The organism is Microbacterium binotii (genome assembly GCF_021398715.1).
GTDB classification, from domain to species: Bacteria; Actinomycetota; Actinomycetes; order Actinomycetales; family Microbacteriaceae; genus Microbacterium; species Microbacterium binotii_A.
Window position 1 is genome coordinate 3,117,655 of the sequence record NZ_CP090347.1, and the last position, 55,088, is coordinate 3,172,742.

Annotated in this window: 59 protein-coding genes (2 of these 59 only partly in view); 24 read left to right on the forward strand and 35 right to left on the reverse strand. The window is 70.6% G+C overall.

All coding sequences use genetic code 11. The annotated features are described in order from the left end of the window. A protein-coding gene (locus LXM64_RS15095; RefSeq protein ID WP_234073929.1) for a leucine-rich repeat protein crosses the window boundary here: on the forward strand, nt 1-495 show its 3' end. The gene continues 588 nt to the left of window position 1, outside the view; 495 of the gene's 1,083 nt are visible here — the last part of the coding sequence; its start codon lies off the left edge, out of view; its stop codon occupies nt 493-495. 3 nt (nt 496-498) lie between these two features. On the opposite strand, the gene LXM64_RS15100 is transcribed toward LXM64_RS15095, so the two are convergent. After that, nucleotides 499-1,419, reverse strand: coding sequence for a serine hydrolase (locus LXM64_RS15100; RefSeq protein WP_234073930.1), 921 nt, complete (start codon nt 1,417-1,419; stop codon nt 499-501). Between the two features lie 72 nt (nt 1,420-1,491). Further along, on the reverse strand, nt 1,492-3,456 hold the full coding sequence (locus LXM64_RS15105; protein WP_234073931.1) for a M13 family metallopeptidase: 1,965 nt from the start codon (nt 3,454-3,456) through the stop codon (nt 1,492-1,494). Between the two features lie 200 nt (nt 3,457-3,656). Between LXM64_RS15105 and LXM64_RS15110 the strand changes: the two genes are divergently transcribed. Further along, nucleotides 3,657-4,973 carry an MATE family efflux transporter gene (locus tag LXM64_RS15110; RefSeq protein WP_234073932.1) on the forward strand — a complete coding sequence of 439 codons (1,317 nt, stop codon included), beginning with the start codon at nt 3,657-3,659 and terminating at the stop codon, nt 4,971-4,973. A 491-nt stretch (nt 4,974-5,464) separates the two neighbouring features. Here the strand turns inward: LXM64_RS15110 and LXM64_RS15115 are convergent, their stop codons facing one another. After that, nucleotides 5,465-6,058, reverse strand: a complete 594-nt coding sequence (locus LXM64_RS15115) for a M15 family metallopeptidase (RefSeq protein WP_234073933.1) — start codon at nt 6,056-6,058, stop codon at nt 5,465-5,467. An 86-nt stretch (nt 6,059-6,144) separates the two neighbouring features. Here LXM64_RS15115 and LXM64_RS15120 point away from each other — a divergent pair, with 86 nt between their 5' ends. Further along, nucleotides 6,145-6,804 carry a response regulator transcription factor gene (locus LXM64_RS15120; RefSeq protein ID WP_234073934.1) on the forward strand — a complete coding sequence of 220 codons (660 nt, stop codon included), beginning with the start codon at nt 6,145-6,147 and terminating at the stop codon, nt 6,802-6,804. Then, nucleotides 6,801-7,874, forward strand: a complete 1,074-nt coding sequence (locus LXM64_RS15125; protein WP_234073935.1) for a sensor histidine kinase — start codon at nt 6,801-6,803, stop codon at nt 7,872-7,874. The genes LXM64_RS15120 and LXM64_RS15125 overlap by 4 nt, the downstream gene beginning before the upstream one ends. Here the strand turns inward: LXM64_RS15125 and LXM64_RS15130 are convergent. Both LXM64_RS15130 and LXM64_RS15135 read right to left on the reverse strand, forming a co-directional pair. After that, on the reverse strand, nt 7,859-8,284 hold the full coding sequence (locus LXM64_RS15130) for a VanZ family protein (RefSeq protein ID WP_234073936.1): 426 nt from the start codon (nt 8,282-8,284) through the stop codon (nt 7,859-7,861). The genes LXM64_RS15125 and LXM64_RS15130 overlap by 16 nt on opposite strands. 62 nt (nt 8,285-8,346) lie before the next feature. Next, on the reverse strand, nt 8,347-8,988 hold the full coding sequence (locus tag LXM64_RS15135) for a TrmH family RNA methyltransferase (RefSeq protein WP_234073937.1): 642 nt from the start codon (nt 8,986-8,988) through the stop codon (nt 8,347-8,349). Nucleotides 8,989-9,075: 87 nt separating this feature from the next. Between LXM64_RS15135 and LXM64_RS15140 the strand changes: the two genes are divergently transcribed. Together LXM64_RS15140 and LXM64_RS15145 are read left to right on the forward strand one after the other, a co-directional pair. Next, nucleotides 9,076-10,329: an Nramp family divalent metal transporter gene (locus LXM64_RS15140; protein ID WP_234073938.1), complete on the forward strand. Its 1,254-nt coding sequence runs from the start codon at nt 9,076-9,078 to the stop codon at nt 10,327-10,329. A gap of 9 nt (nt 10,330-10,338) precedes the next feature. Next, the gene (locus LXM64_RS15145) at nt 10,339-10,986 is read left to right on the forward strand and encodes a metal-dependent transcriptional regulator (protein ID WP_234073939.1); all 648 of its coding nucleotides are present in this window, start codon (nt 10,339-10,341) and stop codon (nt 10,984-10,986) included. A gap of 27 nt (nt 10,987-11,013) precedes the next feature. On the opposite strand, the gene LXM64_RS15150 is transcribed toward LXM64_RS15145, so the two are convergent. Then, on the reverse strand, nt 11,014-11,967 hold the full coding sequence (locus tag LXM64_RS15150) for an SDR family NAD(P)-dependent oxidoreductase (protein ID WP_234073940.1): 954 nt from the start codon (nt 11,965-11,967) through the stop codon (nt 11,014-11,016). A gap of 146 nt (nt 11,968-12,113) precedes the next feature. Between LXM64_RS15150 and LXM64_RS15155 the strand changes: the two genes are divergently transcribed. Then, complete coding sequence (locus LXM64_RS15155; RefSeq protein WP_137418668.1) at nt 12,114-12,923, forward strand: HAD-IIA family hydrolase; 810 nt, start codon at nt 12,114-12,116, stop codon at nt 12,921-12,923. 54 nt (nt 12,924-12,977) lie between these two features. Here LXM64_RS15155 and LXM64_RS15160 read toward each other — a convergent pair whose 3' ends face one another. From LXM64_RS15160 to LXM64_RS15175, 4 genes are all read right to left on the reverse strand, one after another. Continuing rightward, entirely contained in the window at nt 12,978-13,235 is a 258-nt protein-coding gene (locus tag LXM64_RS15160) for a hypothetical protein (protein WP_234073941.1), read from the reverse strand. Nucleotides 13,236-13,320: 85 nt separating this feature from the next. Continuing rightward, nucleotides 13,321-13,464 (reverse strand): hypothetical protein, encoded by a 144-nt coding sequence (locus LXM64_RS15165; protein ID WP_161594119.1) that lies wholly within the window; start codon nt 13,462-13,464, stop codon nt 13,321-13,323. A gap of 103 nt (nt 13,465-13,567) precedes the next feature. Beyond that, entirely contained in the window at nt 13,568-14,146 is a 579-nt protein-coding gene (gene pyrE, locus LXM64_RS15170; protein ID WP_234073942.1) for an orotate phosphoribosyltransferase, read from the reverse strand. Between the two features lie 10 nt (nt 14,147-14,156). Then, a complete protein-coding gene (locus tag LXM64_RS15175) occupies nt 14,157-14,597 on the reverse strand; it encodes a hypothetical protein (RefSeq protein ID WP_234073943.1) in 441 nt (146 codons plus the stop codon). Nucleotides 14,598-14,673: 76 nt separating this feature from the next. Between LXM64_RS15175 and LXM64_RS15180 the strand changes: the two genes are divergently transcribed. Beyond that, nucleotides 14,674-15,069 (forward strand): GNAT family N-acetyltransferase, encoded by a 396-nt coding sequence (locus tag LXM64_RS15180; protein ID WP_234073944.1) that lies wholly within the window; start codon nt 14,674-14,676, stop codon nt 15,067-15,069. Nucleotides 15,070-15,102: 33 nt separating this feature from the next. On the opposite strand, the gene LXM64_RS15185 is transcribed toward LXM64_RS15180, so the two are convergent. Together LXM64_RS15185 and LXM64_RS15190 are read right to left on the reverse strand one after the other, a co-directional pair. Beyond that, nucleotides 15,103-15,447 carry a DUF4190 domain-containing protein gene (locus LXM64_RS15185; RefSeq protein WP_234073945.1) on the reverse strand — a complete coding sequence of 115 codons (345 nt, stop codon included), beginning with the start codon at nt 15,445-15,447 and terminating at the stop codon, nt 15,103-15,105. Nucleotides 15,448-15,492: 45 nt separating this feature from the next. After that, nucleotides 15,493-15,975: a hypothetical protein gene (locus LXM64_RS15190; RefSeq protein WP_234073946.1), complete on the reverse strand. Its 483-nt coding sequence runs from the start codon at nt 15,973-15,975 to the stop codon at nt 15,493-15,495. 119 nt (nt 15,976-16,094) lie between these two features. Here LXM64_RS15190 and LXM64_RS15195 point away from each other — a divergent pair, with 119 nt between their 5' ends. From LXM64_RS15195 to LXM64_RS15215, 5 genes are all read left to right on the forward strand, one after another. Next, nucleotides 16,095-16,940: an exodeoxyribonuclease III gene (locus tag LXM64_RS15195; protein ID WP_137418661.1), complete on the forward strand. Its 846-nt coding sequence runs from the start codon at nt 16,095-16,097 to the stop codon at nt 16,938-16,940. A gap of 143 nt (nt 16,941-17,083) precedes the next feature. Next, nucleotides 17,084-18,325, forward strand: coding sequence for a sensor histidine kinase (locus LXM64_RS15200; protein WP_234073947.1), 1,242 nt, complete (start codon nt 17,084-17,086; stop codon nt 18,323-18,325). Continuing rightward, entirely contained in the window at nt 18,322-18,984 is a 663-nt protein-coding gene (locus LXM64_RS15205) for a response regulator (RefSeq protein WP_234073948.1), read from the forward strand. Before LXM64_RS15200 ends, LXM64_RS15205 begins: the two co-directional genes overlap by 4 nt. 239 nt (nt 18,985-19,223) lie before the next feature. Continuing rightward, the gene (locus tag LXM64_RS15210) at nt 19,224-20,105 is read left to right on the forward strand and encodes an ABC transporter ATP-binding protein (RefSeq protein WP_234073949.1); all 882 of its coding nucleotides are present in this window, start codon (nt 19,224-19,226) and stop codon (nt 20,103-20,105) included. Then, complete coding sequence (locus tag LXM64_RS15215; protein WP_234073950.1) at nt 20,102-21,223, forward strand: ABC transporter permease; 1,122 nt, start codon at nt 20,102-20,104, stop codon at nt 21,221-21,223. Before LXM64_RS15210 ends, LXM64_RS15215 begins: the two co-directional genes overlap by 4 nt. Nucleotides 21,224-21,257: 34 nt before the next feature. On the opposite strand, the gene LXM64_RS15220 is transcribed toward LXM64_RS15215, so the two are convergent. After that, nucleotides 21,258-23,051, reverse strand: a complete 1,794-nt coding sequence (locus LXM64_RS15220) for a glycoside hydrolase family 15 protein (RefSeq protein ID WP_234073951.1) — start codon at nt 23,049-23,051, stop codon at nt 21,258-21,260. 76 nt (nt 23,052-23,127) lie between these two features. Between LXM64_RS15220 and LXM64_RS15225 the strand changes: the two genes are divergently transcribed. Beyond that, nucleotides 23,128-24,492, forward strand: a complete 1,365-nt coding sequence (locus tag LXM64_RS15225; protein ID WP_234073952.1) for a glucose-6-phosphate dehydrogenase — start codon at nt 23,128-23,130, stop codon at nt 24,490-24,492. 6 nt (nt 24,493-24,498) lie between these two features. Here LXM64_RS15225 and LXM64_RS15230 read toward each other — a convergent pair whose 3' ends face one another. Together LXM64_RS15230 and rraA are read right to left on the reverse strand one after the other, a co-directional pair. Beyond that, nucleotides 24,499-24,882 carry a VOC family protein gene (locus LXM64_RS15230; RefSeq protein WP_234073953.1) on the reverse strand — a complete coding sequence of 128 codons (384 nt, stop codon included), beginning with the start codon at nt 24,880-24,882 and terminating at the stop codon, nt 24,499-24,501. Nucleotides 24,883-24,952: 70 nt separating this feature from the next. Further along, nucleotides 24,953-25,420, reverse strand: coding sequence for a ribonuclease E activity regulator RraA (gene rraA, locus LXM64_RS15235; RefSeq protein ID WP_234073954.1), 468 nt, complete (start codon nt 25,418-25,420; stop codon nt 24,953-24,955). Between the two features lie 164 nt (nt 25,421-25,584). Here rraA and LXM64_RS15240 point away from each other — a divergent pair, with 164 nt between their 5' ends. From LXM64_RS15240 to LXM64_RS15260, 5 genes are all read left to right on the forward strand, one after another. Next, a complete protein-coding gene (locus tag LXM64_RS15240) occupies nt 25,585-26,166 on the forward strand; it encodes a nitroreductase family protein (protein ID WP_234073955.1) in 582 nt (193 codons plus the stop codon). A gap of 303 nt (nt 26,167-26,469) precedes the next feature. Then, entirely contained in the window at nt 26,470-27,552 is a 1,083-nt protein-coding gene (locus LXM64_RS15245; RefSeq protein ID WP_234073956.1) for a type III polyketide synthase, read from the forward strand. Continuing rightward, entirely contained in the window at nt 27,549-28,241 is a 693-nt protein-coding gene (locus LXM64_RS15250) for a methyltransferase domain-containing protein (protein ID WP_234073957.1), read from the forward strand. Before LXM64_RS15245 ends, LXM64_RS15250 begins: the two co-directional genes overlap by 4 nt. Then, complete coding sequence (locus LXM64_RS15255; RefSeq protein ID WP_234073958.1) at nt 28,234-29,364, forward strand: FAD-dependent oxidoreductase; 1,131 nt, start codon at nt 28,234-28,236, stop codon at nt 29,362-29,364. Before LXM64_RS15250 ends, LXM64_RS15255 begins: the two co-directional genes overlap by 8 nt. A 57-nt stretch (nt 29,365-29,421) precedes the next feature. Continuing rightward, entirely contained in the window at nt 29,422-29,940 is a 519-nt protein-coding gene (locus tag LXM64_RS15260; RefSeq protein WP_234075494.1) for a hypothetical protein, read from the forward strand. A gap of 6 nt (nt 29,941-29,946) precedes the next feature. Here LXM64_RS15260 and LXM64_RS15265 read toward each other — a convergent pair whose 3' ends face one another. The 5 genes from LXM64_RS15265 to LXM64_RS15285 all read right to left on the reverse strand — a co-directional run bounded on the left by LXM64_RS15265 (nt 29,947) and on the right by LXM64_RS15285 (nt 33,884). Beyond that, a complete protein-coding gene (locus tag LXM64_RS15265) occupies nt 29,947-30,792 on the reverse strand; it encodes a UbiA family prenyltransferase (protein WP_234073959.1) in 846 nt (281 codons plus the stop codon). 58 nt (nt 30,793-30,850) lie between these two features. Further along, on the reverse strand, nt 30,851-31,384 hold the full coding sequence (locus LXM64_RS15270; RefSeq protein WP_234073960.1) for a putative immunity protein: 534 nt from the start codon (nt 31,382-31,384) through the stop codon (nt 30,851-30,853). A gap of 9 nt (nt 31,385-31,393) precedes the next feature. After that, on the reverse strand, nt 31,394-31,996 hold the full coding sequence (locus tag LXM64_RS15275; protein WP_234073961.1) for a class I SAM-dependent DNA methyltransferase: 603 nt from the start codon (nt 31,994-31,996) through the stop codon (nt 31,394-31,396). Nucleotides 31,997-32,112: 116 nt separating this feature from the next. Continuing rightward, a complete protein-coding gene (locus LXM64_RS15280; RefSeq protein ID WP_234073962.1) occupies nt 32,113-32,715 on the reverse strand; it encodes a response regulator transcription factor in 603 nt (200 codons plus the stop codon). Next, entirely contained in the window at nt 32,712-33,884 is a 1,173-nt protein-coding gene (locus tag LXM64_RS15285; protein ID WP_234073963.1) for a sensor histidine kinase, read from the reverse strand. The genes LXM64_RS15280 and LXM64_RS15285 overlap by 4 nt, the downstream gene beginning before the upstream one ends. Before the next feature lie 151 nt (nt 33,885-34,035). Here LXM64_RS15285 and LXM64_RS15290 point away from each other — a divergent pair, with 151 nt between their 5' ends. Continuing rightward, a complete protein-coding gene (locus LXM64_RS15290; protein WP_234073964.1) occupies nt 34,036-34,542 on the forward strand; it encodes a small multidrug efflux protein in 507 nt (168 codons plus the stop codon). A 52-nt stretch (nt 34,543-34,594) separates the two neighbouring features. On the opposite strand, the gene LXM64_RS15295 is transcribed toward LXM64_RS15290, so the two are convergent. Next, on the reverse strand, nt 34,595-36,802 hold the full coding sequence (locus tag LXM64_RS15295; RefSeq protein WP_234073965.1) for an ATP-dependent Clp protease ATP-binding subunit: 2,208 nt from the start codon (nt 36,800-36,802) through the stop codon (nt 34,595-34,597). A 167-nt stretch (nt 36,803-36,969) separates the two neighbouring features. Between LXM64_RS15295 and LXM64_RS15300 the strand changes: the two genes are divergently transcribed. Next, nucleotides 36,970-37,539: an ECF transporter S component gene (locus tag LXM64_RS15300; protein ID WP_234073966.1), complete on the forward strand. Its 570-nt coding sequence runs from the start codon at nt 36,970-36,972 to the stop codon at nt 37,537-37,539. Here LXM64_RS15300 and LXM64_RS15305 read toward each other — a convergent pair. Continuing rightward, the gene (locus LXM64_RS15305; RefSeq protein ID WP_234073967.1) at nt 37,491-38,168 is read right to left on the reverse strand and encodes a TetR/AcrR family transcriptional regulator; all 678 of its coding nucleotides are present in this window, start codon (nt 38,166-38,168) and stop codon (nt 37,491-37,493) included. The two genes, LXM64_RS15300 and LXM64_RS15305, sit on opposite strands and share 49 nt — an antisense overlap. Nucleotides 38,169-38,391: 223 nt before the next feature. Between LXM64_RS15305 and LXM64_RS15310 the strand changes: the two genes are divergently transcribed. Then, a complete protein-coding gene (locus LXM64_RS15310) occupies nt 38,392-38,739 on the forward strand; it encodes a DUF4870 domain-containing protein (protein WP_234073968.1) in 348 nt (115 codons plus the stop codon). A gap of 30 nt (nt 38,740-38,769) precedes the next feature. On the opposite strand, the gene LXM64_RS15315 is transcribed toward LXM64_RS15310, so the two are convergent. After that, on the reverse strand, nt 38,770-39,747 hold the full coding sequence (locus LXM64_RS15315) for a helix-turn-helix domain-containing protein (RefSeq protein WP_234073969.1): 978 nt from the start codon (nt 39,745-39,747) through the stop codon (nt 38,770-38,772). A gap of 86 nt (nt 39,748-39,833) precedes the next feature. Here LXM64_RS15315 and LXM64_RS15320 point away from each other — a divergent pair, with 86 nt between their 5' ends. Continuing rightward, the gene (locus tag LXM64_RS15320; protein WP_234073970.1) at nt 39,834-40,103 is read left to right on the forward strand and encodes a hypothetical protein; all 270 of its coding nucleotides are present in this window, start codon (nt 39,834-39,836) and stop codon (nt 40,101-40,103) included. A 27-nt stretch (nt 40,104-40,130) separates the two neighbouring features. On the opposite strand, the gene LXM64_RS15325 is transcribed toward LXM64_RS15320, so the two are convergent. Both LXM64_RS15325 and LXM64_RS15330 read right to left on the reverse strand, forming a co-directional pair. Beyond that, complete coding sequence (locus tag LXM64_RS15325; protein WP_234075495.1) at nt 40,131-41,246, reverse strand: glycosyltransferase family 4 protein; 1,116 nt, start codon at nt 41,244-41,246, stop codon at nt 40,131-40,133. Nucleotides 41,247-41,260: 14 nt separating this feature from the next. Continuing rightward, nucleotides 41,261-42,478: a glycosyltransferase gene (locus tag LXM64_RS15330; RefSeq protein ID WP_234073971.1), complete on the reverse strand. Its 1,218-nt coding sequence runs from the start codon at nt 42,476-42,478 to the stop codon at nt 41,261-41,263. A 108-nt stretch (nt 42,479-42,586) separates the two neighbouring features. On the opposite strand from LXM64_RS15330, the gene LXM64_RS15335 reads away from it, so the two are divergent. Continuing rightward, on the forward strand, nt 42,587-43,180 hold the full coding sequence (locus LXM64_RS15335; protein WP_137418636.1) for a hypothetical protein: 594 nt from the start codon (nt 42,587-42,589) through the stop codon (nt 43,178-43,180). 32 nt (nt 43,181-43,212) lie between these two features. On the opposite strand, the gene LXM64_RS15340 is transcribed toward LXM64_RS15335, so the two are convergent. The 10 genes from LXM64_RS15340 to LXM64_RS15385 all read right to left on the reverse strand — a co-directional run. Further along, entirely contained in the window at nt 43,213-45,330 is a 2,118-nt protein-coding gene (locus LXM64_RS15340) for an ABC transporter ATP-binding protein (RefSeq protein WP_234073972.1), read from the reverse strand. Next, nucleotides 45,327-47,054 carry an ABC transporter ATP-binding protein gene (locus tag LXM64_RS15345; RefSeq protein ID WP_234073973.1) on the reverse strand — a complete coding sequence of 576 codons (1,728 nt, stop codon included), beginning with the start codon at nt 47,052-47,054 and terminating at the stop codon, nt 45,327-45,329. Before LXM64_RS15345 ends, LXM64_RS15340 begins: the two co-directional genes overlap by 4 nt. Before the next feature lie 91 nt (nt 47,055-47,145). Continuing rightward, entirely contained in the window at nt 47,146-47,919 is a 774-nt protein-coding gene (locus LXM64_RS15350; RefSeq protein WP_234073974.1) for a potassium channel family protein, read from the reverse strand. Nucleotides 47,920-47,948: 29 nt separating this feature from the next. After that, entirely contained in the window at nt 47,949-49,580 is a 1,632-nt protein-coding gene (locus LXM64_RS15355) for a fucose isomerase (RefSeq protein WP_234073975.1), read from the reverse strand. Continuing rightward, nucleotides 49,577-50,482: a ribokinase gene (locus LXM64_RS15360; protein ID WP_234073976.1), complete on the reverse strand. Its 906-nt coding sequence runs from the start codon at nt 50,480-50,482 to the stop codon at nt 49,577-49,579. The genes LXM64_RS15355 and LXM64_RS15360 overlap by 4 nt, the downstream gene beginning before the upstream one ends. 7 nt (nt 50,483-50,489) lie before the next feature. Further along, nucleotides 50,490-51,359, reverse strand: coding sequence for a dihydrodipicolinate synthase family protein (locus LXM64_RS15365; RefSeq protein WP_234073977.1), 870 nt, complete (start codon nt 51,357-51,359; stop codon nt 50,490-50,492). 35 nt (nt 51,360-51,394) lie between these two features. Further along, nucleotides 51,395-52,132, reverse strand: coding sequence for an SDR family oxidoreductase (locus tag LXM64_RS15370; protein ID WP_234073978.1), 738 nt, complete (start codon nt 52,130-52,132; stop codon nt 51,395-51,397). 1 nt (nt 52,133) lies between these two features. Further along, nucleotides 52,134-53,027 (reverse strand): carbohydrate ABC transporter permease, encoded by an 894-nt coding sequence (locus LXM64_RS15375; protein ID WP_234073979.1) that lies wholly within the window; start codon nt 53,025-53,027, stop codon nt 52,134-52,136. Then, a complete protein-coding gene (locus LXM64_RS15380) occupies nt 53,024-53,950 on the reverse strand; it encodes a carbohydrate ABC transporter permease (protein WP_234073980.1) in 927 nt (308 codons plus the stop codon). The genes LXM64_RS15375 and LXM64_RS15380 overlap by 4 nt, the downstream gene beginning before the upstream one ends. A gap of 56 nt (nt 53,951-54,006) precedes the next feature. Next, nucleotides 54,007-55,088, reverse strand: the 3' portion of a protein-coding gene (locus tag LXM64_RS15385; RefSeq protein WP_137418628.1) for an ABC transporter substrate-binding protein. The gene runs 226 nt beyond the window's last position; 1,082 of the gene's 1,308 nt are visible here — the last part of the coding sequence; the start codon falls outside the window, past its right edge; its stop codon occupies nt 54,007-54,009.

Genomic DNA, 55,088 nt, shown 5'->3' on the forward strand with positions numbered 1-55,088 from the left:
ACCACCTTCGGCACGATCGCGGTCACGCCGCCGGCCACTGCGCTGTACCCCTGGCGATTCGGCGAGGCCCGCTTCGCGGGGGGCTACACAGAGCCGACCTGGAACGACCTGCCCACCACCGCGGTGGCCACCGTCGCCTTCGACACCGCCGGCGGTGACGCCATCGACGCCCAGTCGGTCGTGCTGGATGCGGGAGCCACCGCGACGCGTCCCGCCGATCCCGTCCGCGACGGCTTCACCTTCAGCGGATGGCGCGCCGCGGGCGCCGCGTACGACTTCGCGACGCCTCTCACGGGTGATCTGACCCTCACCGCAGAGTGGACCCTCGCTCCGCTGCCCGGCAGCCCCACGCCGACGCCCGCGTCCACGCCGGCGGTCACGGAGCTCGCCCACAGCGGCGTCGACCCGCTTCCCTTCGCGTTCGGAGGCCTCGGGTTGCTGGGCGTGGGAATTCTCGCGGCCTTCGTCGCGCGTCGGGCACGTCGACGCGCGTGAGGATCAGTACACGTATTCCATGAGCTCCACGCCGAGCACGCGGAAGGCGTCGTGCACCCGCAGCCGGTGTGCGATGGAGAGGTCGTCGAAGCACACGAACAGCGCGTAGGCGACGCCGGCACGGGGTCCGGCGAGCACACCCGCCTCCGTGCGGATGCCGGATGCCCGCCCGGTCTTGTTGACGAACAGCAGTCCGTGCTCGTCGTTGTCGTGCGCGAACGGATCGAGCCCGGTGGCGGCGGCCACGAGCGAAAGGTCATGGCCGTGGCTCAGCCATTCGGCGACCTGCGCGCTGACCCCGGCGCTGACCGCAGTGCTGTTCACGAGCTCGGCGAAGAGGTGGGCGTACTCGCGGGCCGCACCCAGCGCCACGTGCGGCGCATCGTCGGGCCCGCGCGTATCGCGGAAGCTGTCCATGAGGGCGGATCGGGTGAGCCCGAGCTGCTCGACGCGAGCGCGCACCGCGGGAAGCCCCACCCGCGACATCAGCGCGTTCGCGGCGAGGGCGTCGCCCGACGAAGCCGCGAGCAGCGCCACATCGATGAGCGGCAGCGCGGGCGCCTTCAGGTGCTGCCAGACACCCGATACGGCCACGGGTTCGATGCCCGCCCGGTCGATGATCTCCAGCGGGTTCAGTGTGCCCGCCTCGAACTGCGCGGCGGTCTCCACGAGGAGCGGCACCACCCCGAGCCCCGCGATCGGAAGGCTGCGGAAGTCGTCGCCGGCGAGCACCGCCGAACCGAGGTCGAGGTCGTCGATGCGCACCGAGACCTGCGCCCCCGATGCGGCGAGCGCGTCCAGAGCCTTCAGGGTCGAGGTGAACGAACGCCGTCCCGCGGCGGCGCGGCGCGGAAGGCGCTTCGCTCCCCGCCGCGAGGGCGGCGCCGATTCCGTTCCGCGAGAGGCCTCGGGGGAGCTGGGCACGGCGCAGGTCCTTCCTACCGGTTCGGGCATCGGGGATGCGGGCGAGACTACGCCCGGCGGGTCACGGCTCAGTTACCAGATGGTGACGCGCTGGTCGGCGTCGAGCCACAGCGCGTCGCCCTCGGTGACATCGAACGCCTCGTAGAACGCATCGATGTTGCGCACGATCTGGTTGCAGCGGAACTCGTTCGGCGAATGCGGATCGATCGTCAGCAGACGGACCGCCTCCGCGTCACGGCTCTTCTGCTGCCAGATCTGCGCCCAGCTGAGCAGGAGTCGCTGGATGCCGGTCATCCCGTCGATGACCGGATCCTCCGCGTCCCCCAGCGACAGCCGGTACGCACGGATCGCGATGCCGAGACCGCCGAGGTCGCCGATGTTCTCACCGATCGTCAGCGCTCCGTTGACGTGGTTCTCCTCCGGCAGCCCCTGCGGGACGAGAGCGTCGTACTGGGCGATGAGGTTCTTCGTGCGCTGCTCGAAGGCCTCGCGGTCCGCATCCGTCCACCAGTCGCGCAGCGACCCGTCGCCGTCGAAGCGGCTTCCCTGGTCGTCGAACCCGTGCCCGATCTCGTGACCGATGACCGCGCCGATGCCGCCGTAGTTCGCGGCCGCATCCCGGGTCTCGTCGAAGAACGGATACTGCAGGATCGCAGCGGGGAACACGATCTCGTTCATGAGCGGGTTGTAGTAGGCGTTGACCGTCTGCGGCGTCATGTACCACTCGTCGCGATCGATCGGCTGCCCGACCTTGCCCAGCTGGCGATCGTGCTCGTGCACGTGCGCCCGGCGGACGTTGCCGACGAGGTCGGCGGGGTCGAGCTCGAGACCCGAGTAGTCCTTCCACTTCACCGGGTAGCCGATCTTCGGCGTGAAGGCGTCGAGTTTGGCGAGCGCCCGCTCGCGGGTCTCGGGGCTCATCCACTCCAGCTGTGAGATCGACTGGCGGTACGCCTCGATGAGGTTGGCGACCAGCTCGTCCATCGCGGTCTTGGCCGCCGGGGGGAAGTGCCGCTCGACGTAGACCTTGCCGACGACCTCGCCCAGCGCCGCCTCGACCAGGCCGACGGCGCGCTTCCAGCGCTCGCGGTTGACCGGGACGCCGGTGAGCTGGGTGCCGTAGAACGAGAAGTTCTCGTCGACGAAGGACTCGGGCAGGAACGCGGCGGCGGCGTGCACGATCTTGAAGCGCAGCCACGCCTTCCAATCATCGAGGCGCAGCTCGGTGAGCACCGTCCCGAGCGCCTCGATGAAGCTCGGCTGCGAGACGACGATCTCGGCGAACGCATCCGGATGGTGCGGGGCGACGCCCTCGAGCCAAGGCGCGAGGTCCACGCCGGCCAGCGCGACGACCTCGTCCCACGTCTTGAGGTTGTAGGTCGCCACGGCATCGCGGCTGCGGACGTTGTCCCAGTGGTGCGAGGCCAGCTCGGTCTCCAACGCCACCACGCGTTCCGCGGCGTCCGCCGCATCCGCGACGTCGGCGAGCGTCAGGATGCGCTCGATGTGCTGGCGCAGCGCCTGACGGGTCTCCTCGAAGGAGTCGAGGCGGTAGTAGCTCTCGTCCGGCATCGACAGACCGCCCTGGATGAAGAAGGGCAGATAGCGCTGCGGGTTGCCGGGATCGGGCTCGACGTACAGCTCGACGATGCCGCCGACGCCGTCGCGCTCCAGCTCCCCCACGAGCCGGAGGAGCGAGGCGACATCGCCGACCGCATCCACACGCGCCAGCTGATCGGCGAGCGGCTCGGTGCCGCGCTCGGCGATGCGCTCGGTGTCCATGAAGCTCGTGTACAGGTCGCCGATCTTGCGCGCCTCGGTGCCGGGCTCCGCATCCTGCGACTCGAGGATGATGGCGCGGACGTCCTTCTCCGCCTGCTCGGCGAGAAGGTGGAACGAGCCCCAGCGCGCCTTGTCCTCGGGGATCTCGGTCCGGGCGATCCATTCGCCGTTGACGTAGCGGAACAGGTCGTCCTGCGGGCGGATCTCGTTGCTCAGCTCGTCGAGCGCGAGACCGGAACGGGGGGAGTCGGTCATGCGCACAGGATATGCCGCGCCGCTGAGTGGAGGCTCCAGCCGCCGCGACGTGCCGCCGCATCCCTCCCTCAGACCCCGCGAGACTGCATTTCGAGCACGAGATCACGGGTAATGACAGTGATCTCGTGCGAAAGATGCAGTCTCGCGGGAGGAGAGGAGAGCGGATGCGGCGCGTCGGTGCGGGTCAATAGGGTCGAGGGGTGGCGGCGACACTCAATCGGCAGATCCTGAACCTCGCGGTGCCCGCGCTCGGCGCGCTCATCGCGGAGCCGCTGTTCCTCATCATCGACGCCGCGATGATCGGTCACCTCGGCGTCGTGCCGCTCGCGGGCCTCGGCATCGCATCGGCCGTGCTGCAGACGATCGTCGGGCTCATGGTGTTCCTCGCCTATTCGACGACCCCCGCGGTGGCACGGCGCTTCGGTGCGGGGCAGCACGGCTCGGCGGTGACGGCGGGGATCGACGGGATGTGGCTGGCCTTGGGCCTCGGCTTCATCCTCGCCGTGGCCGGATACCTCACGACCCCCACGCTCGTGGGTCTGTTCGCCCCCGCCGCCGACGTCGCGGCGGAGGCGGAGGCCTACCTGGGCATCTCGATGTGGGGCCTGCCGGCGATGCTGATCGTGTTCGCGGCGACGGGTCTGCTGCGGGGGATGCAGGACACCGTGACACCGCTCTGGATCGCTGGCGCCGGCTTCACCGCCAACGCCGGGCTGAACTGGCTGTTCATCTACGGGTTCGGGTGGGGCATCGCCGGCTCCGCGGTCGGAACCGTCGTGGCGCAGTGGGGCATGGTGGCCGTGTACGCGCTGGTGGTGGGACGCCTGGCGCGGCGGCACGACGCATCCATCCGTCCGCGGCGCGACAGCGTGTCGGGCGCCGCGCGCAGCGGTGGCTGGATGTTCGTGCGCACCGTCTCGTTGCGCGCGGCCCTGCTCGCGACGGTCGCCGTGGCGACGGCGCTCGGCACCCTCGAGCTCGCCGGCTGGCAGGTGGCGTTCACGATCTTCTCGACCGCAGCGTTCGCCCTGGACGCGCTCGCGATCGCGGCGCAGGCCCTCGTGGGCCGCGGGCTCGGCGAGGACGACCCCGCCTTCGTACGCCGCGTGCTGGGCCGCACGGTCGCCTGGGGCGTGTGGTTCGGCGTGATCGTCGGGGCGCTGATCGGCGGCTTCTCGGGCGTGATCGGACTCGTCTTCACCTCGGATGCGGCCATCGCCGCGCTCGTGCAGCCCGCGCTGATCGTGCTCGCCATCGCGCAGCCGCTCTGCGGCGTCGTCTTCGTGCTCGACGGCGTGCTCATCGGCGCCGGTGACGGCAAGTACCTCGCCCTCGCGGGACTCGCCAACCTGGTGCCGTTCGTGCCCGCGCTGCTCGTGGTGCTGTGGGTCGGCACCGCGGGGGCTGCGGGCCTGGCCTGGCTCGCCGTCGCGTTCTTCGGGGTCTACATGCTGGCGCGCGCGGTCACCCTCGGCTGGCGCGTGCGCACCGGCGCCTGGATGCGCATCCCCGCCTGAGCCCGCGCTGCGGGTGTTCCGGCATCCCCGCAGCGGCGCCGTGCGTCGCCCGGGCTCCCGCGCCCTGCGTGTCTCGGCTCCCGTGCCGTGCGCCGCCCGGGCTCCCATGCCCTGCGTGTCTCGGCTCCCGCGCCGTGCGTCGCCCGGGCTCCCGTGCCCTGCGTGTCTCAGACGTCCACCCTCGCGCGGGCCTATCCGTGCACAAGTGAGACACGCACGTCCGACCCACCGCTGCGCGTCTCACACATGCACGTGAGGAGAGCGGCATGCCTGCACAACTGAGACACGCAGAGGACGAGACCGGATGCGGGGACCCGGCGATTCTCACCGAGTGAGCATCCAATCATCGAGCGAGCATCGAATCGGGTGCTCGTTCGGCGATCGAATACTCGCTCGGCGGCAAGGCATCCCGCCCCAGTGGAACCAGCGCGCCCACGCACCTGGCCGGCGCGTCGAACCCGGGCGGCACCTGCACCGTCATGCCCCCCACGTCAGGATGTGGCATCCGCGCGCATGTCGGGGCAGGTGCCGCCGGGAGTGGTCGCCAACTCGAAGTGCCAGCGTTCGTTGGCGTAGGTCTGGCACAGGCCGTACGCGGCGCCGTGCTCCCCGAGCCAGAGCTGCGCGTCGAGGGGCCCGATGTCGACGGCGTCGCCCGTCACATGTTGCGAGGCCTCCGGGGTCGCGACGAACCGACGCGCGGTCGCCTCATCGCCGTAATAACGGATGGCGTCGCCGAGAAGCCACCGCTGGTACGCCTCACTGCGCCATCCGCTGGAGATCAGCAGCGCCACTCCGTCCCCCGCCGCGTCGGCCGTGGCGGCGCGCATCGCATCGCGTAGCCCCGCGTCGAGCCCGGCGATGGCGGGCAGGTGATCGTCGGCGACGGTGACGGCCTGGTCGCCCCGGATGAGGCCGCTCGCCTCGTCGGGCACGAACGACCCGTCCGTGGTGAGCACGGCACGCAACCACACGCCGGCGAGCGCAGCGAGCAGGATCGCGGCGACCAGAGCGAGGACGGCGAACACGAGCCGGTGGGACCGCGCCGGAGCGATGACGGATGCGGGTGCGACGGAACTGTGCATGCCCACATCCCACGCGTCGCCGTGTTATCACAGCGTCAGCACAATCGGATATGTCCGCGATATGTGCTCCCACCTAGACTCGCCGCATGCGGGTGCTGATCGTCGAGGACGAGTTGTTCCTCGCCGAAGCGATCCGCGACGGGCTGCGTCTCGAGGCGATCGCCGCGGACGTCGCCGGCGACGGCGACATGGCGCTCGAGCAGCTCGCGGTCAACGCCTACGACGTCGTCGTGCTCGACCGCGACATCCCCGGCCCCAACGGCGACGAGATCGCCCGCCGTCTCACGGCCGAAGCCACGGCTCCGCGCATCCTCATGCTCACCGCCGCCGACCGACTCGACGACAAGGAGACGGGCTTCGCGAGCGGCGCGGACGATTACCTCACCAAACCGTTCGCCCTGCGCGAGCTCGTGCTGCGGTTGCGCGCGCTGGGGCGCCGTCCGGCCGCGGGAGCGCCTCCCACGGCCGAGCGCGCGGGCGTGACGCTGGATCGGTTCCGACGCGAGGTGTTCCGCGACGGACGCTACGTCGCCCTCACCCGCAAGCAGTTCGCGGTGCTCGACGTGCTGATGAGCGCCGAGGGCGGTGTCGTCAGCGCGGAGGACCTGCTGGAGCGGGCGTGGGACGAGAACGCGGACCCGTTCACGAACGCCGTGCGGATCACGATCTCCACGCTGCGCAAGCGTCTCGGCGAACCGTGGGTCATCGAGACGGTGCCCGGCGTCGGTTACCGGATGCTGCCGTGACGCGCCGCGGCGTCGGGGTCTCGATGCGCCTGAAGCTCGCGCTCAGCTACGCGGGCTTCCTCATCGTCGCGGGCGGCGCATTGGTCGCGGTCGGGCTTCTCGTGCTGCGCTTCGTGCCCCAGGGCGCCCTGTTCGGCATGGACGGCGACTGGGCACCGAACCGCGCCGACCTGCTCGAGGTCTTCACCCGCTACGCCGTCTGGGCGATCATCGCGCTCGTCCTGTTCGGGCTCGTCGGCGGCTGGATCCTCGCGGGGATCGTGCTGCGTCCGCTCAAGCGCATGACGGATGCGGTCGCCCTCGTGCGCGATGGCCGCCTCGACCACCGAGTGGCGCTGCCCGGACGCCGCGACGAGCTGACCGAGCTCGCCGACACCCTCGACGCGATGCTCGACCGCATCGAGCGCACCCTCGACGAGGAGCGCCGGTTCGCCGCGAACGCGTCACACGAACTGCGCACCCCGCACGCCGTGATCCGCACGCTCGTCGAGGTGGCGCAGGCGGATCCCGCCGGACGCGACATCGACACGACTCTCGCCCGCATCGGCGCGACGAACGACCGCGCGATCGAGGCGACGGAGGCGCTGCTCGCGCTCGCACGGGTGGGCCGCGGCACGCCCCTCGCCCTGCAGCGGGTGGACCTGGCGGCGGTCGTCGAAACGGCGCTCGCGGACGTCCGCCCGGATGCGGACGCCGCCTGCATCCGCGTCGACACCGACCTTCGGGCGTCCGTCGTCACCGCCGATGAGGCACTCCTGCTCAGACTCGCCGCCAACCTCCTGCGCAACGCCGTCGTGCACAACGTCGATGACGGATGGATGCTGGTGCGCGTGCGGGAGGGCACGCTGATCGTCGAGAACGGCGGCGAGCAGCTGACCCCCGAGGTCGCCGCGACCCTCACCGAGCCCTTCGTACGCGGCGCCGGCCGCACCCGCGGGGCACACGGCCGTTCCGGGGCGGGTCTGGGACTCGCGATCGTCGCCTCGATCGTGCGCGCGCACGGGGCGACGCTGGCCGTGGCGGCGCGACCCACCGGCGGGCTGCAGATCACGGTTCACCTGCCGCGCTGAGCCGCTCCGGCCGCGCGGACGAGCGTCACCACGATCACACCGATCGCGCCGCCGCAGGTGTTCCACAGCACGTCGCCGGCATCCGGCACACGGCCGGGGATCGCCTCCTGCGCGATCTCCACGAGCGCCGACAACGCGAATCCGGCGATGATCCCGACGGGCCACGCCCGGCGGGGCAGCAGCAGCGCGAGGGTCGCGCCCACGGGGATGAACAACAGGGTGTTGAGCACCTGATCCGGCCCACCCGGAAGCCACGTCAGGACGGGCTCGGCGAGATACTGCAGCAGCCAGACGACGCGTCCCCGCAGCGGATGGACGATGGCCCAGGGAGCGAGCGTCAGCAGCGCCACGCCCGCGACGGCCGCGACGGCGGCGGCGAGGCGGGCGGGTGAGATGTGCGTGTGCGACATGTGTCCTCCGGGGTTTGGGAGGAACAGTCCACGTCAGGTGATGTTGCGGGAGCGTATGCGCCTCAGCGCGCCCAGCGACGACACCACTCGTACATCACGACAGCGGCGGCAGCGGCGGCGTTGATCGAGCGCGTCGACCCGTACTGCGAGATCTCCACGACGCCGGATGCGGCCGCCACCGCCTCCGGCGAGAGCCCCGGCCCCTCCTGACCGAACACGAGCACGCAGCGCTCGGGGAGCTCCGCATCCTGCACGGGGACGGAGCCGGGCACGTTGTCGACGGCGATGACGGGGAGATGCTCGGCCGCCGCCCATTCCGCGAACGCTGCGACGTCGTCGTGATGGCGCACGTGCTGATAGCGGTCGGTGACCATGGCGCCGCGCTTGTTCCAGCGGCGGCGACCGATGATGTGCACTTCCGCGGCGGCGAAGGCGTTGGCGCTGCGGACGATCGAGCCGATGTTCATGTCGTGCTGCCAGTTCTCGATCGCCACGTGGAAGCCGTGCCGATGCGCGTCGAGATCGGCGACGATCGCCTCCATCCGCCAGTAGCGGTAGCGATCGATCACGTTGCGGCGATCCCCCGTGGCGAGCAGGTCGGGATCGAGGTGCGCCTCGTCGGGCCACGGCCCCTCCCAGGGCCCGACGCCGTGCTCGGGAGCGGTGTCCGCGGTGGTGTCCTCCGGCTCGCCCGCATCCGTCATCCACCCAGGCTAGCCGCGCCCGCGCACGCTTCTCACCCTGCGGAACAGCCCTTTTCGGTGACCCGAAAAATGAGATACGGTTTCGGCATGCCGAAAACACTGACCCTCGCGCCCGTCCAGGCGCCTGCGCGTCGGATGGCGTGGCTGCTGGGGCCGGCGCTCGTCGCCGGGGTGGCCTATCTCGATCCGGGGAATGTCGCCGCGAACATGACCGCCGGCGCGACGTTCGGCTACCTGCTCGTGTGGGTCGTCGTGCTCGGCAACCTCATGGCGTGGCTGATCCAGTACCTGTCCGCGAAGCTCGGGATCGTCACCGGCCAGAGCCTGCCCGACCTCCTCGGCCACCGCATCCGCCGCCCGTGGGCCCGGCGGCTGTATTGGCTGCAGGCCGAGCTCGTGGCGATGGCGACGGATGTGGCGGAGGTGATCGGCGGCGCTGTCGCGCTCAACCTCCTCTTCGGCATTCCCCTCCTGTGGGGTGGCGTCATCACCGGCGTCGTGTCGATGGCCGTGCTGACGGTGCAGTCGCGCCGCGGCGCCCGCGCGTTCGAGACCGTCGTCATCACGATGCTCATCGTGATCGTGATCGGTTTCTGCACCGGGATCATCTTCTCGCCGCCGGATGCGGGCGGCCTGGTGCAGGGCCTGGTGCCGCGCTTCGAGGGCACCGACTCTGTCCTGCTGGCCGCATCCATCCTGGGCGCGACCGTCATGCCGCACGCGATCTACGCGCACTCCTCGCTGGCGCGCGACCGCTTCCCGCTGACGGATTCCGCACCCGCCGATCGCGAGCGTCGCCTCCTGCGCGCCACGCGGTGGGACGTCACGATCGCCATGGCCGTCGCCGGCACGACGAATCTCATCATGCTGCTGCTCGCCGCATCCAGCCTCGCCGGGGTTCCCGGCACCGACTCTCTCGAGGGCGCGTACGCGGCCCTGTCGGCGGGACTCGGGCCCGTCATCGCCACGCTCTTCGCCGTGGGCCTGCTCGCCAGCGGACTGGCCTCCAGCTCGGTCGGCGCCTACGCCGGCTCCGAGATCATGAAGGGGCTGCTGCACGTGCGCGTGCCGCTGCTGGCTCGGCGGCTCGTCACCATCATCCCGGCCCTGGTGATCCTGGGACTCGGCCTCGACCCGACGCTCGCCCTCGTGCTCAGCCAGGTCGTCCTCTCCTTCGGCATCCCTTTCGCCCTCATCCCCCTGGTCTGGTTGACGGCGCAGCGCAGCCTGCTCGGCCGGTACCGCAACCGGATCGCCACGACGGTCGCCGGAGCGGCCGCATCCGTGTTCCTGGTTGTTCTGAACGCACTGCTCATCTGGCTCGTGATCACGGGCGGGTAGCCTGACGGGGTGCCCACATCCGCAGCCGTCGACGACTACCTGAAGGTCGTGTACCAGCACACGGAATGGCAGGACGAGCGGATCACGCCGTCGCAGCTCGCGCAGCAGCTGGGGCTCGCGCCGTCGAGCGTCACCGAGATGGTGCAGAAGCTCGCCGCGGCGGGCCTTGTGAGCCATCGCCGGTACGGCCCGATCACGCTGACCGAGAAGGGCCTCGCGCGTGCGGCGGCGATCGTGCGTCGCCACCGCCTCGTCGAGACGTGGCTCGTGCGCGAGTACGGCTACACCTGGGACGAGGTGCACGACGAGGCCGAGATCCTCGAGCACGCGCTCAGCGACCGACTGCTCGATCGCATCGACGAACGCCTCGGACGCCCGCGCTTCGATCCCCACGGCGACGCCATCCCCGACGCGCTGGGTCAGGTCGAGCGTGTGCCGTTCGTGCTGCTCGCCGACGCGCAGGCGGGGCACGTGGGCCGCGTCCTGCGGGTCAACGACCGCGACCCCGACCTGCTGCGCGAGCTCGAACGCCGCGGCCTGGACGTCGACCACCGCGTGGAGGTGCTCGAGTCCGCTCCAGACCTCCGCGTCCGCGTGGACGGCACAGAGATCAGCATCCCTCCCGCGGCGCACGACGCGATCTGGCTCTCCGCCTGACGCGAGTGGATGCAGCGCCCGCCGCGCTCAGCGCCGGGCTGCCTCGAATGGCCACCGCATCCGCGTGGCCGCCTCGCACATGAGCCACAGCCGCTCGCCGATCGCCGGCTCCCGCAGGAACGCCGTCGGCTGTGCGGCGCGCGGCGGCCCGGCGACGACGCGACCTGGCCCCCACATCTGCCCGCCCTCAACATCGGGGTCGACGAGGGCGCGCACCAGCGGCCAGGCGCCGTGCTCCTTCGACTGCGTGATTGGCGCTTGCAGGTTGTCGAGGAACCGACCCCAGCGCGAGGGCTCGTTGACCCCGCGGATGCCGACCGTGCGGCCGCTCGTCGAGTAGCCGGGGTGGGCGATCACGCTCGTCACGGGCACGCGCGCCTCGCGCAGCCGCCGGTCCGCCTCGAGGCCGACCACCGTGGTGACGGCCTTCGACTGCACGTACGCGCGCCACGGCGAGTAGCGCTCGACGAGCTGCGGATCGGTGGGGTCGTACTTCGAGATCGAGGTCGACATGCTGCCGAGCCACACCATTCGTCCGCGACGGGCGGCGAGCGTGGTCAGCAGCGCGCCCGCCAGGGCGAAGTGGCCGAGCGCATTGGTGGCGAGCACGAGTTCGTTGCCGTCTCGCGTGGTCTCGCGCTGGGCGGGCGGATGAACGATCCCCGCGTTCAGCAGCAGGCCGTCGAGGCGGCCGCGCTGGCGGACGGTGGCGGCCGCCGCGCGCACCGAGCCGAGGTTGCTCGTGTCCAACAGGAGCGTCTCGGCGGTGCCGGTCGCGTGCGGCAGGCGGGCCGACACGGCGGCACGGGCGGCGGCGAGCCTGTTGGGGTTGCGCCCGGTCATGATGACGCGCGCTCCGGCGTTCACGAGCTGCTCGCTGGCGAAGTACCCGAGGCCCGCGTTCGAGCCCGTCACCAGGTAGGTCCGGCCCGTCAGGTCCGGCAACCGGTGCGGATCCCAATCCGCGTCGCGAGCGCTCACGGGTACGACCCTAGTGCGCTGCGCGAGGCGCCCCCTGCACTCTTGAGCGGTCCGTCACCGCCGGGTAGCCTGGCCGCCCCTCAGACGCCGCTATGACCTGCCCCCGCAGGCTCGGATACCGTCCGCGGGAGCCCTAGGCTGAGGCCATGCGCACGCGCGATGACATCGAATGCTGGCTGACCGACATGGACGGCGTGCTGGTGCACGACAACCAGGCGATCCCGGGGGCGGCAGAGCTGCTCGCGCAATGGCGCGACACCGGCACGCCCTTCCTGGTGCTCACGAACAACCCGATCTTCACCCCTCGCGATCTGAGCGCGCGCCTGAAGCGTTCCGGGCTCGACGTGCCCGAGGAGCGCATCTGGACCTCGGCGCTCGCGACAGCGGAGTTCCTGAAGTCGCAGATGCCCGGCAGCTCGGCCTTCGTCATCGGCGAGGCGGGGCTCACGACCGCGCTGCACGAGGCGGGCGTCGTCATGACCGAGACGCAGCCCGACTACGTCGTCGTCGGCGAGACGCGCCAGTACTCGTTCGAGGCGATCACCCAGGCCATCCGCTTCATCAACGCGGGTGCGCGGTTCATCGTCACCAACCCGGATGCGACCGGGCCCACCCCGAACGGCATCGTTCCGGCGACAGGGTCGTTCGCCGCCATGATCACGAAGGCCACTGGCAAGGAGCCGTACGTGGTCGGCAAGCCGAATCCGATGATGTTCCGCTCCGCCCTCAACCGCATCGGCGCGCACTCCGAGAACACCGGCATGATCGGCGACCGCATGGACACCGACGTCGTCGCCGGCATCGAGGCGGGTCTGCACACCGTGCTCGTCATGACCGGCATCAGCGACCCGGCGGAGATCGAGCGCTACCCCTTCCGCCCCGACGAGGTGCTCACCTCCGTCGCCGAGCTCATCGCCCCCGAGCCCGTCGAGTCGGAGATGCCCGAGGGCATCTGAACGCGCGCGTCCCCGCACCATCCCGAGGACGATGCGGGGACGCGTGAGGCGAGATCAGCGGTAGGTGATGCTGAAGCCGTAGAGCTTGTCGGGGCCCCAGTAGGCGCAGGCATCGCCGGCGAACACCTCGCCACCCGTCGCGTTGATGGCCCAACCGGTGACCTGCTCGGCGATCTGGCAGATGCCCTTCGTGGGGAAGCCGTGCAGCACCACGGTCTCATCGGCGAACGCCGGGGCGGCCGCTGCGGCGCCGGCTCCGGTCAGGGTCGCGGCAGCGAGGAGACCGGCGGCCAGTCGAGTGCGCTTCTTCATGCGTGTGTCCTTTCCGAGGGGTGTCCCGGAAGGGTGCCACGAGGCGCACAGGCCGCGCAGAGATTATCCACAGCTGAGCCACGCGTCAGTCGTCGCGCGGCTCCCTGTCGTCGCGCTCTCGATCGTCACGCTCGCGGCGCAGGAACCGGATGAGCTGCAGGACGAACGTCACCAGCGCGCCCGCCGTGATGACCAGCGCGACCAGCAGCATGAGGGTGCGATCGTCCACGGTCAGCACCGCCCTGCAGGAGAAATCCCGTGAACAGGACGATCGCGCCGCATCCGTCCTGCAGAACGCAGATCTCCTGAATTGCGGATGCGGGCGGCAGCCATCACTGAGCCGGAAGACCCAGATCGTCGAGGTCGATCGCGGCCAGCCACTGCAGCCCCTCGGCTTCGACCGCGGCCTGGGCTCCGGTCTTGCGGTCGACGATCACGGCGACGGCGACGGGCTCGGCACCCTCGCGGCGCAACGCCTCGACGGCCTTCAGCGCGGACTGGCCGGTCGTGGAGGTGTCTTCGACGACCACGACGCGCTTGCCCGCCACATCCGCGCCCTCGATCTGGCGACCGCGGCCGTGGTCCTTGGGCTCCTTGCGCACGACGAACGCGTCGAGGGGCGTGCCCGCGTGCACCGACTCGTGCATGACCGCGTTGGCGATGGGATCCGCGCCGAGGGTGAGGCCCCCGACGGCAACCACGCCGTCCACGTCGCGGATCAGATCCAGCATGATGCGCCCGATCGCGGGAGCCGCCCGGTGGTCGAGCGTCAGCTTGCGCATGTCGACGTAGTACGACGCCTTCTTACCGCTCGAGAGGGTGAAGTCGCCGTGGAAGACGGCCTCGGCGCCGATCAGCGCGATGAGCGCCTGGCGGTCGGATTCGAGCTCGGAAGTGGATGCGGCGGTCACACCGTCGAGTCTAGGGGCGCGAGCGGATGCGCACCGCGGGCGTGCGCGCCAGGAACGGCCGCGGCCACGCGCCGAGGGCGAGCACCGCGAGCACGGTCTGCAGAAGTCCGGTGGCGAAGTAGATGCCGTGCAGCGGCGACCAGACCAGCAGCATCGCCAGCTCGACGAAGATCCAGATCATCATCACGAGACCAGCCGCCGCCTGCAGCCCCCAGGCCAGGGCGTATCGCCGGTGCTGTGCGACGACGGCGAGCGCCTGCATCCCCCCGACGACGACACCGAGGATGATGCCGGGCCAGAAGTACGTGGCGAACGGGGTGCCGTCGAGCCATTCGAGAGGCAACCCCATCCCACCGCCCGCGGTCAGCCCGATCATCCCCGCCAGCGCCGAGGCGAGGTTGAACCACGCCACGACGAGGAGGGTGACGCGGAGCGCACGAGGCACCGTCATGGGCGCAGGCTACGCCGCGGCGCACCGCATCCGTCACGGCGCGCGCCGGGACTAACCGCCAGCGCGATACCGTCCGATGGTGCAGCTCACCATGACACCGCCCACGGCCGACGAGTTCGCGGCGCTCTACGCGAGCACCGGATGGGGCGAGCGCACGGCCCAGGAACTGGCCGCCGCGCTGGCCGGCAGCTGGGTCGTGTGCTGCGCGCGCGACGACGCGGGCGTGCTCGTCGGCATGGGGCGCCTGATCAGCGACGGCGTGCTGCACGCCTTCGTCACCGAGCTCATCGTGGCGACCGAGGCGCGGGGAGGCGGCGCGGGGGCGCTCATCCTCGCCGCTCTCGTCGAGGAGTCACGGCGACGCGGCGTCGCGGATGTGCAGCTGTTCGCGGCACGCGGCCGCACGGCCTTCTACGAGCGCAACGGATTCACGCCCCGACCGGCCGATGCGCCGGGGATGGACCTCGCCTGAGGCACGCAACGCGCTCAGGCGAGGTCGCACTGCTCAGGAGCAGGTGTAGGTGACGCCGTCGACGTAGTGCGTTCCCGACCCGAGGTCGGCGCACTGCGCGATGAGGCCCGCGAAGACGGTGCCGAGGATGATCGCCACGATGATGCCGATCACCAGGAAGACGGCGCCGAGGATGATGCCGACGAGCGCCGGGGTGTTCTTGTAGCCGGCCTTCTTCGACTGCGAGTAGGCGACGATCGAGAGGATCAGGCCGATCAGGCTCGCGAAGAACGAGACGATCAGGCCCACGATTCCGAGGGTCTTGCCGGGGTAGGAGCCGTTGGGAGCAGCCACCGGCTGCTGCGGCGGCTGGGACATGGGGGGCATGGGCTGGGTCATGATGCTCCTTCTCGGTGGTTCGGCGGGGTGAGGGGACGTGTGGGATCAGCCGCCGAAGAGACGGCCGAAGAACCCCTTCTTCTTCTCCCAGCCGTTCGCGGTGAGGAAGTCGAACAGGGGCTGCTTGATGCGGTCCGTGTCGAAGGACCAGCTGGCCGAGGTGCCTTCGCCTTCCGGTGTCGTGACGCGGGTGCCGGCGACGAAGCTGCGGGTCATCCGCGACTGCTTGCCCTTGAAGCTGGAGGTGCTCCCGCCGAAGTGGAAGGACCCGTCGGTCGAGAACCCTCCGGACGTCTTCGACGTGGTCTGCGTCTCGTCGGTGTCGAACGTGCCCTCATCCTCGTCGAACGTGACCTCGATGGAGTAGGCGTCGTCGATCTGCCCGGCGCCCAGCAGGGCGACGTACTGCACGTGGGCGATGTCCCAGGTGCCCTGGATGCGGTCGCCGACCGCGCGGAAGACGAACGGCGAATCCGGAGCGTTCAGCTCGTCGACGCGAGTGAGCAACTCGGCAAGTGGCGTGCGCATGCCAGGAAGATACCCCGCCGTCAGCGGGCGCGAATCGCCACTGTGGACAACCAGTCCAAAGGTGTACTGTTCCTCGGTCGCCGGCGTGCGGCGTCGGGCCCGGGTTCTAGGCTGGAGGCATGCGCCTGGCCACCTGGAACGTCAACTCGATCCGCGCACGCGTCGTTCGCACCGTGGAGTTCTGCGTCCGCGAGAACATCGACGTGCTGGCCATGCAGGAGATCAAATGCAAGCCGGAGCAGTTCCCCTACGCGGCCTTCGAGGAGGCCGGGTACCACGTCGTCGCACACGGCCTGAACCAGTGGAACGGCGTCGCGATCGCCAGCCGTGAGCCGATCACCGAGGTCGAGACGGCCTTCCCCGGCATGCCAGGGTTCCTCAAGGGTCATGAGGGCCCCGACCTCCCGCAGGAGGCCCGCGCCATCGGCGCGACCATCGACGGCGTGCGGGTCTGGAGCCTGTACGTCCCCAACGGCCGCGGACTCGACGATCCGCACTACCTCTACAAGCTCGACTGGCTCGCAGCCCTGACGGGTTACACCCGCGAGACCCTCGCGGCGAACCCCGACCTGCCGCTCGCCCTCGTCGGCGACTTCAACATCGCCCCGACCGATGCCGACAACGGCGACCCGACGGTCGTCGAGGGCGTCACCACGCACGTCTCGCCTCCCGAGCGCGAGGCATTCCGCGCCCTGCTGGATGCGGGACTCAGCGACACCGTCCGCCCGCTCGTGCCCACCGGCTACACGTACTGGGACTACAAGCAGCTGCGCTTCCCCCGCAACGAAGGCCTGCGCATCGACTTCATCCTCGGCTCGCACGCCTTCGCGGATGCCGTCGCAGGAGCGGCCATCCACCGCGACGAGCGCAAGGGCGAGATCCCCAGCGACCACGTTCCCGTCGTCGTCGACCTGGACTTCGCGGGCGACGAGGACGACGACGACCGGCCCATGATCTTCGGCTGACCGCCTCCGTTCCCCTGTCACAGATCGACGCCTCGGCGTCGATCTGTGACAGGGGAACACCGGTGGGAGAGGCACTCCGGAGCGTCAATGCTCTCCGTCTGACGGGGGATGCCGCATCCGACGGCCCGCTCTAGGTTGGGAGGATGCTGCCGCTCACGCCCGCGCAACAGCGCGGTGACCTCCTGCTGGCCGCCGCCATGTGCATCGGCGCGCTGATCAGCGCTGCGCTCTCCTCCGTCGCCGGCATCTACGGCGAGCACCAGGGCTCGATGGCCGCCGCCGTCGTCTACGCGTTCGTGCTCGCCGTCCCGCTCGCGGTCCGCCGACGCTGGCCGGCCACGGTCGCCGTCGTCGTCTGTGCCGCGTACTTCGCCGCCGTGACCCTCCGCGTCCCGGAGATCTACGCGGGCAACATCGCCATGTTCATCGCCATCTACACGGTGGGCGCCTGGTCGCCGAACCGACGCCGGGCGATGTGGACGCGCATCGGCATCATCGCCGGGATGGCGGTGTGGCTGACGGTGACGATGTTCGTCGATGCGACGAGCGACATCGAGATCGAGGGCGTCTCGCGCGCGGGCGCCTTCTCGCCCTATGTCGCCTCGATGCTGCTGACGCTCCTGATCAACGCCCTCTACTTCGGCGGCGCGTACTTCTTCGGCGAGCGCACCTGGGCGAGCAGGCAACAGCGCGCGCTGCTCGAGGAGCGCACGGCGGAGCTCGAACGCGAACGCGAACGCAGCGCCGAGCAGGCGGTGGCGCTGGAGCGGGTGCGGCTCGCCCGCGAGCTGCACGACGTCGTCGCACACCACGTCTCCCTCATGGGTGTGCAGGCGGGCGCGGCACGCATGATGATGAACAAGGATCCGCAGGCGTCGGGCGAGACGCTGGCGCGCGTGGAGGAATCGGCGCGCTCAGCGCTGAGCGAATTGCGGCATCTGCTCGAGACGCTTCGAACCCCCGGCGACACCAACGAGGAGACATCCGTCGGCCTGGAAGGGCTCGAGAAGCTGGTCGCCGAGGCGAGCGCGGCGGGGGTCGCCTCGCAGCTGCGCATCATCGGAGAGGAGCGCGACGTGCCCGATACGGTCCAGGTCAACCTGTACCGGATCGCGCAGGAGGCGCTCACCAACGCCCGTCGTCACGCCGGCCCCGGCGCACGCGCCGACGTGCGCCTGCGCTACGCCCCCGAAGGGGTGGAGCTGGAGGTCGCCAACACCGGACGGCCGGTGGCCGAGATCACCCCGGGAATGGGCCTGATAGGGATGCGGGAGCGCGCCGCCGCATCCGGAGGCACGATCGAGGCGGCACCCCGATCCAGTGGAGGATTCGTCGTGCGCGTTCGCGTTCCCCTCAGCCCGCTCGTCACGGCGGACGCCCGGTGAGCGGCCGCATCCGGGTCGTCCTCGCCGATGACCACGCCATGATGCGGGCGGGCTTTCGCACCATCCTGACCCTCGACGATCGCATCGAGGTCGTCGGCGAGGCGGGCACCGGTGCCGAGGCGATCGCGCAGGCCCGCGCCCTGCGACCCGACGTCGTCTGCATGGATGTGCAGATGCCCGACCTCGACGGGCTGGAGGCGACCCGGCGGATCATCGCCGATCCCGACATCCCCTCCGCCGTGCTGGTGGTGACGACCTTCGACCGCGACGACTACCTATTCGCCGCGCTCGACGCCGGCGCCAGCGGGTTCCTCCTGAAGAACGCCGGCCCTGAGGAGCTGACAGCCGCGGTGCGGGTCGTCGCCGCCGGCGACGCTCTGCTCGCCCCGGAGGTCACCCGGCGCGTCATCGCCCGGTTCGCGAACCCCGCGGTCGCGGCATCCGCTCCCGAACCGCTGCCGGTCTCGAGTCCGCTGACCGAACGCGAGGAGGAGGTGCTCCGTCTCATGGCGGATGCACTCTCCAACGGTGAGATCGCCGAGCGACTGTACATCGGCGAGGCGACGGTGAAGACCCACGTGTCCAACGTGCTGGCCAAGCTCGGCGCCCGCGACCGGGTTCAGGCCGTCGTCCTCGCCCATCGCCACGGCCTGGCCTGACCCCTGCGGCGTCCTCGCCGCAGGTATCACGACATCTGCACGACGGGCGGCCCCGAGGACGCCCCATCCTCCCCGCCGGGTCACTCCTGCACCGCGCGTCGTGCAGGAGTCGCAGCACTCGGCCACGTCCGCCGGGGAAGGCCGCTCCACCGGAAGGGGGAGGGCACGAACCCGTCCGGGGAGGGAGGTGCGCGGGGATGCGGCGGACGTAACGTCGGAGCACGGACCAAGGAGGACGCATGCTGCGCCTGTCAGGAGTAACAAAGAACTACGGCACACGCCGGGTGCTCGACGATGTCGGGTTCACTGTCGAGAGTGGCCGGCTCACCGGCTTCGTCGGCGGCAACGGCGCCGGCAAGACCACCACGATGCGCATCGCGTTGGGCGTGCTCGCGGCGGATGCGGGGACGGTCGAGATCGACGGCACGCCCATCACGAGCGAGGACCGCCGCCGCTTCGGCTACATGCCGGAGGAGCGCGGCCTGTACCCCAAGATGAAGGTCGGCGAGCACATCGCCTACCTCGCCCGCCTCCACGGCTACGGCAAGGCCGCCGCGACCGCGAACGCGGAGAAGCTGCTGGATCGCCTCGGACTCGGCGAGCGCCTCGGCGACACGGTCGAGACCCTCTCCCTCGGAAACCAGCAGCGCGCACAGATCGCCGCAGCTCTCGTGCACGAGCCCGAAGTGCTCATCCTCGACGAGCCGTTCTCGGGCCTCGACCCGCTCGCGGTCGAGGTCGTCGCCAGTGTGCTCGCCGAGCGCGCCGCGGCGGGCGTCGCCGTGCTGTTCTCGTCGCACCAGCTCGACGTCGTCGAGCGGCTCTGCGACGACCTCGTCATCATCGCGGGCGGCACGATCCGCGCGGCGGGCAGCCGGGAGCAGCTGCGCGCCGAGTACAGCTCGCCGCGCTATGAACTCGTCACCGGCGGCGATCTGGGCTGGCTCCGCGATGTGCCCGAGGTCACCGTCGTCGAGCTCGCCGGCGGCGAGGCCGTGTTCGAGGCCTCCCCCGAGGTGGCCCGCGCCGTCCTCTCCCGCGCGGCGGCGTCCGGCGACGTCGACGCCTTCTCGCCGCAGCGCCCCACCCTCACCCAGATCTTCCGGGAGGTCATCCGATGAACGCGCACGTCCCCGCAGCTCCCACCACCGCGCAGAGCGTCTGGCTCGTCGCCGAGCGCGAGATCGGTTCCCGGCTGCGCAGCAAGTCGTTCGTGATCTCCACCGTCATCCTCTTCGTGCTCGCGCTCGGCGCGGTCGTCTGGGGCGGGTTCACGGCGAGCGACACCAGCGGCATCAAGGTGGCCGTGACACCGGCGACCGCATCCGTCGTCTCGGGTGTCTCAGGACTCGACGTGACGGATGCGGACTCCTCCGACGCCGCGATGGCACTGGTCACCGACGGCACCGTGGAGGCGGCTCTCGTCCCCAGTGCGGACGTCCCGGATGCGACCGCATCCGGCTCGTTCGACTACACGGTGGTGGGCAAGGACGACCTGCCGTCCGGGCTGCTCTCGATCCTGAGCCAGTCACCACCGGTGCACCTGCTCGATCCCTCGAGCACCGACTTCCTGCTGCGGTACTTCGTGGCCCTCGGATTCGGCATCGTGTTCCTGCTGGCCGCCTCCACCTTCGGCGGCACGATCGCGCAGTCGGTCGTCGAGGAGAAGCAGACCCGCGTCGTCGAACTCTTGATCTCCGCCATCCCGGTGCGGGCGCTGCTGGCCGGCAAGGTCATCGGCAACACGATCCTCGCGATGGGTCAGATCGTGGTGCTGGCGGCGATCGCGATCGTCGGGTTGTCGGTGACGGGGCAGGATCTCGTGCTCACCGGGCTCGGCGGACCCATCGTGTGGTTCGCGATCTTCTTCCTGCTCGGCTTCATTCTGCTCGCGTCGCTGTTCGCCGCGGCCGGTGCCATGGTGTCGCGCATGGAGGACATCGGCTCGACGACGGCACCGCTCACGATGCTCGTGATGCTGCCCTACTTCCTGGTCATCTTCTTCAACGACAACCAGCTCGTGCTGACGATCATGTCGTACGTGCCGTTCTCGGCTCCGGTCGCGATGCCGCTGCGGCTCTACCTGGGCGACGCGATGTGGTGGGAGCCGCTGGTCTCGCTCGTCGTGCTCGCGATCACGTGCGTCCTGGCGATCTGGGTCGGCTCGCGCATCTACAGCCGTTCGCTGCTGCGGATGGGGGCACGGGTGAAGCTGTCCGAGGCGCTCTCGCGCAGCTGATCCCGCATCCGCACACCGAGACGGTGCAGCGGCCTCAGGTGCGATGGGCGGCGCGGCCGCCGTGCCCGCCCATCGCATCGGCCGCTCGCACCTGAGCGAGGTGCGACAGTGCCTGGGGCGTGTTGCCGATCTGCCGGCGGGCTGCGGGGTCGTACTCCTCGGAGAACAGCCCCAGATCGTTGGCGGTCGCGCAGGCGCGGTCCATGAGCGCCTGCGCGTCGTCGACCCGTCCCACCCGCGCGTACTGCTCCACGAGCCAGAACGTGCACGCGATGAACGGATGCTCGCCGCCCGCCAGCCCGTCCACGCCGGTCTGCGTGCGATAGCGGTTCACGAGCCCGTCGGGCATGAGCTCCGCCTCGATGCGCGCGACCGTGGCGACCATGCGCGGATCGTCCGGTTCACAGAAGCCCACCTGCGGCAGCAGGAGCAGGGAGGCATCGACCTCGGTCGAGCCGTAATGCTGCACGAACGCTCCGGATGCGGGATCCACCCCGTGGGTGTCGATCTCCTCGCGCAGCCGGTCGCGCAGCGCCTCCCACTTCGCGACCGGTCCGTCCTGCCCGTACCTGCGCACCGCACGTACGCCGCGATCGAAGGCGGCCCACATCATCGCGCGGGACTGGGTGAAGCGCTGCGGATCGCCGCGCACCTCCCAGATGCCGTTGTCGGGTTCGTCGATACGGGCCTCGACACCGTCGAGCAGCGCGCGCTGCAGCGCCCACGCGAGCGGGTCGTCGGGCACCCCCGCGACACGGGCCGCCTCGAGCGACACCATGACCTCACCCACGACGTCGGCCTGATACTGGTTCACCGCACCGTTGCCGACGCGCACCGGCGCCGAGCCCTCGTAGCCGGGCAGGCTCGTCAGCTGGCGCTCCGGCAGGTCGCGCTCCCCCGCGACTCCGTACATGATCTGCATCTGGCGCGGATCCCCTGCGATCGCACGGATCAGCCAGGACCGCCACTGCTCGGCGACCTGGAGGAATCCGTGCGCGACGAGCGCCTCCAGCGTGAGGGCCGCGTCCCTGAGCCAGACGTACCGGTAGTCCCAGTTGCGCTCTCCCCCGATCTGCTCGGGGAGCGACGTGGTGACCGCGGCGACGATGCCGCCGGTGTCCTGGTGGCTCAGCGCCCGCAGGACGAGGAGAGAACGCACGACCTCGTCGCGGTGCGGTCCGTCGTGGTCGATGGATGCGGCGAAGCCGGTCCACCAGGCTCGTGTGTGCTCGAGCGCCGCATCCACATCCAGCGGTTCCGGCGTGGGCAGGTAGGACGCGTTCCAGGTGGCCACGAGGTCGATTGTCTGACCCGCGGTGACGCTCACGCGCCCACGGTGCGCCCGTCCGTGCGGGGTGAGCACGACGCCGCGGACGACGAGCGCGTCGGGACCGGCGATCGCGTGGAGCGCGGGAGCCGCCGCATCCCCCACCTGACGCACCCACGGGATCGCGCGCGCGTAGTCGAAGCGGATGCGCAGATGCGTCGTGAACTCGACGGTCCCGCTGATCCCGACGATGCGGCGCACGATGTCGACGCGTCCTCCGTCGATGGGCAGGAAGTCGTGCACCTCGGCGACGCCGCTCGCGCTCTCCCACCGGGTCACGAGCACGAAGGTGCCGCCGTCGTAGCGCCGGCTCGCGACGGCATCCGCATCCTCCGGTCTCAGATGCCACGCGCCCTGCTCGTTCCCGCCGAGAATCGCGCCGAAGACGGATGCGGAGTCGAACCGCGGTGCGCAGAACCAGTCGATGCTGCCCTCGCGCGAGACCAGGGCGGCGGTGCGGCAGTCGCTGAGGACGGCGTAGTCCTCGATCGGGACGCTCATGCTCCGATCATGCCGTGTCGTGGAGCCCGCGCCGCGTCCGGCGCGGCAACTCATAGCGGGGACTAACGTGGCCTGCGTGACCGACACCACACTCGTCATCTTCGGCGCGACCGGCGACCTCACGTCCCGGCTGCTGCTTCCCGCACTCGCTCAGCTGCTGGATCGAGAACCCGGCCGCACCGTGCACCTGCTCGGCGCCGCCCGTCGGGAGCTCAGCGACAAGCAGTGGCGCGACCTGCTGAAGGCGGGCGTCGGCGACGGCCACGGAGAGGCGGTCGACCGTCTGGTCGCGGATGCGCAGTACATCGTCGCCGATCCGACGAACGCGAAAGACCTGAAGAGCGTGCTGGATGCGGTCGAAGGCCGACCGGTGTTCTACTTCGCCGTTCCGCCCCAGGTCGCCGAGGCCGCGTGCGAGCAGCTCGCGGGCATGGACATCCCCGAGGGGCTCACCCTCGCGCTCGAGAAACCTTTCGGCACGGACGAGGCGAGCGCCCGTTCGCTGAACGAGACCCTGCGCCGTGTCGTGCCCGAGAACCAGATCTTCCGCGTGGATCACTTCCTCGGTCGTTCCACGGTGCTCAACGTCCTGGGGCTGCGCTTCGCCAACCGGCTGTTCGAGCCGGCGTGGTCCGCGGAGGACGTCGAGTCCGTCGTCATCCGCTTCGACGAGACGCTCGGACTCGAGGATCGCGCCGGCTACTACGACCAGGCGGGCGCCCTGATCGACATGATCCAGAGCCACCTGCTGCAGGTCATGGCGATCGTGGCGATGGAGCCCCCGGCCACCCTGCACGAGACGGACCTGCGTGATGCGACCGCGGCCGCTCTCCGGGCGACATCGCTGTGGGAGGACAACGCCGTGCGCTCCGCCCGCCGCGCCCGCTACACCGCAGGCACTGTCGGCGACGAAGAGCTCCCCGCCTACGCCGACGAGCCGGGCGTCGACCCCGCCCGCCAGACCGAGACGCTCGCGGAGGTCACTCTGGAGGTGCGCACCGCACGGTGGGAGGGGGTTCCCTTCACCCTGCGTTCGGGCAAGGCGCTCGGACACAAGGACACCGAGATCGTGCTGACGTTCCGGCCGGTGCGTCATCTGCCGGCGGGCTTCACCGGACACGCCCCCGGCTCCACCCTGCGCTTCTCGCTGGGTCCCGACAAGATCTCGCTCGGGCTCAACGTCAACGGCAACGAGGAACCGTTCTCCCTCGTGCGGGAGGACGTGGAGGTGACGCTCGGCGACGGCGCACTCCTTGCCTACAGCGAGGTGCTCTCCAGCATCCTCGACCAGGATGCGGCTCTCGCCGTCCGCGGCGACGCGGCCGAGCAGTGCTGGCGCATCGTGCAGCCCGTGCTTGATGCATGGCGACGCGGCGAGACGCCGCTAGACGAGTACCGGGCAGGGTCCGCGGGCCCGGCCACCTGGCCGCAGTTGCCCTGAGCCGCGTCAGGGCTGCAGCACCGCCAACACGTTCCCCGCAGGGTCGGTGAACCACGCGATGTCGGGGCCCCGCCCACCGCCGCGCATGATGCCCCTCTCGTCGGTGGCGAACTCCTCGTCGGCGTAGATCTTCGTCTCCACCCCCCGAGCGCGGAGGTCGTCGACGGCCGCGTCGATATCGGTCACGGGAAAGTTCAGCACGGTGTAGCTCGCCGGCTCATGATTCGGTTTCGTGTACAACAGCACGCGCGCTCCCGACGAGAGCTCGAGCTCCAGGAAGCCCATGGGGTTGTCGACGACCGTCAGGCCGAGGACATCCGCGTAGAACGTGCGGGCCGCATCCGTGTCGTCGATGCTGAAGCCGCTGAACGCGGCATCCGGTGTGAACATCGTGATCCCCCTCGATCGTCACGCCCCAGCTTGCTCCCACGACGCGCGGCTGTCGAGGGCGGATGCGGGTTCAGCGCTCGACGAGCACGCCGTCAGCGTCGGCCCACACGTGGTGGCCGGGCGCGAACACGACGCCCGCGATCTCGACGGGCACGTCGACCTCGCCGACGCCGTCTTTGGCGCTCTTGCGGGGGTTCGTGCCGAGCGCCTTCACTCCCAGCGGGAGGGTCGCAAGCACGGCCGCGTCCCTGACGGCGCCGAAGACGATGATGCCGGCCCAGCCGTTGTCGACCGCGGCGCCTGCGATGATGTCTCCGACCAGCGCGGACTCCAGCGAACCGCCGCCGTCCACGACCAGTACGGCGCCGTCTCTTGGCGTCTGCAGCACCGCCTTCACGAGGGCGTTGTCGCGGTGGCAGCGCACCGTGCGGACGGGGCCGTCGAACGCCTGCCGTCCCCCGAGGTCTCGCAGCTGCAGCGCGAGCGAGTCGAGCTGCTCACCCCGCTCGTCGTACACATCGGCTGTCGCGATCATCATGCATCCACGGTAGGACGCCGGATGCCGGGACCGTGCGGTGCGCTTGGTGAAGTTCTTTCCACATTCACACCCGGCGCGGATCCGGGAACATTCCACCTCTGTATACCGTTGCATGGATCGGGCCGATGACGTCCCCCCGCATATTCGACCCCGAGGAGATCCTCATGTCTGACACTCTCGACCGCACCGCGCCCACCGACGCGCCCATTCTCGACGTGCTCTCGCAGCGCTGGAGCACCCGCGCCTACGACAGCGTGACCCCCATCGACGAGGACGCCCTGCGCGGCGCGCTCGAGGCCGCCCGCTGGTCGCCCTCCGCCTACAACAACCAGCCGTGGCGCTTCATCGTGGCCCGCCGCGGCACCGAGACCCACGCCAAGGTCGTCGCCAGCATGGTCGAATTCAACCAGGCGTGGGCCGCCCCCGCCGGCGCACTCGTCGTCTTCGTCGCCGAGACCTCGCGCGGCGAGCACCAGTTCCCCTCCGCGTTCTACGACCTCGGCCAGGCCGCCGCGCACTTCACCGTGCAGGCGCACGCCAACGGCCTGTACACCCACCAGCTGACCGGCTTCGACGCGGCCGCGGTGACCGAGGCCTTCGAGCTCGCCCCCGAGTTCACGCCCTTCTCGATCATGGCCGTCGGCAACCTCGGCACCATCGAGGACGCCCCGGAGTTCGCCCGTGACGGCGAGCGCGCCCCTCGCGTCCGCCGTCCCATCGAGGAGTCGGTCGTCGTCAACGACTGATCCGCTCCCCGCGGCACTCCGCAGCGCCCGTGCGCGTGGCCCTTCCGGCGCCCGGTCTCTCCCGCGTGAGCGGCACCCCAGCCCGCACCCCGTGGTTCCCCGCCACGCCCCGCTCGCCTGTCTCAGATCGACGCTCCGCGCTCGATCTGAGACAGGCGAGCTGTGGTTTTCGGGCGACGCATCCGTCGTGGATGCGGGGGCCGGCCCGGCGGGCGCGCAACAGCGGGGCACGGCACTCTAGACGCCGCCACATCCGGGCACCAGCCTGCGCGACCTCGGGGCACGACGTGCCTATCGTGAGACATGGTCCCGAGCATCGTCGGAGTGGGCACGGCTGTGCCGGACACCCGGCTCACCCAGTCGCAGATCCGCGACCTCTTCCTCATGCAGCCCGGTCTCGACCGCCGGGCGCAGCGGATCCTCGGCGCCGCGTTCGACGCGGCGGCCATCGAGACGCGCCACACCGTACTGGCGTCCCTCACCGGCGAGGCCCCGCCCGAGGCTCTCGTGGTGCGCGAGGGCGACCTGCTGCTCGACCCGAGCACCTCCGCGCGCAACGCCGAGTTCCGCCGCCTCGCGCCCGACCTGTTCGCGCGGGCGGGCAGAGCGGCCCTGGCCGACGCCGGAGTCGCCGCCGGGGAGGTGACGCACGTCATCACCGTCAGCTGCACCGGACTGTTCGCCCCCGGTCCCGACATGCTGCTCGTGCGCGACCTGGGGCTGCGCCCGGAAACCGAGCGCTACCACCACGGCTTCGTCGGCTGCGCGGCCGCGGTCCCCGCGCTGCGGGCGGCCCATCGCATCGCCGTGGCCCAGCCGGGCGCGGTCGTCCTCGTCGTGTGCGCCGAGCTGTGCTCCCTGCACCTGCGGGTCAGCGACGACCCGGAGCAGATCGTCGCCGCATCCCTCTTCGCCGACGGCGCCGCGGCCGCCGTCGTGACCTCGCGCGAGCACGCGGGGCGTCGGTTCGAGCTGGACGAGTTCCGCACGGCGCTCAGCGACGACGGCGAGCACGACATGGTGTGGACCATCGGCGACCACGGCTTCGAGATGACGCTCACCGCCGAGGTGCCCCGCATCGTGGGGCGCGAGGTCGCCGACGCGGTCGCCTACCTCGACGGAGCCACGGCCTGGGCGATCCATCCGGGCGGACGCAGCGTGCTGGACCGGGTGGCCACCGGGCTGGGACTCACCGAGGAGCAGATGGCACCGTCGCGCGAGGTGCTCCGCGCGTTCGGCAACATGTCCAGCGCGACGGTGCTGTTCATCCTCGACCGGATGCGGCGCGACCCCGCCCTCGCCGACGGAACCACCCTGGGACTTCTGGCCTTCGGGCCGGGGCTCACCGTCGAGTCCGGGCGTCTGCTCGTGCGAGGCGAGGCGTGAAGCTGGCGGAGCGCGACGCGTCGCTCCGCGAGCTGATGGACGACCCGGACTGCGACCCGCGGCTGCTCGCGGCGACCTACCGCCGCTTCGGTCTCGTGAACCGGCTGGTCGCGGGGTGGACCGGCGTCTACCGGCGGACGCTCCGTCCGTATCTGTCCGGCCTCGGACGCCCGGCACGCGTGCTGGATCTGGGATGCGGCGGCGGGGATGTCGCGGCGCACCTCGCAGCCCTCGCCCGCGCCGACGGGCTGCGGGTGCAGTGGGTCGGCGCCGACCCCGACACGCGCGCCATCGAGGCCGCGGCCGCGCGTGCCGCATCCGATGTGTCCTTCCGCTGCACCGGCTCGGACGCTCTGCGCGAGAGCGGCGAGCGCTTCGACGCGGTGCTCTCGAACCACGTGCTGCACCACCTGGATACGGCGGAACTGGCCGCGTTCGTCGACGACTCCGCCGCGCTCTCGACGGGGCTCGTCCTGCACGGCGACATCGAGCGCGGGCGCCTGGCGTACGCGCTCTACGGCGTCGGCATCCTGCCGCTGGCCCCGGGCACCTTCCTGCGTACCGACGGACTCCGCTCGATTCGGCGCAGCTATCGGGCTGCCGAGCTCGCGTCGCGGCTGCCCGGCGGCTGGCGGGTGGAGCGCCCCGCCCGCTTCCGCGTGCTGGCAGTGAGGGACCCCCGTGCCTGAGGTCATCGTCGTCGGCGCCGGGCCGGTCGGACTGCTCCTCACGGCGGAGCTGCGCCGACTCGGCGTCGATGTCATCACGCTCGAGAGGCGTCCCGGTCCCGGCGACGGCACGAGGGCGATCGGCATCCATCCGCCCACACTCGCCGCGCTCGAAGCCTCCGGTGCGACGGAGCGCCTGCTCGCCGACGCGGTGCGCGTCGAGCGCGGGGAGGCGCGCGCCGACGGCCGGTTGGTCGGCGCGGTCGACTTCCGTCGCCTGTCCGCCCGCTTCCCGTTCGTCGCGACGCTCCCCCAGCGCGTGACGGAGACCGTGCTGGCCGATCTCGCGGGCCCCGTCGAGCGCGGCGTCGCGGTGGCCGCCGTGCAGCGCGAGGGCGACCGGATGCGGGTCCGCTCGATCGAGGGCCGCGAGTTCACCGCGCGGGTGGTCATCGTGGCCGGCGGCTGGGATGGCCGGGAGCTGGCCTACCGCCCCGCCGCCCTGAGGGTTCACGAGTACCGCGACCGCTATCTCATGACCGATACCTCGCTGGCCGCGTCGGACCCGGTGGCGGTGATCCGGCTCGACGCCGCCGGCGTCATGGAGTCCTTCCCGCTGCCCGGCTCCGCCCGCCGCTTCGTCCTGCACGACGCCGGCGGCGGCCCGGACGAGCCTCACGCCCGATACGAACGGATGCGGCGCGCACTGCACGAGCGCGGCGAGGCGGAGGCCGCCGACCGCATGGAGGTCGTGACCTCCTTCCGGGTGCGGCGCCTCGTCGCTCCGCGCCTGCGTCGGGGCGGTCTCGTGGTCGTGGGTGACGCGGCTCACGAGGTGAGCCCGATCGGCGGGCAGGGTATGAACCTCGGTCTCTTGGATGCGGCGACGCTCGCCCCGCTGGTGGCAGAGGCGCTCCGCACCGGCTCTCTCGCCTCCCCCGCGCTCGACCGATGGGAACGCCGCCGTGTGCGCTCCGCGCGGCTCGCGGCCGGGATGGCGAGCGTGAACACCGCACTCGGCCGTCCGGCCGGCGCGGTGGCCCACCGCATCCGCGGTACGGCGCTCGAAATGCTGCTGAGCAGCCCCGCCGGGGCCGTGCTCACGCGCGCCTACGCGATGGGCTTCGATGCCGACGCCCGCTGATCTTTCCCACAGGCACCAGCAGCGCGCGAGCCGATCTGACAGCATTCATCCGTGAGCATGCGACGGTTCAAAATCCTCGGCGCGTTGACCCTGGCCGCGGCTGCGCTGGTGCTGACGGCGTGCACCGCGGCGCCGGACGACCCGGCCGAGCCGGCCGGGTCGTCGAACCCGATCGCCACGCAGGCGCCCTCTGCGACTCCCGCTCCCGCGGCATCCGCCGACACCGCCGACGGCCCCGTCGAGAGCTTCCGCGCGTGGTTTGCGGCCACGCGCACCCCCGATCCCGCTGCGGCGTGCGCGGCGCTGTCGCCGGCCCTGGCGGAGCGGATGCTCGCCGAGCTGAACCAGAACGGGCTCGCTCTCAGCACCTGCGAGGAGATGATCCAGGCGACCTCGGAGCTCTACCGCGCGACCGGCCAGAGCGCCGACGTCGACGTGCAGGTGCAGTCCGAGACGGCCACCGACGCCACGCTGTTCGTCACCTACGGCGCGTCCGGCGATTGCGGCACCGTCGTGATGCACCGCGACGCCGCATCCTGGATCATCACGGACGAATCGCGGGAGTGCGCCGGATAGAACGGCTCAGGCGGTGAGCGAGCCGCCGGTCGCCACGAGTTGCACGGCGAGCAGCAGCGCGGCGCCCATCACGAGGCGGAACACGATGCGCCCGGGGCGACGGGCCCACGCGCAGCCCACGGCCACGACCGCCACGCCGACCACGGCGGCGAAGAAGACCCACGACACGATCGGCACCGCATCCCTCGCCGGCCCGAGTCGGACGGCCGCGGCGCCGCCGATGATCCCGACGCCCGCCAGGGCACCCGACCACCGCGCGCCGATCCGATGGGGCAGCCCGCGGATGCCGGTGCGTTGATCGTCATCGAGGTCCGGCAACACATTGGCCAGGTGCACCGCCGCCCCCAGTGACGCTCCGGCGGCGCTCGCCCACGGCGCGGCGAGCGCCGGCTCCGCGGCCGAGAGGGTCGCGAGCGACGGCAGGAGCCCGAAGCTGACGAGGAACGGCACGATCGAGAACGGCGTCGCCTTCAGCGGCGCGTTGTACAGCCACGCCGAGGCGATCGTCACCGCCTGGGCGGCCAGGAGCCCCGCTCCGAGCGGCGCGGACAGCAGGAGGGCGGCGGCGGCGGATGCGGCCGCCACGACCCAGGCGGTGTGCAGGCTCACGTCGCCGCGTGCGAGCGGCTTGTCGGTGCGACCCACGGCACGGTCGCGGCCCGCGTCGATCGCGTCGTTCGACAGCCCGATCGAGACCTGCCCCGCGAAGACGGCGACCGTCAGCAGCGCGATGCGCCATGCGTCGAGTCCGGCCGAGACACCGAGCGCCAGGGTGAGCACCGTGACGACCAGCGCAGGCCCCGGATGCGTGGACGCCCACAGCGCGCGCACGGTCGCCAGGGCACGGGTCATGCTCCGACCGTAAGCCGCCGCGTCCGTGTCGCGGCGCGGCTTGACGACGACGCGCCGCTCATCCGGCCGCGGTGATCTGCGCCTGGATGCGGGAGATCGCCTCGCCTAGACGCCCCCGCGCCAGCAGACCACCCGCGACCAGCGGGCCCGATGCATCGCCACCGACGGCCGGGAGCAGGCGCAGCGCAGCGCGCGCATCGGGGGCGAGAAGAGCGAGCTGCCCGTCGATCTCGCCGTCGAACGAACCGGGGATCGCCGCATCCGCCGCCACCGCGGCATAGGCGGCCGCCCCCAGCGCGTGCGCCCCCATGTGCGCGACGCCGGCCGCCTGCGCCGCGGAGCGGGCGGCCGCGATCGCCGCGGCGCCGGTCACCGCGTGCGCCGCCCGACCGGCGACGAACCGTCGCTTGATCTCCCCCGCCGCATCCAGCTCGCCGCGGGCGTACGCCCGGGCACGCGCGATGGCCTCGCGGGGCCGGTCGTCACCGGGGGCCTCCGCCTCGAACAGGGCGAGCACGCGCTCGGCGCACTCCGCCGCCCAGGCCGCGACCAGCCGGCGGTCGGCGTCGTCGAGCGACTGCGGGGATGGCATCGTTCCTGTCTACACCGCATCCGGCCGTCGGCACAGAATCGCACCGACCGGGCGTTCGCCCCGGGTCGCGCGTCGGTGCGTCTCGACGATCTCGAACCCCGCACGCTCGAGCCGCCGTTCCAGCTCCGCGGCGGGCCAGCGCCACGCGCCGACGACCGCGTGATCGAACGGTTCGAGGGCATCCGCGTCGAAGAACCCGAGCACGAGCGTGCCGCCGGGGCGCAGCACCCGCGCGAACTCGGCGAACGGCACGTCGATCACCGCCGGCGCGTGGTGGATGGTCGAGAACCACGCGAGGATGCCGCCCAACGCCGCGTCCGGCTCGTCGATTGCGTCGACGGTCCCGAGATCGAATCGGATGCCGGGGTGGTCCGTTCGGGCCGTCTCGACGAACTCCCGCGTCAGGTCGATGCCCCGCACGTCGAGCCCGCGCTCGGCGAGGTGCGCGCTCCAGTGGCCGGGGCCGCATCCCGCATCCAGGACCCGGCCGCGGACGCCGGCGGCCCAGGTCTCGACCAGCCGGCGGTCGGAGGGATGGACGGCTGCCATCGTCCCCAGAACCCGCGTGTACTCGGCGGCCCGCCGGTCGTACGCCTCGGCCACATCCGTCACCCGTCGAGCGTAGCGGCGCCCCCTCATCAGGAGATCTCCCTCCCACAGGACGATTCGCAAAGGATCATCCTGCGCCGTGGCGCTCTCCTGATGAAGGATGCGGCGCACCCGCCCCCTCAGATCCAGCCGCGCTCCTGCGCGCGCAGCAGCGCCTGCTGTCGCGTCTCGAGGTGCAGCTTGCCGAGGATGGAGGAGACGTGGTTGCGCACGGTGCCGGGCGACAGGTGCAGGGTGCGGGCGATCGTGGCGATCGTCTGCCCCTCGGACCCGGCCCGCAGCACGTCGAGCTCCCGATCGGTGAGAGGGCTCCGCTCGTCGGCGAGCGCATCGGCGGCGATCTCCGGATCGACGTACCGGCGCCCCGCGGCGACCTGGCGGATGACGTCGGCGACGTCCTGCGCCGGCCGGGACTTCGGCAGGAACCCGTCGACGCCCGCCTGCAGCGCACGCCGCAGCACGCCCGGTCGCGCGTGCCGCGTCACCGCGACGACCCGCGAGCGCGTCTGCTTGCGCACCCGCGCGGCCGCGTCGATGCCGTCCAGGCCCGGCATCTCGACGTCGAACAGACACACGTCGGGCTGCAGGCGCAGCGCCGCAGCGACCGCTTGCTCTCCGTCGACGCACTCACCGACCACCTCGATGTCCTGCTCCAGGCGCAGCAGCGCGGCGAGCGCGGTGCGGATCATGTCCTCGTCGTCGGCGAGGAGCACCCGGATCATGCTCCGACCCCCGTCGGCACGTGCGCGTCCAGGACGAACACGTCACCGTCGGACTCGGTCAAGAGCGCTCCCTGCGCCTCGGCGAGACGAGCCGCCATGCCGTCGATCCCCGTACCCTGGCCGGCGGCCGTGTCGCCGCGATCGTTCTCGGCCCGGTACCGCCAGCCGCCCGCGTCACGCTCCAACGAGAGCCGCGCGAAGCGTCCGCCGCCGTGCTTGAGGATGTTGGTCGTGCTCTCGCGCACGACAGGGCCGAGCGTGTCGCTCGGCGCGCCCGCCGCATCCGGGCTCACGGCGAGCTCGACCTCGAGACCCGCCGCGCGCAGGAGGTCTGCGGCGTTGGCCAGCTCATCCGGGAGCGGAACGCCGCGGAAGCGCGCGGCGAGCGCCCTCGTGCCCACGCGCGCCTCGTCCACCTCGCGGCGCGCGGCACGGATGTGCTCGAGGGCGGCGGGCGGGTCGGCGCTCAGGCGTTCGGCGAGCTCGAGCTGCAGCGCGACGACCTGCAGATGGTGGCCCTGCAGGTCGTGCACGTCGCTCGCCAGGCGCAGCCGTTCCTGGGTCGCGGCGAGCTTCGCCTCGGTGAGGCGGGCGCGGTCGAGCTCGCGCACGATGTCCCACCACCAGAGCATGCTGACGACGGTGATCGGCAACGCCACGGGGAACATGAAGAGCACGAAGATCGGGCCGTAGACGAGGGTCGCCTCGCCGTCGACGGCGCGGAGGTACTCGATCACCGCGACGGCGGCCAGCACGACGGTGACGAGCCCCGTGACCCGGGCCCGCACGCCCCTCGGCCACGGCAGGGTGCACACGAGCGCTCCCACCAGGGCCAGCGCCAGCGTGATGCTCCCGGTCACGAGCCCGACCGCGATGGCAGCCGCAGCACCGAGAGCGAACGCGGCGAAGCGCACCCAGCGGCGGCTTCCCGCCGCATCCGCCCGGAAGTAGTCCAGACCCGTCATGACGAACGCCACGAGCCACGCGACGGATGCGGCCACGAACACGACCAGCTCCGCGGCGGACGCGGTGACCCACGTCGGAATGGCCCACACCGTCAGGGTGCCGACGGCGAAGAACACAGCGGACGAGAACGTGTACCACCACGTCGCGCGCACGCCGCGACCGACGGCGGGCTCGGCAGCGGCCGGAGGTGATGAAGCGCTCACGCCGACCAGGCTACGGGCATGACAAAAGTCATGCCCGAGCTGCCCTTTCCTCCCCGCCGGAGGTGACGTGGTGGCACTGCCGGCGACGGCCCGTGCCCGGTGGGATGGAGATGTTCCCCCGACCGAGCACGCCACCACTGACGGAGCCGACATGCACGATCTCATCGCAGGATTCCAGAACCTCATCGCCGCCGTCCCCGAGCTGGTGCAGCCGCTGATCGTCGCACTCGCGGGCGCCGTCCCGTTCGTCGAGGGCGAGGGCGCGACCGTCATCGGCATCGTCGGCGGAATCCACCCGATCGTCGCGGCCGTGGCCGCCGCCGTCGGCAACTTCGTCTGCGTGGCGATCGTGGTGCTCCTGGGGGCGGGCGTCCGCTCCGCCGTGACCTCCGGGCGCGTCGCCACCGCCGGCGGTCAGGTTCCCGAGACCTCGCCGCGCCGCGAGAAGTTCCAGCGCGCCTTCGTGCGCTACGGAGTGCCGGGCGTGAGCCTGCTCGGACCGCTGCTGCTTCCGACGCAGCTCACCTCCGCGATGCTCGCAGGGGCCGGCGTCGCCAAGGGACGGATCCTGGTGTGGCAGGCCATCGCCATCACGATGTGGACCGCCATCGCGACGCTCATCGTCACCGGAGTCTGGGCCTTCGCCGGCATCCTCTGAGAACGGGGGAGGCCCCGCATCCATCGGGATGCGGGGCCTCCCTTTCGGTCGATCAGTCGTCGAGCAGCTCGGCCTCGATGACGTCGTCATCGTCCGAGGCGGACTCGGATACGGCCGAGCCCGCGCTCGTCAGTACGAGCTGCGAACCGTCGGCGGCGACGTCCACCCGCACGACGTCGCCGTCGTGCACGCCGCCCGAGAGGATCGCCATCGCCAGGCGGTCCTGGATCTCGGACTGGATGAGCCGGCGCAGCGGCCGGGCGCCGAACACCGGGTCGTAGCCGCGCTCGGCGAGCCACGCGCGGGCGTCCGGGGTGACCGCGAGCGTGAGTCGACGGTCCTTCAGCCGGCGCTGCAGCGCATCCACCGACAGCTCCACGATCTGCGCGAGGTCGTCCTGGCTCAGCGCCTGGAACATCACGATGTCGTCGAGGCGGTTGAGGAACTCGGGACGGAAGGCCTGCCGCAGCAGCACCTGCACCTGCTCGCGCTTCTGCTCGATCGTCAGCATCGGATCGATCAGGATCGGTGAGCCGAGGTTCGAGGTGAGGATCAGGATGACGTTGCGGAAGTCGACGGTGCGCCCCTGGCCGTCGGTGAGACGCCCGTCGTCCATGACCTGCAGCAGCACGTCGAAGACCTCCGGATGCGCCTTCTCGACCTCGTCGAGCAGCACGACGGAGTAGGGACGGCGACGCACGGCCTCGGTCAGCTGACCGCCCTGCTCGTAGCCGATGTAGCCGGGAGGAGCGCCGACCAGGCGCGAGACGGAGTGCTTCTCGCCGTACTCCGACATGTCGATGCGCACCATGGCGTGCTCGTCGTCGAAGAGGAACTCAGCGAGGGCCTTCGCGAGCTCGGTCTTGCCGACGCCGGTGGGCCCCAGGAACAGGAACGAGCCCGTGGGACGGTTCGGGTCGCTGATGCCCGCACGCGAGCGGCGCACCGCATCCGAGACCGCCTTCACGGCCTCCTTCTGACCGATCAGACGCTTGCCGAGCTCGGCCTCCAGATGCACGAGCTTCTCGCTCTCGCCCTGCAGCAGACGCCCCACCGGGATGCCGGTCCACGCCGCGATCACCGAGGCGATGTCCTCGTCGGTGACCTGGTCGTTCACCATCCGGTCGCCGGTCGACTCCGCCTGTTCGGCCACCCCGAGCTCGCGCTCCAGCGCGGGGATCTCGGCGTACAGCAGCCGCGACGCGCGCTCGAGGTTGCCCTCGCGCTGCGCGCGTTCGGCATCGATGCGCGCCGCATCCAGTCGGGTCTTGAGTTCACCGACGCGGTTGAGCGAGGCGCGCTCGTGCTCCCACCGCGCCTGCAGTTCACCGAGGCGCTCCTGCTCGACGCGGAGGTCCTCGCGGAGTTTCTCGAGGCGCTCCTTCGAGGCCGCGTCCTTCTCCTTCTTGAGCGCGAGCTCCTCGAGCTTCAGTCGGTCGACGTGGCGACGCAGCTCATCGATCTCCAGCGGCGCGGAGTCGATCTCCATGCGCAGACGCGACGCGGCCTCGTCGATCAGGTCGATCGCCTTGTCAGGCAGCTGCCGCGACGGGATGTAGCGGTTCGACAACGCGGCGGCCGCGACCAGCGCGCCGTCCGCGATGGCCACCTTGTGGTGGGCCTCGTAGCGCTCCTTCAGCCCGCGAAGGATGGCGACGGTGTCCTCGACCGTGGGCTCGCCCACGTAAACCTGCTGGAAACGGCGCTCGAGGGCCGCATCCTTCTCGATGAACTCGCGGTACTCGTCGAGGGTCGTCGCACCGATCAGCCGCAGCTCACCGCGCGCGAGCATCGGCTTGAGCATGTTGGATGCGGCCACGGAGCCCTCGCCGCCGCCCGCACCCATGAGCACGTGGAGCTCGTCGATGAACGTGATGATGCGCCCGTCGGACTCGGTGATCTCCTTGAGGACGCTCTTGAGGCGCTCCTCGAACTGGCCGCGGTACATGGCGCCTGCCACCAGCGCGGAGATGTCGAGGGAGACGAGCTCCTTGTTCTTGAGGCTCTCGGCGACGTCACCGGCGACGATGCGCTGCGCGAGGCCCTCGACCACGGCGGTCTTTCCGACGCCGGGCTCGCCGATGAGGACGGGGTTGTTCTTGGTGCGGCGGGTCAGCACCTGGCTGACGCGCCGGATCTCGCTGTCGCGTCCGATGACGGGGTCGAGCTTGCCCTGGCGAGCGCGTTCGGTGAGGTTGATGCCGAACTGCTCGAGGGCGCTTTGCGACTCCTCCTGCCCGGGCTGTTGTGTGGCGTTCATGTGTTCTCCTGAAATCTCCGGGACTCAAACTTGAGTCTCACAGGCTCAAGTTTATCACCGAGGGCCTTCGGGCACCAGAGGGCACCGCAGATGAGTGTTCGTCACGTAGCCGCCCGCGCGGTCGACGCAGCGGCTACGGTGCTGCGGTGATCCGCCGAGCCTCACGCATGCCCCTGACGACCCGCGTGCTCCTCAGCTGCGCCGCGATCGGCGCTGCCGCCGCCGTGCTCCTGACGGTCGCGAACCTCACCGCGAAGCTCCTGATCCCGGTGTTCCCGCCGTCGGCGTACATCCTCGCCGGACTTTGGGCCGCGCCCGCGACACTCGCGCTGGCGCTGCTTCGCCGCCCGGGCGTCGGGGTTCTCACGGGTCTCGTCGCGGGACTGGCGATGACGCCCTTCAGTCCCCAGGGCGCCTACGTCATCCTCGCGACCCTCTGGTGGGGCGCCGCCTGCGAGCTGCCGTTCCTCGTCACGCGATACCGCCGGTGGACGCTCGTGCTGCATGTGTGCGGTGGCATCGTCGCCGGAGCCGCGAGCGTCGCGGTGTCGTACGCGACGGGCGTGATCACGCCCATGCCGCTCGCCGCACAGCTGCTCACGATCGCGCTGTCCGTCGTTGCGCCGACCGTCGCCGCCCTCGGCGGCGTGGCCCTCGCGGGGCGGCTGCGGCGAAGCGGCGTCGGCGATCAGTCCGCGAGCGGAGCCGCATCCAGCCGTTCCGCGACGACCGCCTGAGCGAAGGCGGCCGCCGCCTCCCGCATCCCGAGCCGCACGGCCAGGTGGAGCGTCTCGGGGTCGCCCGCCGCGTCTCGCTGGAACGCCGCCAGCACGAGGGCGTCGACCACCACGAACGCGCGCCCGAGCGCTGCGCGCGCATGCGGCGTCAGCGCCACGGCGTCCTGGCGCTCGAGCGCAACCACGACGTCGTCGAGGATCGTGAGGTCGGCGGGAGAATCACGGGCCGGGATGTCCACGAGCAGCCATCCCGCGGTGCGGATCGCTCGGAATGACGGGATGGTGCGGTACGCCGTGAGAAGCGACCGCACCAGCGCGTGGAACACGCTCTGCCCGTCCGGGTGCGGCTGCGCGAGGGCCATGGCGATGAGACGGCGCAGCAGCTGGAAGTTGCGTTCACCCAGCGCGACGATGACGGCTCTCGCATCCGGGAAGTATCGGTAGACGGTGCCGACCGAGGTGTGCGCCTCCTCTGCGACGAGGGCGGGCGTGAGCTCGATCGATCCCACCCGGTCGACGACGGATGCGGCAGCGCGCAGCAGTCCCTCCACCCGCTCGTTCGAGCGCTCCTGCACGGGAAGCCGCCGCAGGCGGGTGACCGGCGTCGGCCGGCTCAGACTGTGGGGCATGCGGGGCTCCTCCCTTCGCCGCGGTGGTGCGCGATCACGACGATGGGCGGTCCCATCCGCTTCCGATGCTCGCGCTCCGACACCGCGGACGTCAATCCTGCGGCGCCGGAGGTGACGATCACTCAGCGATGCACCCCCGGCCCGCCGATGGGACCGTACTCTCGCGTCGGCCCGCTACCCGTCGGGCGCACCCGCATCCGCACTCAGAGAGGAACATCCCCCCATGACCTCCACGCCCCAGCCCACCGCTGAGACCGGCTCCACTTCGCACACCCCGGCCGTGCTGACGCACCTGGGCGGCATCCTGTTCTCGTTCATCCCCAGCCTCATCGTCTTCCTCGTCCAGCGCGGGACCGGCTCGAACCTCTACGAGCAGGCCAAAGAGGCGCTCAACCTGCAGATCACGGTCTTCCTCGGGATGGTCGCGGCCGGCATCCTGGCGTTCATCATCAACGTGCCCGTGGGCGGGCTCGTGTGGATCGTCGGCGTCATCTTCGCGGTCATCGGCGCACGCGCCGCCGCCAAGGGCGAGCTGTACCGCAACCGCAGCATCCTGCGCCTGATCAACTGAGACGCAGCAGCCTGCCGCTCAGCGCGACGATCATGCGACGGCGGCGACCACCTCATCGACCGGGCACGCGAACCGGGAGCGATAGGCGGTCGGCGTCGTCGCCAGCACGCGCGTGAAGTTCTGCCGCAGCACGGCCGCGGACCCGAACCCGCACTCGGCGGCGATGCGGTCGAGCCCGTAGTCGGTCTGCTCGAGCAGGCGCTGCGCGTGCAGCACCCGCTGGCGGGCCAGCCAGGATGCCGGCGTGGCACCCAGGTCGGCTTTGAAACGCCGCGCGAAGGTGCGAGGTGACATGTGCGCCTTCGCCGCGAGCTGCTCGACCGTCAGATCCTGGCGCAGATTCTGCACCATCCACTCCGTCACCGGGGCGAGCGAGAGCGACGCCGTCTGCGCGAGAGGTCGCGAGATGAACTGCGCCTGCCCGCCCTCGCGCTGCGGCGCCACGACCATGCGGCGCGCGATCGTGTTGGTCATCTCTGCGCCGAGCTCCTGTCGAAGCAGGTGCAGGCACGCGTCCAGTCCTGCCGCCGTCCCCGCGCTCGTGATGACCTTCCCGTCCTGCACGTAGAGCACGTCCGGGTCGATGTCGAGGCTCGGGAACAGCTCGGACATCCGGTCGGTGTACTTCCAGTGCGTCGTCGCGCGGCGTCCGTCGAGAACACCGGATGCGGCGAGCACGAACGACCCGCTGCACACGCTCAGCAGCCAGGCGTTGCGGCGCTCCGCCCGGCGCAGCACGTCTGCGAGCCGCGCGTCGATCGTGCCCCAGGTGTCGCGGGGCACGGGAGTGACGACTACCAGATCGGCCTCGTCCGCGAACGACAGATCATGCTCGACGTTGATCGAGAAGCCGAGGTTGGACATGATCGCGCCCGGTTCGATGGCGCAGACGCGGAAGTCGAACATCGGGATGCCGTCGTCGGTGCGATCGAGGCCGAACGCCTCGCATGCGAGTCCGAATTCGAACGGGGTGAACCCGTGCTGGACGACGACGGCGACGGTTCTCATGGGCCCTCCGTGGTTGGCAGGATTAATGCGCTCATGGGCAATTCTGCCAGTCGTGGCACGATCTCACAACACGTAGCTTTTCTGCCATGATCGCACTCATCGTCCTCGGCATCCTCTCGATCGTGGCCATCGTCGCCACCGTCATCGCCGTCGCGCGAGACGGTTACGGCCCGGTGCGCACCGACTGGAGCCGCCTCCCGGACCGCGACGAGCCCGTCGCCCCCTCATCCTCCGTGGCCCCCTCGACCAGCGAGGTACCTTCGACCCGCGTTCGAGGGACCCGAGTCGCGACCACGGCGCCCGAAACATCGCACGTCGCCTCCCTCGAACACGTCAGCACCGCCGCCCGCGCGTGATTCCGGGACCGACCGCCGGGAGGCGGGTCAGTCGCGCGCGGCGCGGGGGTGCGGGGTCATCGCGCGCACGGTGTCGAGCAGGATGCGGGCCGAGCGCCCCCAGGAGAACCGCGCCACGTGCTCCCGTCCGGCGGCGATGGTCGCGGCGCGCACATCGGGATCGTCCAGCTCGGCGACGGCCGCGGCGAACGTCCGCGGGTCGTGCGGATCGACGTACAGGGCGCCGTCTCCGGCCACCTCGCGGAAGATCTCGAGGTCGGTGACGACGGCGGGAACACCCAGCTCCAGCGCCTCGGCGATGGGCAGGCCGTAGCCCTCGTCGAGGCTGGTGGTCGCGAGCACCGCCCGGTCCGCGAGGAGGCGCGCGTAATCCTCGTCGCTCACGCCGTTGTGGAACACGATGTCGGCGCCGTCGGGCGTGATCGCCTCGAGCTCGGCGCGGCGCTCGGCAGAGATCCGGCTGAGCAGGTGCAGAGTGCGGCCGGGAAGCGATGCCATAGCGCGCACGAGGTTCGCCACGTTCTTGTACGGCATGAACGAGCCCATGTAGACGACATTGCGCACGGGCCCGCTCGCGTCGACCGCGGCACCGTCGAGACGGTCGGCGAGGCGCTGCGGCGCGTTCGGGATCACGACCACGGGGCGCGACGTGAGTCTCACGGCCGCGAACTGCCGCTTGCTCGTCTCACTGACCGTGGCGACCACATCCGCCGCGTTGAGCGTCAGGCGCTGCGGAAGGTAGCTGAAGTGGAACAGGCGCCACCCGAGCCGCACGGGGGCGGGCAGGTCCTTCGGCGGCGTGCGGTGGCGGTAGTAGATCGTGTCGTGCAGCGTGAGGATGACACGGAATCGACGTCCACCGGTACCGATGGTCTGCATCGGGGAGAAGACGACATCCGGCGCGAAGCGGTTGAGCAGCCGTGCGGTGAAGGGCTCACGCCACGAGGTCGGCGCATGGATCGCCAGCGTCTGCGCCGCGTCCGGGAGCAGCGGGATCTGGCGCGCGTCGTGCACGAGGAACGTGACCTCGACGCCCGCATCCGCCGCGGCAGCCGCCACCGCTGCCGCGAGCTCCGCGGAGTAGCGGCTGATGCCGTCGTGGAAGTCCGTGCGGATGTACCGCGCGTCGAAGAACAGCCGCAGCGGCTCGGCTGCCGTCACGGCGCGACCGGCTGGCCCCGGTAGAGCTTCTCGAAGGTGTCGAGGGTGCGCGCGATGTCGTGGATCTCGACCCCCTTCAGGGACGCCTCCTGCATCGCGCGATACTCCTCGGGGGATGCGGTGAGCACCCGCGTGAGCTTCTCGGCGAGATCGTCGGCGTTCTGCGGCCGGAACAGCCAGCCGTTCTCGCCGTCGTGCACGAGGTGCGGGAGGGCAAGCGCGTCGGCGGCCACGACGGGAAGACCCGACGCCATCGCCTCCATCGTCGCGATCGACTGCAGCTCGGCGATCGAGGGCATCGCGAACACCGTCGCGCGAGTGAGGATGCGGCGCAGCTCCTCCTCTTCCACACGACCGTGGAACGTCACACGATCGGCGAGACCCAGCTGCTGCACGAGCGCGTCCAGCGACTTGCGCTGGTCACCCCCGCCGACGACCTCGACGGTGGCGTTGAGCGCGGGGTCGAGCTTGGTCACGGCCTGCAGCAGGGTGTCGACGTGCTTCTCGGTGGTGAGGCGCCCGACGAACAGGATGCGGTTCTCGTCGCGCGGCGACAGATCGGCCGTGTACCCGGAGGCGTCGATGCCGCAACTGATCGGGATCACGCCGCGGATGTCGATCGTGGCCTCGAGGAAGTCGGCCGCACGGCGCGTGGGGGTCGTGACCGCGCGCGCCATGTGGAAGGTGCGCGACGCGTCGTCCCACGCGAGCTTGACGAAGACCTTGTCGAGCACGGGCGGCAGCGTCGTGAAGTCGAGGATGTTCTCGGCCATGACGTGGTTGGTGGCGACGACCGGGATGCCCCGCTTACGCGCCTCGCGCGCGAGACCGCGACCGATGACGATGTGCGACTGAATGTGCACGACGTCCGGCTTCACGCTGTCGAGCACCTGTCGCGCGTAGTGCTTCGAGCGCCACGGCCAGACGAAACGGAGCCAGTCGTGCGGCTTCCAGCGCACGGCGGGGAGGCGGTGCACCGTGACCGGCACGCCCTCGATGACCTCGGTCGCCGGCGGGTACGTGCGGTACTTCAGGCCGGGGGCGACGACGTGCACGTCGTGGCCACGGCTCGCGAGACCGGCGGCGAGCCGCTCGGCGAAACGCGCGGCCCCGTTCACGTCGGGTGCGAACGTGTCGCAGCCGATGACGATCGTGAGGGGGCGTTCGGTATCCGGCGCCGGTTCGGGGACATCGGGCGTCGAGGGGGTAGTCACGTGTGGTGGCTGCCTCTCTGGGGGGTCGTATGCGGGGTGCGCAGGCATCTCGAGTCTACCGGAGCCCTCCCGAGCGCCACCGAGGCACCCCGCCCTACGCTGGTTGTCATGATGCGATTGCAGGCCGACGCCGATGAGACCCAGTGGGTCGCCGTCACCGAATCGTTGGGGTTGCGCGGCCGTCGTCACCGCAAGAAGGCGCTGCGGATGCTGATGGCACAGGGCTCACTCGCCACCGGCGCCGAGCAGCGTACCGGCAGCGGTTTCGCGGCCTGGCTCGTGAGCCAGGCGACGCCGTTGCTCATGAGGCGTGCCGCTGGACGCGTCCTGGCGTGGATGTGGCGCGCCGACCCCGAACTCGTCGTCGTGCTCGCGCAGGTGCAGGAGGCGACCCCGCAGTTGCGGACCGCCCGCGCCATGATGCCGATGGAGTACGACGACACCGAGGACTTCCGCAATCCGCACCTCGGTACGGGTGAACGCCTGCTGATGGACCTGCCGTCAAACCCGAAGGCGCCGCCGTTCGCGACCTACACGTGGGACATCGGCACGCACCTCGTCACGCTGACGGCGGTCTTCGGCGACCGCGAGCGGGTGAAGACCGCGGTCCCGGCCGTGGATGCCCTCGCCCGCACGCTGCGAGCGGTCGACGACCTGCCGATCGGCGAGTCGCCCGACATCCTGCGCATCGATCCGGCCTGACCGCCCGGTCACGACGGACCGGGCGGCCGGACTCAGCTGGAGGGAACGCCCGGCGCGGGCGGCGCCGACGGCGGTACCGGGGCCGAGGGAACGTCCTCGGCGGTCACCGACTCGGCCGCCGCATCCGTCGTCGCCTCCGGCGCCACGGCGGGCTCCTCGACCAGCTCGGCGGCCGCCTGCTCGAACTGCGAGCGGTACAGACGCCAGTAGGCGCCCTCGGCGGCGATGAGCTGCTCGTGCGTGCCCTGTTCGACGATGTCGCCGTGCTCCATCACGAGGATGAGGTCGGCGTCGCGGATCGTCGAGAGCCGGTGCGCGATCACGAAGGAGGTGCGTCCCTCGCGCAGCGCCGCCATGGCGTGCTGCAGCAGGAGCTCGGTACGGGTGTCGACCGAGCTGGTGGCCTCGTCGAGGATCAGCACCTCGGGACGCGCCACGAACGCGCGGGCGATCGTGATGAGCTGCTTCTCTCCGGCGGAGACGTTCGCCGCATCCTCATCGAGCACCGTGTCGTACCCGTCGGGGAGCGTCTGGACGAACGGGTCGACGCGAGTCGCGACGGCGGCTTCGATCACCTCTTCGTCGGTGGCGTCGGCGCGGCCGTAGCGGATGTTCTCGCGAATGGACCCTGCGAACAGCCACGGGTCCTGCAGCACCATGCCGGTGCGTGAGCGCACGTCGTCGCGGGTGAGTTCGGCGATGTCCTGCCCGTCGAGGAGGATGCGGCCGCCGTCGAGCTCGTAGAAGCGCATGATCAGGTTGACCAGCGTGGTCTTGCCGGCACCGGTGGGTCCGACGATCGCCACCGTCTGTCCCGGCTCGACGCGGAACGACAGGTCGGTGATGAGGGGCTTGTCCGGCGAGTACGAGAACGCGACGTTCTGGAACTCGATGACTCCGCGGCCTCCCGCGGGTGCGGGTGCGTCGTCGGAGTCGGGCTCCTGCTCCTCGGCGTCGAGCAGATCGAACACGCGCTCCGCGGATGCGGTACCCGACTGGATGACGGCCGCCATCCCACCCAGCTCCGACAGCGGCTGCGTGAACTGCTGCGAGTACTGGATGAACGCCTGCACGTCGCCGAGACGCAGCTGCCCCGACGCCACCATCAACGCACCGAGCACCGCGATGCCCACGTAGGTGAGGTTCCCGACGAACATCATGCCCGGCATGATGATGCCCGACAGGAACTGCGCACGGAAGCTCGCGCGATACAGCTCCTCGTTCTCGGCCTGGAACTTCTCGCGCGCATCCGCCTCGCGGCCGTAGACCTTGACGAGAGCGTGGCCCGAGAAGGACTCCTCGACGCGGGCGTTGAGCCGCCCCACCTTGCGCCACTGGAGCGCGAAGGACTTCTGCGACTTCGGCCCGATGACGCCGAAGATGACCGCCATGAGCGGCAGCGAGACGAGCGCCACGAGGGCGAGCTGCCACGAGATGGAGAACATCATCACGAGCACGCCGACGACCGTCAGAACCGACGTCACCACAGTCGAGAGCGACTGCTGCATCGTCTGGGTGATGTTGTCGATGTCGTTCGTGACGCGGGAGATGAGCTCGCCGCGCTGTACGCGGTCGAAGTACGACAGCGGCAGGCGGTTGATCTTCGCCTCGACGGACTCACGGAGGCGCCACATCGTGCGCACCATGATCACGTTGATGACGTAGCCCTGGAACCAGGTGAGCACGGCGGAGGCGATGTAGATCGCCAGGGCGGCCATGGTGACCACACGCAGTCGCTCGAAGTCGATGCCCGCGCCGACCGCGAAGTTCGGCATGGCTCCGACGATGTTGGCGATGTCGCCCTGCCCCGCCGCCTGCAGGGCGGCGACCACGTCGGCCTGCGAGGTGCCCGCGGGGAACTGACCGCCCAGACCCGCGGACACGACGCCCTCGAAGATGACGTTGGTCGCCTCGCCGAGAACGCGCGGGGCGATGACGGCGAGCACGACGCCGGCGGCGCCGGCGAGGGAGACGAGCGTGAAGGCGAGGGCGTGGGGCTTCAGCAGCCCGATGAGCCGCAGGAAGGACTTTCCGAAGTTCGCGGCCTTGCCGGGTGCGACGGAGTCCCAGCTGCCCGAGTTCTGGCGAGCCTGCTCGGCGAGCTCCAGTTCGAGGCGCTCTTCTTCGGTCAGTGCATCGGGCGTGCTCATGCGTCCACCCCCAGCTGCGATTCGACGATCTCTCGATACGTGTCGTTGTCGGCGAGCAGTTCGTCGTGCGTGCCCACACCCACCATGCGGCCGCCGTCGAGCACGACGATGCGGTCGGCGCCGGTGACGGTCGAGATCCGCTGCGCGACGACGATCTTGGTCACTTCCGGTAGGCGTTCCCAGAGCGCCTGGCGGAGCCTGGCGTCGGTGCGCAGGTCGAGCGCGGAGAACGAGTCGTCGAAGACGAAGAGGTCGGGGCGGTGCACGATGGCCCGGGCGATCGCGAGGCGCTGACGCTGGCCGCCCGACACGTTGGTGCCGCCCTGCGCGATGGTCGCCTCGAGTCCGCCGGCCATCTCGGACACGAAGTCCCTCGCCTGGGCGATCTCGAGCGCCTCCCACAGCTCGTCGTCGCTCGCATCCTCACGGCCGAAGCGGAGGTTGGAGGCCACGGTTCCGCTGAACAGGAAGGGACGTTGCGGCACGAGGCCGATGCCCTTCCACAGCAGGTCGAGATCCGCCTCGCGCACGTCGACGCCCGCCACCCGCACGGCACCGCCGGTGACGTCGAACAGTCGCGGGATGAGCGAGACGAGCGTGGACTTGCCGGAGCCGGTCGAACCGACGATCGCGACCGTTTCGCCCCGCGCCGCGTGGAACGAGATGCCCTGCAGCACGGGGGCGTTCGCGCCGGGATAGCTGAACGACACGTCGTCGAGCTCGAGGGCCCCGGGCGCGGGGAAGACCGTCACGGGCTGCGCCGGTCGGGCGAGCCCTCCCTCGGCGTCGAGCACCTCGCCGATGCGCTCGGCCGACACCGCAGCGCGCGGGATCATGATCGTCATGAAGCTCGCCATGAGCACGCCCATGAGGATCTGCCCGACGTACTGCATGAAGGCGAAGAGCGTTCCGACCTCGACGCCCCCGGCGTCGATCTGACGGCCGCCGAACCAGATCACCCCGACGACCGTGACGTTCAGCACCAGCATCGCGAGCGGGAACAGGAGGACGAAGAGCGATCCGACCTTGCGTCCGATGACCATGATGTCGGTGTTCGCGAGGCGGAAGCGCTCGGCCTCGATCGACTCGCGCACGAACGCGCGCACGACGCGCACGCCGGTGAGCTGCTCGCGCATGACGCGGTTGACGGCGTCGAGCTTCTTCTGGAACTGCCGGAACAGCGGCACCATGCGGGCGATGATGAGCCCCGCCACGATCAGCAGCGCGGGCACCGCCACCGCGATCAGCCAGCTCAGCCCCACATCCTGCTGCACCGCCATCACGATGCCGCCGATGGCCAACAGGGGGGCGGTGACGAGCATCGTGGAGCCCATCATCGCGAGCATCTGCACCTGCTGGACGTCGTTGGTGTTGCGGGTGATCAGCGAGCCCGGGCCGAACTGCGACACCTCGCGCTCGGAGAAGCCGCTGACCTTCTGGAACACGTCACGACGGATGTCGCGACCGGCCGACATCGCGGCACGGGCGGCGAAGAAGGTGGCGATGACGGATGCGGTGATCTGCCCGAGCGAGATCACCAGCATGATCGTGCCGGTCGACCAGATGTAGCCGGTGTCGCCGCGGGCCACGCCGTTGTCGATGATGTCGGCGTTCAGACGCGGCAGGTAGAGCGACGCCATGGCGGAGGCGAACTGGAAGACCAGCAGAGCCAGCAGCCACCAACGATAGGGCGCGAGATATCGCAGTAGGAGTTTTATGAGCACGGTGCCTCCCCAGGCAGGGCGCGGTTCACACGCCGTGCACAGAGTAGGCCGGAGCTCCAACACCCCGCATCCACCGCGGGGAGGATTTCGCTCAGGGCGTGGGCTTCTCCGCCGCGGCGAGCGCCGCGCGCGCCGCCGCGAGTTCCTGCTCGAGCCGCGCGACGTCGGCGCGGGTGGCGGGCAGCTGCTCCTGATGGCCGCGGGTGACGCGCTCCATGACCCACGACGAGAAGGTCGCGACGATGAGTCCCACGAGCACGACGCCGCCCACCATGAGCGCCACCGCGATGACGCGGCCCGGCACGGTGACGGGGGTGAAGTCGCCGTAGCCCACGGTCGTCACGGTGCAGAACGCCCACCACACCGCATCCCCGAAACTCCGGATGTTGCTGCCCGCCGCGTGACGTTCGACGTTGAGCACGGCGAGGGCCGCGGTCCAGATCAGCAACAGCGCTGCCGCGATGCCGTACACGAGCATCCTGGCCCGCAGGGAGCTTGCCGCGGTGCGGGTGAACGAAGGAATGCGCGTGAGCGCCCCGAGCAGACGGATCGGCCGCAGGATCGGCAGGAGCGCTACGGCGAGATCGAACAGGTGTGTGCGGAACCACCGCCACTTCGGACGCGACATCGCCAGACGCACGAGGTAGTCGCCGATGAACATCACCCAGGTGATCGTGAGGATCGACGAGGTGATGATCGCGGCGACCCCCGACACGTCGGCGATGACGTGCACCGTCTGGGTCAGGATGAACACGAGCGCCGCGATCGTCAGCGGCCAGTACGTCATCCGCTCCCACCGCGCCGTGGCCGCGGTCTCACCGCGCGGGTTCACCCCCGCGCTGCGCTGCTGCCCATCCCCGTGCACACCTGCACTCTAGAGCGCACCCGCCCGCCTCACACGGCGACGTCGCCGACCAGGTTGACCCGGATGCCCATGGCGTCGAAGGCCGCGGCCTTCGCGATGAGCGCACGGTCGGCCGTCTCGGCGTCCGGCGCGTAGACGACCTGCGCGTGGTTCGCCTTGTGCCGGGCCATGAACTGGTCGCGGCCGATGCCGTGCAGCACGACGTGGGCGATCGGCCACTCCGGGTTCGTCGCCTCCTTGCGCCGGCGGGTCTCCTGCTCGGGCAGCTCCACCGCGCTCGCCCGGAAGATGTCGGCCTGCAGCACGCCCTCGGCGATGAACACGCGCGAGACGACGAGCTCGCCCGGCTTGCTCACGCCGTTGATCGTCGCGCCGCCCGCGGGGAAGAAGACGTGTCCCTGCCGCCAGCCCTCGGCCTTGTCCCAGCCGCCGAGGTGGGATGCGGGAACGGATCCCGAGATCTCGTAGACCCACACGAACTCGCCGTCGAACTCCTCGCCCCACCGCACATCGTGCAGCGTGTTGTCGGGCACGAGCCCCATCGCGCGCCACACGCGGTCGGTCACGAGCGCGTCGACCGCGACGCCCTCGTCGGCCTCGTTGAAGTGCGGCAACGCCCGCCCCGCGTGCAGTTCGCGGCGTCCGTCGCGAGAGAACACCGGCGGGCGCTCGCTCGTGTTGAGGATGCCCTCGGCGAGATCGGATGCGGGAACGAGATCCTTGAGGCCCTGCTGGTACTGGATGCCGACCGCATCCAGTCCGAAGTCGTCCGCGATGCGCAGGGCGGCGATGTACATCTTCAGCTGCCACTGAACCTGTTCGCGGGTGAGCTCGGTGGCCGGGTCCTCGCCGAAGCGGAACGTCATCCCCCGCTCGACCAGCCAGTCGAACGCGGCGTCGGCATCCGCATCCGTGACCGCGAGCATCTCGGCGTAGAGCGCGGACTGCGACAGACGCTCCTTGTAGATGCCGGTCGGGTTGAGCAGCTCGTCGTCGAAGATCGCGTTGTACATGCCCATGCAGCCCTCGTCGAAGACGCCGATGATGGCCTTCTCCTCGCGCAGTTGCCGCCCGATCGCCTCGCCGAGCTCCCGCTCCGGACTCTCGGGCAGCAGCGGAAGCGGCCGCACGTGGGAGTCGTCGTGGGTGATGCGGCCGGTGCGCGTCCACTCGAGCAGCCCCTGGCGGAACCAGTCGTCCGCGAAGTCGACCGACCAGATCGTGGCGTAGGGCGTCCCCATCTTCGTGAGGCCCGCATTCAGCCCCAGCAGCCCCACGAGGCCCGGCCACTCGCCGGCGAAGTTCGCGACCGTGAGGATCGGCCCGCGGTGGGTACGCAACCCGGCGAGCACGTGGTGCGAGTACTGCCACACCGCTTCGGCGACGATGAGCGGAGCCTCGGCGGGGATGCTCTTGAACACCTCCATGCCCATGCGCTGGCTCGAGATGAAGCCGTGGCCGGTCGCGGGGTCGACATCGTTCGCCCTGACCACGCTCCAGCCGAGGTCGCCGAGCACGCGGGTCACGGCGGCCTCCAGCTCGACCTGCGCGGGCCAGCCGGCGACGTTCGCCGACTCGCGGAGGTCGCCCGACGAGATCAGGTACGCGGTGCGCGCCGGCGCCACGAGAGCGGCGGGTGCGGTGGGGAGGGTGTAGGTCATGATCGATCTCCTTGCAGAGCGGTGAGGATGTCGGCGCGGTGCGGCATCGACGCCGCGGCCCCCGGACGGGTGACGGTGAGAGCGGCTGCGGCGGCCGCGGCCTCGAGTGAGGAGTGGAGCGTGGTGCCGGCGGCGAGCCAGGCGATCAGCACGCCGGCGAAGGTGTCGCCTGCGCCGGTGGTGTCGACGGCGGAGACAGGACGCGCGGCCACGGTGGCCGTGACCTCGCCGCCCTGCGCGACGAGCGCACCCGCGGCACCGAGGGTCACGACGACCGTCCCGGCGGCACGGCTGAGCATGCGCGCGGCGCCCGCCGCATCCGCATCGCCGCTCAACGCGGCGGCCTCGTGTTCGTTGACCAGCAGGATGTCGCTCAGCGAGACCAGCTCGTCGACGTGGGAATCGGGCACGGGCGCCGGTGTCAGCACGGTCGTCACGCCCTGTCCGCGCGCCCAGCGCATGGCCTCGGTCACCAGCGCGACCGGCCGCTCCAGCTGGACGACGAGATAGCCGGCGCCGGCGATCGTGGCACGGTCGGAGTCGGACAACCGGTCGTCCGCGTTCGCCCCCGCGACGACGACGATGGCGTTCTCGCCGTCGTCGGTGACCGTGATGGCCGCGATCCCCGTGGGCTCCGCGCTCGCCGTGAGTCCCGCTGCGTCGATCCCCTGCGCGAGAAGGAAGCCGCGCAGGCGTCCGCCGAACTCGTCCGCGCCGACCGCGCCGAGGAAGCGGACGCTCGCCCCGGCACGCGCGGCGGCGACGGCCTGGTTCAGCCCCTTGCCGCCCGGCCCCGTCGCGAACGAGGACCCGCTGACGGTCTCCCCCGGACGCACCGCGGATGCGACCCGGACGACGAGGTCCATGTTGGCGCTGCCGAGCACGGCGATCGACGAAGCCACGGCGGGCTCAGCGGTACGTCGCGATGACGCGCTCGATCTCGGCGAGCGCCGCCTCGTCGGGCTGCACGAGAGCCATGCGGCAGGTGCCGTCGGCGACGCCCATCGACCGGTAGGCCGCCTTCATCCGGGCCATGTCGCCGCCGATGACCGCGACGATGTCGTCGACGGCCGCCTGCGCATCCGCGATCTTCTCGGCGTCGCCCGTGTCCGCCGCGGCGGCGAGCGCCCGGAACGGCTTCGGCAGCACGGAGGAGACGCCGGAGACGACGCCCTGCGCGCCGACCTGACCGGCGGCCACGAGGTCCTTGTCGGCACCGGTGTAGAGGATGAAGTCGTCCGGAACGGCCGCGCGGTACGCGGCGAGCTCGTCGAGGCTGAGCTCGCTGACCTTGGCCCCCACCACGGCAGGAAGCTCGGCGAGGCGCGCCAGCAGCTCGGGGCTCACGGTGATGCCGCTGCGTCGCGGATAGATGTAGACGTAGAGGGCACCGTCGCCGACCGCCTCCGCGACCTGCACGAAGTAGTCGTAGACCGCCGACTCGGCAGCGGGCAGGTAGTAGGGCGTGAGCGCCGCGAACTCGGTGACGCCCGCATCCTTCGCGATCTTCACGCGCCCCACGGCCTCGTAGGCGCTCGGCTGGCCGACGTGGGCGATGACACGCATGCGACCCCCGAGCTCCGCGACCGCGGCGCGGATGAGCTGCGCGAACTCGCCGTCGTCGACCGCGGGGAACTCACCCGTGGTACCCAGCACGAAGGCGCCTTCATTGCCGGACTCGCCGACGTACCGGAAGATCGAGCGGCTGCCGTCGAGATCCAGCGAGCCGTCGGCGTGGAAGCTGGTGGGGATGGCGGTCACGATGTCGCGACGGGTCATATCGATGCCTTTCGAGAGGATGCGGAGCGAGCCGCTCACGCGTAGGAGGTGTTGGCGGTGGGGGTCAGGACCAGCTCGTTCACGCAGACGCGCGCGGGCTGGCGGGCGATCCAGGCGACGGTCTCGCCCACGTCATCGGGCGCGAGCATGAGGGCGCGCGCCTCGGCGGAGGGCGGATTCGGCCGGGTGTCGAGGATGTCGGTGGCCACCTCGCCGGGACACAGATGCGTGGCACGGATGCCGTGCAGCCGCTCCTGCGCATTGAGCGTCTCCGCCATCACGCCGAGCGAGGTCTTGCTCATGGCGTAGGCGGCGCCCGCGCCGGGCGAGTGGCGCCACGCGGCCCAGGAGGAGACGAGCACGACGAGTCCCGCGCCGGCCGACCGCATCCCGGGCAGCACCGCGTGGACCGTGCGCACCGCGCCCTGGAGGTTCACGTCCATGACGTGCGCGATGTCGGTCGCCGACACCCGGTCCCAGAACCGACCGGCGACGTTCGTGCCCGCGCAGTAGACGAGGGCGTCGATGTGGCCGTGGGTCTCGGCCAGACGAGTGGCCGCCTCCTGGACGGCGTCGTCGTCGGTGACGTCGAGCACGAGGGCGGATGCGGCACCGCCGCGCTGATGGACCGCGTCGAGGGTCGCGTCCAGTTCCGCCGCCCGGCGGCCCGACACCACGACGTGGAAACCGTCGCGGGCGAGTGCCTGGGCCGCGGCGCGGCCGATGCCGGTCCCGCCGCCGACGACCCAGGCGGTGCGTGTTGCCTGGCCCATCTCAGCCCTTGGTCGCGCCGGCGGTCAGACCGCTGACGACGTAGCGCTGCGCGAACAGCGCGACGATCATGACCGGTACCGTGATGACCACCGCGGCGGCCATCAGCCCGCCCCAGTCGACCGACGCGTAGCTCGTGAAGTTCACGATCGCGACGGGCAGCGTGCGGGTGGACTGACTGGACAGCACCAGAGCGAACAGGAAGTTGTTCCAGCTGAAGATGAACGACAGGATCGACGCCGTCGCGATGCCGGGCAGCGACAGAGGGAGCACGACACGGACGAAGGCGCCGATCTTGCTCGAGCCGTCGATCTGCGCGGCCTCCTCCAGCTCGGTCGGGATGCCGTCGAAGAAGCTCGACATGATGGCCACCACGAGCGGCATCGTCACGAACAGGTGCGTGAGGATCAGCACCGTGTAGCTGCCGACGAGCTGCACCTGCGAGAAGAGGAAGTACCACGGGATCAGCAGGCTGACACCGGGGATCACGCGCGCCATCAGCAGGAAGCCGGTCGTGCTGCGCACCTTGTACCGGGCGATGCCGTAGGCCGCCGGTACCCCGATCACGAGCGCGAGCAGGGTGGCCCCGACGCCGACGAGCAGGCTGTTGCCGATGACCGGCAGGAAGTTCTGCACCGTGAAGACGGTCTCGTAGTTCTTGAGCGTCGGCTCGAACGCGAACATCTTGTCGGGGTTCACGACGTCGAGGTTGCGCTTGAAGCTGGCCAGCAGCATCCACACGAGCGGCACGAGGAAGGCGAGCACGACGAGGACGATGCCGACGACGCGCGCGGTCTGCCCGGCGATGTCGATCGGGCGACGCGGGCGACGCTTGGGGGCGGCAGCGCGACGGCCGCGACGGCCGACGGGCTGGACGAGGGCGCGGGTCTCACTCATACCCGGGTTCCTTTCTTGCGAAGGATCGCGAGGGCCAGCAGCACCACCACGATCAGCAGGAAGAAGAGGATCAGCAGCGCCGATGCCTTGCCGTACTGCGAGAACTGGAACGCCTGGCCGTACGCGAGGATGTTGAGCGTCTCGGCCTCATGGCTCGAGCCGCCTCCGATGCCCTTCGTGGCGTAGATGATGTCGAAGGTCTTCATCGCATCGATGGAGCGGAGGATGGCGGCCGCGCCGATCACGGGGGCGAGCAGCGGCAGGGTGATGTGACGGAAGCGCTGCCAGGCGTTGGCGCCATCCACCCGCGCCGCCTCGTCGGGCTCCTCCGGGAGGGTCGACAGGCCGGCGAGGAGGATCAGGATGACCATCGGCGTCCACTGCCAGACATCGATGAAGACGAGGGTGTTCAACGCGGTCGAAGGATCGCTCAGCCAGCCTTGGCGCGGAAGGCCGAGGAACTGCATGACGCTGTTGGCGAAGCCGATCGACGGCTCGAAGATCAGCAGCCACATCATGCCGACGGCGACGGGCGTGGCCACGAGCGGAAGCAGGATGAACACGCGCACCAGGCCCTGACCGCGGAACGTCTTGCGCAGCAGGAGCGCGATCGCGAGGCCCAGGATGAGCTCGATGCCCAGCGCCAGGATCGTGAAGTAGGCGGTGCGACCGACGGCCGGCCAGAAGCGGTCGGTGTCGCTGAGCCAGGTGACGTAGTTGTCGAGGCCGACGAACGAGAAGGGCCGGGTGACGGCGCCCGCCGAGTCGGTGAGGGAGAGGAAGACCGTGTAGCCGATCGGGAAGGCGATCAGCAGCGCGATGAACAGCACCGACGGGACGATCAGGATCCACTTCAGACGAGCGTCGATCCAGTTGAGTGCGCGGTTGCCGAACGTCGACCTGCGCGCGGTGAGCGAGGACACGGAGCCTCCTTGGTCCGGGGTGGCCCCGGGTGGCGCTCGCCGCCCGGGGCCTGAGATCACTTCTCGGAGTCGAGCAGTTCCTGGAACTGCGTGTTCGCGGTCTTGGCGGCGTCTGCGACGTCGCCCCCCTCGATCGCGGTGATGGCGGGACCGCCGACGATCTCGCGGGCCGCGGCGACCTGCTCCAGCTGCGGACGGTCGTGGCCGACGCCGTGGTCGCCCACGTTCTGGATGATCTCGACGAGACCGGCGGGGAAGGATGCGGTGGCCTCCGCGTCGTTCCATGCGGACTCACGCGCGCCGGGAACCGTCTCGTTGGCCAGCAGCCACTTGGTGTTCTCCTCGTTGGTCACCCACTTGATGAACTCCCATGCGGCCTCCTTCTTCTTGGAGAAGGCGTTGATGCCGATGGTCTGCGGGACGATGTTGTAGAACTTCGAGCCGGCCGGTCCCTCGGGGAACTGCGCGAAGCCGACCGTGTCGACGACGGCGCTGTTGTCGGCGTCCAGGAAGGTGTACGCCTGGCTGTCAGCGTCGATGTAGAACGCCGCCTTGCCCTGCGCGAAGAGGGCGGATGCCTCGACCCAGCCCATGTTGGTGGCTCCGGGAGGGCCAGACTCGCGCAGCAGGTCGCCGTAGAACTCGTAGGCCTTCTTCGCCTCCGGAGTGTCGACGCTGGCGTTGCCGTCCTCGTCCTGGAAGTCGCCGCCGAAGCTGTAGAGGAACGACGACAGCTGGGTGACCAGCGGCACGCGGGAGCCGCGCATGGCGATTCCGTACATCCCGTTGTCCGGGTCGTTGAGCGCGGCGGCTGCCGACTTCAGCTCGTCGAGCGTCTTGGGCACGGGGATGCCCGCGGCCTCGAGCAGGTCGGTGCGGTAGTAGACGATCTGACGCTCGGTCATGACAGGAACGCCGTAGACGACTCCGTCGAGCTCCACCGCGTCACGGGCAGCGGACTGGAAGTCCTCCCAGTTCCAGTCGGCGTCGCTCTCGACCTGCTCGGTCATGTCGGTGAGCCAGCCGTTGCGCGAGAACTCGCGCATGACGTCCTGCACCTGGAAAGCCATGACGTCGAAGTCGGCGGACTGCGCGTTGAGCTTGACCTTGTAGTTGTCGTTGAGCTGCTCGTTGCCGT

Excerpts from the sequence above, each read along its gene's own strand:
- LXM64_RS15105 (WP_234073931.1), bottom strand. The coding sequence starts at position 3,456 with ATGACCGACTCCCCCCGTTCCGGTCTCGCGCTCGACGAGCTGAGCAAC.
- LXM64_RS15115 (WP_234073933.1), bottom strand. The coding sequence starts at position 6,058 with ATGCACAGTTCCGTCGCACCCGCATCCGTCATCGCTCCGGCGCGGTCC.
- LXM64_RS15120 (WP_234073934.1), top strand. The coding sequence starts at position 6,145 with ATGCGGGTGCTGATCGTCGAGGACGAGTTGTTCCTCGCCGAAGCGATC.
- LXM64_RS15130 (WP_234073936.1), bottom strand. The coding sequence starts at position 8,284 with ATGTCGCACACGCACATCTCACCCGCCCGCCTCGCCGCCGCCGTCGCG.
- LXM64_RS15135 (WP_234073937.1), bottom strand. The coding sequence starts at position 8,988 with ATGACGGATGCGGGCGAGCCGGAGGACACCACCGCGGACACCGCTCCC.
- LXM64_RS15140 (WP_234073938.1), top strand. The coding sequence starts at position 9,076 with ATGCCGAAAACACTGACCCTCGCGCCCGTCCAGGCGCCTGCGCGTCGG.
- LXM64_RS15155 (WP_137418668.1), top strand. The coding sequence starts at position 12,114 with ATGCGCACGCGCGATGACATCGAATGCTGGCTGACCGACATGGACGGC.
- LXM64_RS15160 (WP_234073941.1), bottom strand. The coding sequence starts at position 13,235 with ATGAAGAAGCGCACTCGACTGGCCGCCGGTCTCCTCGCTGCCGCGACC.
- LXM64_RS15175 (WP_234073943.1), bottom strand. The coding sequence starts at position 14,597 with ATGACGGTGCCTCGTGCGCTCCGCGTCACCCTCCTCGTCGTGGCGTGG.
- LXM64_RS15180 (WP_234073944.1), top strand. The coding sequence starts at position 14,674 with ATGGTGCAGCTCACCATGACACCGCCCACGGCCGACGAGTTCGCGGCG.
- LXM64_RS15185 (WP_234073945.1), bottom strand. The coding sequence starts at position 15,447 with ATGACCCAGCCCATGCCCCCCATGTCCCAGCCGCCGCAGCAGCCGGTG.
- LXM64_RS15190 (WP_234073946.1), bottom strand. The coding sequence starts at position 15,975 with ATGCGCACGCCACTTGCCGAGTTGCTCACTCGCGTCGACGAGCTGAAC.
- LXM64_RS15195 (WP_137418661.1), top strand. The coding sequence starts at position 16,095 with ATGCGCCTGGCCACCTGGAACGTCAACTCGATCCGCGCACGCGTCGTT.
- LXM64_RS15200 (WP_234073947.1), top strand. The coding sequence starts at position 17,084 with ATGCTGCCGCTCACGCCCGCGCAACAGCGCGGTGACCTCCTGCTGGCC.
- LXM64_RS15210 (WP_234073949.1), top strand. The coding sequence starts at position 19,224 with ATGCTGCGCCTGTCAGGAGTAACAAAGAACTACGGCACACGCCGGGTG.
- LXM64_RS15215 (WP_234073950.1), top strand. The coding sequence starts at position 20,102 with ATGAACGCGCACGTCCCCGCAGCTCCCACCACCGCGCAGAGCGTCTGG.
- LXM64_RS15220 (WP_234073951.1), bottom strand. The coding sequence starts at position 23,051 with ATGAGCGTCCCGATCGAGGACTACGCCGTCCTCAGCGACTGCCGCACC.
- LXM64_RS15230 (WP_234073953.1), bottom strand. The coding sequence starts at position 24,882 with ATGTTCACACCGGATGCCGCGTTCAGCGGCTTCAGCATCGACGACACG.
- rraA (WP_234073954.1), bottom strand. The coding sequence starts at position 25,420 with ATGATGATCGCGACAGCCGATGTGTACGACGAGCGGGGTGAGCAGCTC.
- LXM64_RS15240 (WP_234073955.1), top strand. The coding sequence starts at position 25,585 with ATGTCTGACACTCTCGACCGCACCGCGCCCACCGACGCGCCCATTCTC.
- LXM64_RS15245 (WP_234073956.1), top strand. The coding sequence starts at position 26,470 with ATGGTCCCGAGCATCGTCGGAGTGGGCACGGCTGTGCCGGACACCCGG.
- LXM64_RS15260 (WP_234075494.1), top strand. The coding sequence starts at position 29,422 with ATGCGACGGTTCAAAATCCTCGGCGCGTTGACCCTGGCCGCGGCTGCG.
- LXM64_RS15265 (WP_234073959.1), bottom strand. The coding sequence starts at position 30,792 with ATGACCCGTGCCCTGGCGACCGTGCGCGCGCTGTGGGCGTCCACGCAT.
- LXM64_RS15270 (WP_234073960.1), bottom strand. The coding sequence starts at position 31,384 with ATGCCATCCCCGCAGTCGCTCGACGACGCCGACCGCCGGCTGGTCGCG.
- LXM64_RS15280 (WP_234073962.1), bottom strand. The coding sequence starts at position 32,715 with ATGATCCGGGTGCTCCTCGCCGACGACGAGGACATGATCCGCACCGCG.
- LXM64_RS15290 (WP_234073964.1), top strand. The coding sequence starts at position 34,036 with ATGCACGATCTCATCGCAGGATTCCAGAACCTCATCGCCGCCGTCCCC.
- LXM64_RS15295 (WP_234073965.1), bottom strand. The coding sequence starts at position 36,802 with ATGAACGCCACACAACAGCCCGGGCAGGAGGAGTCGCAAAGCGCCCTC.
- LXM64_RS15300 (WP_234073966.1), top strand. The coding sequence starts at position 36,970 with ATGCCCCTGACGACCCGCGTGCTCCTCAGCTGCGCCGCGATCGGCGCT.
- LXM64_RS15305 (WP_234073967.1), bottom strand. The coding sequence starts at position 38,168 with ATGCCCCACAGTCTGAGCCGGCCGACGCCGGTCACCCGCCTGCGGCGG.
- LXM64_RS15310 (WP_234073968.1), top strand. The coding sequence starts at position 38,392 with ATGACCTCCACGCCCCAGCCCACCGCTGAGACCGGCTCCACTTCGCAC.
- LXM64_RS15315 (WP_234073969.1), bottom strand. The coding sequence starts at position 39,747 with ATGAGAACCGTCGCCGTCGTCGTCCAGCACGGGTTCACCCCGTTCGAA.
- LXM64_RS15320 (WP_234073970.1), top strand. The coding sequence starts at position 39,834 with ATGATCGCACTCATCGTCCTCGGCATCCTCTCGATCGTGGCCATCGTC.
- LXM64_RS15335 (WP_137418636.1), top strand. The coding sequence starts at position 42,587 with ATGATGCGATTGCAGGCCGACGCCGATGAGACCCAGTGGGTCGCCGTC.
- LXM64_RS15340 (WP_234073972.1), bottom strand. The coding sequence starts at position 45,330 with ATGAGCACGCCCGATGCACTGACCGAAGAAGAGCGCCTCGAACTGGAG.
- LXM64_RS15355 (WP_234073975.1), bottom strand. The coding sequence starts at position 49,580 with ATGACCTACACCCTCCCCACCGCACCCGCCGCTCTCGTGGCGCCGGCG.
- LXM64_RS15365 (WP_234073977.1), bottom strand. The coding sequence starts at position 51,359 with ATGACCCGTCGCGACATCGTGACCGCCATCCCCACCAGCTTCCACGCC.
- LXM64_RS15370 (WP_234073978.1), bottom strand. The coding sequence starts at position 52,132 with ATGGGCCAGGCAACACGCACCGCCTGGGTCGTCGGCGGCGGGACCGGC.
- LXM64_RS15375 (WP_234073979.1), bottom strand. The coding sequence starts at position 53,027 with ATGAGTGAGACCCGCGCCCTCGTCCAGCCCGTCGGCCGTCGCGGCCGT.